At 71.9% G+C, this 56,940-nt stretch carries 52 protein-coding genes and 2 pseudogenes (1 of these 54 only partly in view); 36 read left to right on the plus strand and 18 right to left on the minus strand.

The window, feature by feature from the left end; translation table 11 throughout:
* Window positions 1-63: 63 nt before the first annotated feature.
* Both FXO23_RS27400 and FXO23_RS27405 read right to left on the minus strand, forming a co-directional pair.
* On the minus strand, window positions 64-351 hold the full coding sequence (locus tag FXO23_RS27400) for an Lrp/AsnC family transcriptional regulator (protein WP_158888339.1): 288 nt from the start codon (window positions 349-351) through the stop codon (window positions 64-66).
* Between the two features lie 48 nt (window positions 352-399).
* Window positions 400-2,118 carry a DEDD exonuclease domain-containing protein gene (locus tag FXO23_RS27405; RefSeq protein ID WP_158888340.1) on the minus strand — a complete coding sequence of 573 codons (1,719 nt, stop codon included), beginning with the start codon at window positions 2,116-2,118 and terminating at the stop codon, window positions 400-402.
* 101 nt (window positions 2,119-2,219) lie between these two features.
* On the opposite strand from FXO23_RS27405, the gene FXO23_RS27410 reads away from it, so the two are divergent.
* From FXO23_RS27410 to FXO23_RS27460, 11 genes and pseudogenes are all read left to right on the plus strand, one after another.
* Window positions 2,220-3,596: an NYN domain-containing protein gene (locus tag FXO23_RS27410; protein WP_158888341.1), complete on the plus strand. Its 1,377-nt coding sequence runs from the start codon at window positions 2,220-2,222 to the stop codon at window positions 3,594-3,596.
* A gap of 83 nt (window positions 3,597-3,679) precedes the next feature.
* Window positions 3,680-4,204, plus strand: a complete 525-nt coding sequence (locus tag FXO23_RS27415; protein WP_158888342.1) for a PadR family transcriptional regulator — start codon at window positions 3,680-3,682, stop codon at window positions 4,202-4,204.
* On the plus strand, window positions 4,201-4,881 hold the full coding sequence (locus FXO23_RS27420; RefSeq protein ID WP_158888343.1) for an ABC transporter ATP-binding protein: 681 nt from the start codon (window positions 4,201-4,203) through the stop codon (window positions 4,879-4,881). The genes FXO23_RS27415 and FXO23_RS27420 overlap by 4 nt, the downstream gene beginning before the upstream one ends.
* Window positions 4,878-7,220: an FtsX-like permease family protein gene (locus FXO23_RS27425; protein ID WP_158888344.1), complete on the plus strand. Its 2,343-nt coding sequence runs from the start codon at window positions 4,878-4,880 to the stop codon at window positions 7,218-7,220. Before FXO23_RS27420 ends, FXO23_RS27425 begins: the two co-directional genes overlap by 4 nt.
* A gap of 149 nt (window positions 7,221-7,369) precedes the next feature.
* Complete coding sequence (locus FXO23_RS27430) at window positions 7,370-9,163, plus strand: D-alanyl-D-alanine carboxypeptidase family protein (RefSeq protein WP_179956886.1); 1,794 nt, start codon at window positions 7,370-7,372, stop codon at window positions 9,161-9,163.
* Between the two features lie 79 nt (window positions 9,164-9,242).
* Window positions 9,243-9,434: a hypothetical protein gene (locus FXO23_RS27435; protein WP_158888346.1), complete on the plus strand. Its 192-nt coding sequence runs from the start codon at window positions 9,243-9,245 to the stop codon at window positions 9,432-9,434.
* Between the two features lie 365 nt (window positions 9,435-9,799).
* A complete protein-coding gene (locus FXO23_RS27440) occupies window positions 9,800-10,852 on the plus strand; it encodes a C40 family peptidase (RefSeq protein ID WP_158888347.1) in 1,053 nt (350 codons plus the stop codon).
* 226 nt (window positions 10,853-11,078) lie between these two features.
* Window positions 11,079-12,131 carry a C40 family peptidase gene (locus FXO23_RS27445; RefSeq protein WP_218952175.1) on the plus strand — a complete coding sequence of 351 codons (1,053 nt, stop codon included), beginning with the start codon at window positions 11,079-11,081 and terminating at the stop codon, window positions 12,129-12,131.
* Between the two features lie 57 nt (window positions 12,132-12,188).
* The gene (locus FXO23_RS27450; RefSeq protein WP_158888349.1) at window positions 12,189-13,010 is read left to right on the plus strand and encodes a helix-turn-helix domain-containing protein; all 822 of its coding nucleotides are present in this window, start codon (window positions 12,189-12,191) and stop codon (window positions 13,008-13,010) included.
* A 10-nt stretch (window positions 13,011-13,020) separates the two neighbouring features.
* On the plus strand, window positions 13,021-14,166 hold the full coding sequence (locus FXO23_RS27455; RefSeq protein WP_179956887.1) for a glycosyltransferase family 4 protein: 1,146 nt from the start codon (window positions 13,021-13,023) through the stop codon (window positions 14,164-14,166).
* 118 nt (window positions 14,167-14,284) lie between these two features.
* Window positions 14,285-14,419 (plus strand): annotated as a pseudogene (locus FXO23_RS27460) (SRPBCC family protein); the annotation flags it as partial.
* A 25-nt stretch (window positions 14,420-14,444) separates the two neighbouring features.
* On the opposite strand, the gene FXO23_RS27465 reads toward FXO23_RS27460, so the two are convergent.
* Together FXO23_RS27465 and FXO23_RS27470 are read right to left on the minus strand one after the other, a co-directional pair.
* Window positions 14,445-15,086, minus strand: a complete 642-nt coding sequence (locus tag FXO23_RS27465; protein WP_158888350.1) for a nucleoside/nucleotide kinase family protein — start codon at window positions 15,084-15,086, stop codon at window positions 14,445-14,447.
* Window positions 15,083-15,661 carry a TetR/AcrR family transcriptional regulator gene (locus FXO23_RS27470; protein ID WP_158888351.1) on the minus strand — a complete coding sequence of 193 codons (579 nt, stop codon included), beginning with the start codon at window positions 15,659-15,661 and terminating at the stop codon, window positions 15,083-15,085. The genes FXO23_RS27465 and FXO23_RS27470 overlap by 4 nt, the downstream gene beginning before the upstream one ends.
* 58 nt (window positions 15,662-15,719) lie before the next feature.
* Between FXO23_RS27470 and FXO23_RS27475 the strand changes: the two genes are divergently transcribed.
* The 9 genes from FXO23_RS27475 (at window position 15,720) to FXO23_RS27510 (ending at window position 24,349) form a co-directional block, all read left to right on the plus strand.
* On the plus strand, window positions 15,720-16,259 hold the full coding sequence (locus FXO23_RS27475; RefSeq protein ID WP_246257876.1) for an HXXEE domain-containing protein: 540 nt from the start codon (window positions 15,720-15,722) through the stop codon (window positions 16,257-16,259).
* Window positions 16,256-16,669: an SRPBCC family protein gene (locus FXO23_RS27480; RefSeq protein ID WP_246257878.1), complete on the plus strand. Its 414-nt coding sequence runs from the start codon at window positions 16,256-16,258 to the stop codon at window positions 16,667-16,669. Before FXO23_RS27475 ends, FXO23_RS27480 begins: the two co-directional genes overlap by 4 nt.
* A 25-nt stretch (window positions 16,670-16,694) precedes the next feature.
* Window positions 16,695-17,975 (plus strand): adenosylmethionine--8-amino-7-oxononanoate transaminase, encoded by a 1,281-nt coding sequence (locus FXO23_RS27485; protein ID WP_158888352.1) that lies wholly within the window; start codon window positions 16,695-16,697, stop codon window positions 17,973-17,975.
* A gap of 311 nt (window positions 17,976-18,286) precedes the next feature.
* A complete protein-coding gene (locus FXO23_RS27490; protein WP_158888353.1) occupies window positions 18,287-20,614 on the plus strand; it encodes a SulP family inorganic anion transporter in 2,328 nt (775 codons plus the stop codon).
* A 50-nt stretch (window positions 20,615-20,664) separates the two neighbouring features.
* Complete coding sequence (gene bioD / locus FXO23_RS27495) at window positions 20,665-21,387, plus strand: dethiobiotin synthase (RefSeq protein WP_158888354.1); 723 nt, start codon at window positions 20,665-20,667, stop codon at window positions 21,385-21,387.
* A 76-nt stretch (window positions 21,388-21,463) separates the two neighbouring features.
* Window positions 21,464-22,480 (plus strand): biotin synthase BioB, encoded by a 1,017-nt coding sequence (gene bioB, locus FXO23_RS27500; RefSeq protein WP_158888355.1) that lies wholly within the window; start codon window positions 21,464-21,466, stop codon window positions 22,478-22,480.
* Window positions 22,477-22,674: a biotin synthase auxiliary protein BsaP gene (gene bsaP, locus FXO23_RS51765; protein ID WP_246257880.1), complete on the plus strand. Its 198-nt coding sequence runs from the start codon at window positions 22,477-22,479 to the stop codon at window positions 22,672-22,674. Before bioB ends, bsaP begins: the two co-directional genes overlap by 4 nt.
* A gap of 10 nt (window positions 22,675-22,684) precedes the next feature.
* Entirely contained in the window at window positions 22,685-23,230 is a 546-nt protein-coding gene (locus FXO23_RS27505) for a DUF2567 domain-containing protein (protein ID WP_246257881.1), read from the plus strand.
* A gap of 66 nt (window positions 23,231-23,296) precedes the next feature.
* On the plus strand, window positions 23,297-24,349 hold the full coding sequence (locus FXO23_RS27510; protein ID WP_158888356.1) for a M48 family metallopeptidase: 1,053 nt from the start codon (window positions 23,297-23,299) through the stop codon (window positions 24,347-24,349).
* On the opposite strand, the gene FXO23_RS27515 is transcribed toward FXO23_RS27510, so the two are convergent.
* The 3 genes from FXO23_RS27515 to FXO23_RS27525 are packed head-to-tail and all read right to left on the minus strand — an operon-like array spanning window position 24,346 to window position 26,267.
* Complete coding sequence (locus tag FXO23_RS27515; protein WP_158888357.1) at window positions 24,346-25,059, minus strand: LON peptidase substrate-binding domain-containing protein; 714 nt, start codon at window positions 25,057-25,059, stop codon at window positions 24,346-24,348. The genes FXO23_RS27510 and FXO23_RS27515 overlap by 4 nt on opposite strands.
* Before the next feature lie 44 nt (window positions 25,060-25,103).
* Window positions 25,104-25,547 carry a GbsR/MarR family transcriptional regulator gene (locus FXO23_RS27520; protein WP_158888358.1) on the minus strand — a complete coding sequence of 148 codons (444 nt, stop codon included), beginning with the start codon at window positions 25,545-25,547 and terminating at the stop codon, window positions 25,104-25,106.
* A gap of 39 nt (window positions 25,548-25,586) precedes the next feature.
* The gene (locus FXO23_RS27525; protein WP_179956892.1) at window positions 25,587-26,267 is read right to left on the minus strand and encodes an NUDIX hydrolase; all 681 of its coding nucleotides are present in this window, start codon (window positions 26,265-26,267) and stop codon (window positions 25,587-25,589) included.
* A 93-nt stretch (window positions 26,268-26,360) separates the two neighbouring features.
* Between FXO23_RS27525 and nadA the strand changes: the two genes are divergently transcribed.
* From nadA to FXO23_RS27550, 5 genes are all read left to right on the plus strand, one after another.
* On the plus strand, window positions 26,361-27,380 hold the full coding sequence (nadA, locus tag FXO23_RS27530; RefSeq protein WP_158888359.1) for a quinolinate synthase NadA: 1,020 nt from the start codon (window positions 26,361-26,363) through the stop codon (window positions 27,378-27,380).
* Window positions 27,380-29,056: an L-aspartate oxidase gene (locus tag FXO23_RS27535; RefSeq protein WP_158888360.1), complete on the plus strand. Its 1,677-nt coding sequence runs from the start codon at window positions 27,380-27,382 to the stop codon at window positions 29,054-29,056. The genes nadA and FXO23_RS27535 overlap by 1 nt, the downstream gene beginning before the upstream one ends.
* Complete coding sequence (nadC, locus tag FXO23_RS27540; RefSeq protein ID WP_158888361.1) at window positions 29,053-29,946, plus strand: carboxylating nicotinate-nucleotide diphosphorylase; 894 nt, start codon at window positions 29,053-29,055, stop codon at window positions 29,944-29,946. Before FXO23_RS27535 ends, nadC begins: the two co-directional genes overlap by 4 nt.
* A 110-nt stretch (window positions 29,947-30,056) precedes the next feature.
* Window positions 30,057-31,397, plus strand: a complete 1,341-nt coding sequence (locus FXO23_RS27545; RefSeq protein WP_246257893.1) for a sensor histidine kinase — start codon at window positions 30,057-30,059, stop codon at window positions 31,395-31,397.
* The gene (locus FXO23_RS27550; RefSeq protein ID WP_158888362.1) at window positions 31,394-32,566 is read left to right on the plus strand and encodes a S8 family serine peptidase; all 1,173 of its coding nucleotides are present in this window, start codon (window positions 31,394-31,396) and stop codon (window positions 32,564-32,566) included. The genes FXO23_RS27545 and FXO23_RS27550 overlap by 4 nt, the downstream gene beginning before the upstream one ends.
* Before the next feature lie 242 nt (window positions 32,567-32,808).
* Here the strand turns inward: FXO23_RS27550 and FXO23_RS52710 are convergent.
* The 6 genes and pseudogenes from FXO23_RS52710 to FXO23_RS27585 all read right to left on the minus strand — a co-directional run bounded on the left by FXO23_RS52710 (window position 32,809) and on the right by FXO23_RS27585 (window position 37,244).
* Window positions 32,809-33,974: pseudogene (locus FXO23_RS52710) on the minus strand (dihydrofolate reductase family protein).
* A 463-nt stretch (window positions 33,975-34,437) separates the two neighbouring features.
* The gene (locus FXO23_RS27565) at window positions 34,438-34,812 is read right to left on the minus strand and encodes a hypothetical protein (RefSeq protein WP_158888365.1); all 375 of its coding nucleotides are present in this window, start codon (window positions 34,810-34,812) and stop codon (window positions 34,438-34,440) included.
* Window positions 34,813-34,835: 23 nt separating this feature from the next.
* A complete protein-coding gene (locus FXO23_RS27570; protein ID WP_158888366.1) occupies window positions 34,836-36,122 on the minus strand; it encodes a WXG100 family type VII secretion target in 1,287 nt (428 codons plus the stop codon).
* Window positions 36,119-36,418, minus strand: a complete 300-nt coding sequence (locus FXO23_RS27575) for a hypothetical protein (RefSeq protein ID WP_425484912.1) — start codon at window positions 36,416-36,418, stop codon at window positions 36,119-36,121. Before FXO23_RS27575 ends, FXO23_RS27570 begins: the two co-directional genes overlap by 4 nt.
* Window positions 36,419-36,560: 142 nt before the next feature.
* Window positions 36,561-36,863 carry a hypothetical protein gene (locus FXO23_RS27580; protein WP_158888368.1) on the minus strand — a complete coding sequence of 101 codons (303 nt, stop codon included), beginning with the start codon at window positions 36,861-36,863 and terminating at the stop codon, window positions 36,561-36,563.
* Between the two features lie 24 nt (window positions 36,864-36,887).
* Window positions 36,888-37,244 (minus strand): WXG100 family type VII secretion target, encoded by a 357-nt coding sequence (locus FXO23_RS27585; RefSeq protein WP_246257895.1) that lies wholly within the window; start codon window positions 37,242-37,244, stop codon window positions 36,888-36,890.
* Between the two features lie 220 nt (window positions 37,245-37,464).
* Here FXO23_RS27585 and FXO23_RS27590 point away from each other — a divergent pair, with 220 nt between their 5' ends.
* Complete coding sequence (locus FXO23_RS27590; protein WP_158888369.1) at window positions 37,465-38,466, plus strand: hypothetical protein; 1,002 nt, start codon at window positions 37,465-37,467, stop codon at window positions 38,464-38,466.
* Here FXO23_RS27590 and FXO23_RS27595 read toward each other — a convergent pair.
* Both FXO23_RS27595 and FXO23_RS27600 read right to left on the minus strand, forming a co-directional pair.
* Window positions 38,391-39,233 carry an alpha/beta fold hydrolase gene (locus FXO23_RS27595; protein ID WP_158888370.1) on the minus strand — a complete coding sequence of 281 codons (843 nt, stop codon included), beginning with the start codon at window positions 39,231-39,233 and terminating at the stop codon, window positions 38,391-38,393. The two genes, FXO23_RS27590 and FXO23_RS27595, sit on opposite strands and share 76 nt — an antisense overlap.
* Window positions 39,233-40,456: an amidohydrolase family protein gene (locus tag FXO23_RS27600; protein ID WP_246257897.1), complete on the minus strand. Its 1,224-nt coding sequence runs from the start codon at window positions 40,454-40,456 to the stop codon at window positions 39,233-39,235. The genes FXO23_RS27595 and FXO23_RS27600 overlap by 1 nt, the downstream gene beginning before the upstream one ends.
* Before the next feature lie 153 nt (window positions 40,457-40,609).
* Between FXO23_RS27600 and FXO23_RS27605 the strand changes: the two genes are divergently transcribed.
* The gene (locus FXO23_RS27605; RefSeq protein ID WP_246257904.1) at window positions 40,610-41,782 is read left to right on the plus strand and encodes an ROK family transcriptional regulator; all 1,173 of its coding nucleotides are present in this window, start codon (window positions 40,610-40,612) and stop codon (window positions 41,780-41,782) included.
* Here the strand turns inward: FXO23_RS27605 and eccCa are convergent.
* Complete coding sequence (gene eccCa / locus FXO23_RS27610; RefSeq protein WP_158888372.1) at window positions 41,779-45,714, minus strand: type VII secretion protein EccCa; 3,936 nt, start codon at window positions 45,712-45,714, stop codon at window positions 41,779-41,781. The genes FXO23_RS27605 and eccCa overlap by 4 nt on opposite strands.
* 172 nt (window positions 45,715-45,886) lie before the next feature.
* On the opposite strand from eccCa, the gene FXO23_RS27615 reads away from it, so the two are divergent.
* Genes FXO23_RS27615 through eccD form a run of 4 tightly spaced genes read left to right on the plus strand, consistent with a single transcriptional unit; the run spans window position 45,887 to window position 49,261 of the window.
* On the plus strand, window positions 45,887-46,657 hold the full coding sequence (locus tag FXO23_RS27615; RefSeq protein WP_158888373.1) for a WXG100 family type VII secretion target: 771 nt from the start codon (window positions 45,887-45,889) through the stop codon (window positions 46,655-46,657).
* Between the two features lie 58 nt (window positions 46,658-46,715).
* Window positions 46,716-47,570, plus strand: coding sequence for a WXG100 family type VII secretion target (locus FXO23_RS27620; RefSeq protein WP_158888449.1), 855 nt, complete (start codon window positions 46,716-46,718; stop codon window positions 47,568-47,570).
* A 3-nt stretch (window positions 47,571-47,573) separates the two neighbouring features.
* Window positions 47,574-47,900, plus strand: a complete 327-nt coding sequence (locus FXO23_RS27625) for a YbaB/EbfC family nucleoid-associated protein (RefSeq protein ID WP_158888374.1) — start codon at window positions 47,574-47,576, stop codon at window positions 47,898-47,900.
* A complete protein-coding gene (gene eccD, locus FXO23_RS27630; protein WP_158888375.1) occupies window positions 47,897-49,261 on the plus strand; it encodes a type VII secretion integral membrane protein EccD in 1,365 nt (454 codons plus the stop codon). Before FXO23_RS27625 ends, eccD begins: the two co-directional genes overlap by 4 nt.
* A gap of 58 nt (window positions 49,262-49,319) precedes the next feature.
* Here the strand turns inward: eccD and FXO23_RS27635 are convergent, their stop codons facing one another.
* Window positions 49,320-50,381, minus strand: coding sequence for a type VII secretion protein EccE (locus FXO23_RS27635; protein ID WP_158888376.1), 1,062 nt, complete (start codon window positions 50,379-50,381; stop codon window positions 49,320-49,322).
* A gap of 143 nt (window positions 50,382-50,524) precedes the next feature.
* Between FXO23_RS27635 and eccB the strand changes: the two genes are divergently transcribed.
* Genes eccB through FXO23_RS27650 form a run of 3 tightly spaced genes read left to right on the plus strand, consistent with a single transcriptional unit; the run spans window position 50,525 to window position 53,941 of the window.
* On the plus strand, window positions 50,525-51,973 hold the full coding sequence (gene eccB / locus FXO23_RS27640; RefSeq protein WP_158888377.1) for a type VII secretion protein EccB: 1,449 nt from the start codon (window positions 50,525-50,527) through the stop codon (window positions 51,971-51,973).
* A 5-nt stretch (window positions 51,974-51,978) separates the two neighbouring features.
* Window positions 51,979-52,650: a LuxR C-terminal-related transcriptional regulator gene (locus FXO23_RS27645; protein WP_179956888.1), complete on the plus strand. Its 672-nt coding sequence runs from the start codon at window positions 51,979-51,981 to the stop codon at window positions 52,648-52,650.
* A 10-nt stretch (window positions 52,651-52,660) separates the two neighbouring features.
* Window positions 52,661-53,941, plus strand: coding sequence for a cytochrome P450 (locus FXO23_RS27650; protein ID WP_246257906.1), 1,281 nt, complete (start codon window positions 52,661-52,663; stop codon window positions 53,939-53,941).
* Window positions 53,942-53,990: 49 nt separating this feature from the next.
* On the opposite strand, the gene FXO23_RS27655 is transcribed toward FXO23_RS27650, so the two are convergent.
* Window positions 53,991-54,788, minus strand: coding sequence for a carbon-nitrogen hydrolase family protein (locus tag FXO23_RS27655; RefSeq protein ID WP_158888378.1), 798 nt, complete (start codon window positions 54,786-54,788; stop codon window positions 53,991-53,993).
* Window positions 54,789-54,871: 83 nt separating this feature from the next.
* Between FXO23_RS27655 and hisD the strand changes: the two genes are divergently transcribed.
* Complete coding sequence (gene hisD, locus FXO23_RS27660) at window positions 54,872-56,197, plus strand: histidinol dehydrogenase (protein WP_158888379.1); 1,326 nt, start codon at window positions 54,872-54,874, stop codon at window positions 56,195-56,197.
* Window positions 56,194-56,940 carry the 5' portion of a histidinol-phosphate transaminase gene (locus tag FXO23_RS27665; RefSeq protein ID WP_158888380.1) on the plus strand. It continues 354 nt past the right edge of the window, so 747 of the gene's 1,101 nt are visible here — the first part of the coding sequence; the start codon lies at window positions 56,194-56,196; the stop codon falls past the right edge of the window. Before hisD ends, FXO23_RS27665 begins: the two co-directional genes overlap by 4 nt.

Here is a 56,940-nt window from a genome sequence, read left to right on the forward strand (position 1 = left end):
CCCTGCTCACCAAACCCTCACAACGTTAAAACACCAGACCGGTCCAAACACTCACGACCGGGTTCAGTCGGCGTCTTCGATGCCGATGGCGAAGGCGGATTCGGTGTCGGCGCGGGCGTAGGACCGGAACGCGATGTGCGTGTCGGTGTTCGTCACCCCGGGCACCTTGCCGATCTTCGCCGGGATGAGGTCCGCGAGATCCTCGTGCGCCGCGACCCGGACCAGGGCGATCAGATCGACGTCCCCGGCGCAGGAGTAAACCTCGGACACGCCGTCGATATCCGCGATGGCCTGCGCGGTCTCCGGAATGGTGTCCGCCTGGGCGTGGATCAGCACGATCGCGGTGATCACTCGGGTCCTCCTGAGGATGAAGTTCGACCCGCCGATCGTATCCGCGCGCTAACCGACCCGCTCCAGCGCGCTCGCGGTCGCGGCGAGGTCCAGCCAGGACCGCCAGCCCGAAGCGCCGCGCGCGGGTTCGGCCCACGGCCGCGTGGTGCGCACCAGCCGCACGCCCGGTTTCGTCAGCCAGCGCAGCAGCACGCCGACCTCCTCCGCGGGGGCGCCGTGCAGCGGCCCGGGGCCCGGCAGGACGGTTTCGGCCGAGGCGACCAGTGCGTCCACCACCGGCATCGGCGGCACGCCTCGCCGGGCGACCCCCGCGGACGCCAGGCGCCCGTACCGGAGCACCGCGAACTCCCAGCCGCCCGAACCGTCCGGCGCCGCGGCCACCAGTTCGGCGATCGAGGCGAGCGCGGCGAGCCGGTGCGCCCGGTCGACCGAGCGCACCAGGGCGGCCAGTTCGTCCCGGCGGCGGGCGGCCTGTTCGAAGTGCTGGGCCTCGGCGAGTTCGTCGAGCTGGCGCAGCGCGGACCGCAGCGGCCGGTTGTCCCGGCCGCCGATCAGCTCGGTCACCGCGGCCACGCCGGGGGCGTATTCGCCGACGCTCTGACGCCCCGCGCAGGGCGCGCCGCACCGCCCCAGTTCCGCGAGCGCGCACGGCTTCCCGGACGGCGCGTGCGCGGAGATCCGCTGGGTGCAGGTGCGCAGCCCGGCCGCGCCGGACAGCGTGTCCGCGGCGAGCCTGGCCGCCTGCTGGGTGCGGAACGGCCCGAGCGCGCCGTCGCGCGGCAGCCGGACCACGGACAGCCGGGGGAACGCCTCGTCGGTGAGGGTGAGCCACCAGGCGTGCCGCGGGTTCTTCGACCGCCGGTTGTAGGCGGGCCGGTGCGCGGCGAGCAACCGCAGTTCCCGGATCTCGGCTTCCAGGGAGTGCGCGCATTCGATCGCGTCGACCCGGCCGGCGAGCGCGACCATCTCCCGGATCCGGCCCCGGCTCTCCGAACCGGTGAAGTACTGGCGGACGCGGCGGCGCAGGTTCGAGGCGGTGCCGACGTAGAGCACCTCGTCGTTGGGGCCGCGGAACAGGTACACCCCGGGTGTCGCGGGCAGATGGGCGGCGAGCCCGCGTTTGCGGCGCTGGGCCGGGGTGACCTCGGGCAGGTAGTCGAGGAGTTCCTCCAGCGAGTGCACGCCCAGCGAGCCGACCCGTTCCAGCAGCCCGTGCAGCACGTCCACGGTGGCCCGGGCGTCGTCCAGCGCCCGGTGGTTCGGCGTGGTCGAGGCGTTGAACAGGGTGGCGAGCGCGCCGAGCCGGTTGCTGGGGGAGTCCTGGCGGGTGAGCACCCGGCGCGCGAGCCGCACGGTGCACACCACGGCCGCCTTCGGCCACGGGTACCCGTGCGCCTGGCAGGCGGCGCGCAGGAAACCGGTGTCGAACGCGGCGTTGTGGGCGACGAGCACCGCGCCCGCCGCGAACTCCAGGAACGCGGGCAGCACGCGTTCGATCCGCGGCGCGTCGTACACCATGGCGTTGGTGATCCCGGTCAGCTGGACGATCTGCGGCGGGATCGGCGTGCCGGGATCGACCAGTGTGGCGAACTCGCCCAGCACCTCGCCGCCGCGGACCTTGACCGCGCCGATCTCGGTGATCCCGTCGGGGCCCGGTCGGGTGCCGGTGGTTTCCAGGTCGAACACCACGAAGGTGGTGTCCCGCAGCGGGGTGCCCAGTTCGTCGAAGGTGAGCTGGAGATTCCCGGGCGGCCCGCCTGTCGTCATGGTCCGCACCATAAGCAGGAGCACCGACAATCTCAGGAGCATCAGGCGTCTCAGGATGCGGCCCGCGCGACGCGGCGGGCCCGGGGGCCTACGCTTGATGGATGCAGCCGTCCGCGCACGCGCAGCCGCCCGAGGACATCGGTCCCGGGCCGGTGAGTGCTGCCGCGTCCGCGGAACCGGAGGCCGCCAAACCGGTCAACTGGCGTGAGCTGCCCGAACCATTGCGGGCCCGGCTCGCCGAGCTCGCCGCGGCCGCGCTGGGGAAGATGCCGACCGCCGACGTTCCCCAGCAGCTGCGGCCGGTGGCGCGGTTCGCCCCGGCCAAACGCGCCAAGCTGGGCGGGCCCGCGCTGCTCGCGATGCTGCAGGAGTCGCCGCGGTTCCGGACCGCGGTGCTGGAGTGGCTGCGGGAGCACCGGCCGGACGTGCTGGACCCGAACGCCGAGGACTCGGTCGCCGCCGCGGCCGCCGCCATGCTGCTCGGCGAGGCCGACGCCAGCACGCGGGTGCGCCTGGTGGCGAAGAACGCCGAGGAGACCACCCTGCGCGCCGAGCGGGACGCCGCGCTCGCCCGCAACCAGCGGCTCGAGGCCGAGATCGAGCGGCTGCGCGAACAGCTCGCCGACGCCCAGGGCGCGGCCGACCGCGCGCGCGGCGAGCGCGAGGCCGAGCTGGAGAAGCTGCGCGGGCGGCTGCGCGAACAGGGCGTGCTGCTGCGCCAGGCCAAGGACGCCGCCGAGCAGGCCCGCCAGGAGGCCGAGAGCGGCGGGAACCGGCGGGACGCCGAGGTGGCGGCGCTGACCGCCCAGCTGGAACGGGAGCGGCAGCGCACGGCCACCGAACGGGCCCGGGCGGAACGGGCGGTGGCCGACGCCGAGATCGCCCGCCAGTCGGCCAAGGAGGCCCGGGAGGCCGACGAGGTGCGACTGGCGTTGCTCGTGGACACCATCGAGGGGGCGACGCGCGGGCTGCGCCGCGAGCTCTCGCTGGGCGACAGCGGGCGCAGCAGGCCCGCGGACAGCGTGCGCGGGGCGAGTGCGGTCGCCGGAGCGGGCGGCCGGGTCCAGGACCCGGTGGCCCTGGACCGCCTGCTCGCGCTCCCGGCCGTGCATCTGATCGTCGACGGCTACAACGTCACCAAGACCGGCTACCCCGAACTGGCCCTCGCCGACCAGCGGGACCGGTTGATCCAGCAGCTCGGCGCGCTGGCGTCCCGGACCGGGGCCGAGGTCACCGTGGTCTTCGACGGCGCCGGGGTGCTGTCCGTACCGGTCGCCGCGCCCCGCGGGGTTCGGGTGCTGTTCTCCGATCCCGGCGTCCTCGCCGACGACGTGATCCGCTCGCTCGTCGCCGCGGAGCCCGACGGGCGGCCGCTGGTGGTCGCGACCACCGATCGCGCGGTCGCCGAGTCGACCCGCCGCCACGGCGCCCATCCGGTGCCCTCGGCGGTCCTCCTCCGCCGCCTCGGCCGCGTCTAGCCTTTTCCCGCGTTTCCGCACCTCAGAGCCGTATTCTGACCATGTATACACATGGGGTATACATGGTGTGTATAGTGGCCGCCATGTCCATTTCGCATACGTTGCTGGCGCTGCTTGAGCCGGGACCCAGGCACGGGTACGACCTCAAGCGCGCCTATGACGAACAGTTCGGCCACGGCAAGCCGCTGGCCTACGGGCAGGTCTACTCGACGCTGTCCCGCCTGCTGCGCAACGGCATGGTCGAGGTCGCCGGTGTGGAGCACGGCGACGGGCCGGACCGCAAGCGCTACACGATCACCGACGCCGGGATCACCGATGTCGAGAGCTGGCTGTCCACTCCGGAAAGCCCGGAGCCGTACCTGCAGAACACGCTCTACACCAAGGTCGTGCTCGCGCTGCTGTCCCGGCGCAGCGCCGAAGACGTGCTGGACGCGCAGCGCGCCGAGCACCTCAAGGTGATGCGCACGCTGACCCGGCGCAAGAACGAAGGCGACCTGGCCGATCAGCTCATCTGCGACCACGCGCTGTTCCACCTCGAGGCGGATCTGCGCTGGCTGGAGCTCACCGCGGCCCGGCTCGGCGAACTGGCGAAGGCGGTGCGGTCATGAACGAACCGCTGCTGCTGGCCCGGGACCTGCACAAGTCGTTCGGCAAGACCACGGCGCTCGACGGCGCGGCGGTCGGGGTCGACGCCGGTGAGGTGCTGGCGATCATGGGGCCGTCCGGTTCCGGCAAGTCCACCCTGCTGCACTGCCTGGCCGGGATCGTGCGCCCGGACGCCGGTGAGATCCGGTATCGCGGCCGGGACCTGATCGCGATGGACGACAAGGAGCGCAGCGCGTTGCGGCGCACCGAGTTCGGGTTCGTGTTCCAGTTCGGGCAGTTGGTGCCGGAGCTGACCTGCGTGGAGAACGTCGCGTTGCCGCTGCGGCTGTCCGGGGTGAAGCGCAAGGCCGCCGAGGTGAAGGCGATCGAATGGCTGAACCGCCTGGAAGTGGACGACGTGGCCGGGAACCGGCCGGGTGACGTGTCCGGCGGCCAGGGGCAGCGGGTCGCGGTGGCGCGCGCCCTGGTGACCGGGCCGCGGGTGATCTTCGCCGACGAGCCGACCGGCGCGCTCGACTCGCTCAACGGCGAGAAGGTCATGCGGATGCTGACCAGCGCGGCGAAGCAGAGCGACGCGGCGGTCGTGCTGGTCACCCATGAACCCCGGGTGGCGGCGTATTCCGATCGCGAGATCGTGGTCCGCGACGGCAAGGCGACCGATCGGGAGCTGGTCGCATGATCGCCGACCTGAAACTGGGGCTCCGGCTGGCCGTCGGGGGCGGCCGGATCTCCGGTTCGGTGTTGCTGCGGCTGGCGATGACCACGATCGGCATCGCGCTCGCGGTGGCCGTCCTGCTGCCCGCCGCGTCGATCGGGCACCTGGTGGACCTGCGCGAGGCGCGGTCGGTGGCCACGGAGTCCATTTCCGAACCGCGGGCCGGGGTCGACCCGCTGTACCGGTACCAGTGGTACCTGCAGGTCCGCGACGACGCGATCAAGACCAACTTCGTCGCGGCCAGCGGTCCCTCCTCCCCGGTGCCGCCTGGCCTTTCGCGGCTTCCGGCACCCGGTGAGCTGGTCGTCTCGCCCGAGGTGGCGCGCCTGCTCGATTCGCCCGAAGGCGACGCGCTGCGGGCCCGGTTGCCGGGCAAGGTGGTCGGCGAGATCGGCAAACCGGGGCTGGTCGACGCCAACGATCTGAAGGTCTACGCCGGTACGACACCCGAGCAACTCGCCGGGGAGGAACGGCTGGAGAAGATCTACGGGTTCGGCGGGCGGAGTTCGGGCGGGTTCATGCTCAACGCGTCGCTCGCGCTGCTGGTGACCCCGGTCGCGGTGGCCCTGCTGCTGCCGTTGCTCATCTTCGTCACCACGGCGTCGAGGATGGGGGCGGCGCAACGGGATCGGCGGCTCGCCGCGTTGCGCCTGATCGGGGTGGACGCGCGCCGGATCCGGCGCATCGCGGCCGCGGAGTCGCTGCTCGGCGCGGTCGCGGGCCTGATCGTCGGCACCGGGTTGTTCTTCGTGCTGCGCTCGTTCATCGGCGATCTGGATCTGTTCGGCACGCGGGTGTTCGGGGAGGACTTCGTGCCGTCCTGGCCCTGGGTGCTGGGGATCGTCCTGCTCGTGCCCGGGCTGGCGGTGGGCGCCGCGATCTTCAGCCTGCGCCGGACGATCGTGGAGCCGCTCGGCGTGGTGCGCCAGGGCAAACCGGTCCGGCGGCGGATGTGGTGGCGCTGGACGATCACCGCGCTCGGCGCGCTCCTGATGCTGAGCACGCTGTTCGCGGAGAAGCAGTCGGACAACGCGATGGTGATGATCGCGCTGGCGGCCGGGAGCGCGTTGCTGCTGCTCGGGGTGGCCGTGGTGCTGCCGTGGGCGGTGGAACGGCTGGTGCGCGCCCTGCGCGGCGGGCCGCCGTCCTGGCAGTTCGCGGTCCGGCGGCTGCAACTCGACAGCGGTACGGCCAGCCGGGTCGTCTCCGGTCTGGTCGTGGTGCTGGCCGGGACGATCCTGATCCAGGTGATGCTCAGTTCGCTGGTGGCGCGGCAGGACAGGGCGCCCCACGCCGAGCCGCGGAACGCGCTGCCGGTCCGGGTGTCCACCGATGCCGAGCACGTGGACGAGGTGAAACGGCTGGTCCAGGGCGTCCCCGGGATCGACCGGGCCCAGGAACTGCGCAGCGCCACCGTCAAACCGGCGAACGATCCCTCGATGCGGTCGGCGACGACCGCGCACCTCGGGGACTGCGCGGCGCTCGCGATGATGGCGAACCTGCCCTCGTGCGCCGACGGTGACGTGTTCTTCATCGACCCGGATTCGAGCCAGTCCTCCGCGGGGCTGGTCGAGGTGCCGACCGGATCGATGCGGTTCTTCACCTACGCCTACCGCGAGGACGGCGAAGCCGAACCCCAGCCCGGTCCGGAGTGGACGGTGCCCGCGGCCGTCAAGCACGTCCCGGCCGCGGAGTCGGCTCGCTACTCCCAGGGCGAACTGCTCGTCACCCCGGCCGCGCTCGGCCGGATCGCACCCGAGCCGCAGTCGGTGTCGGTGTACGTGGGTGGCCCCGGCACCGCCGACGCGCTGTCCGATCGGGTGGCCGCGGCGGTCAACGGGCTCGCCTGGCATGCCGACGTGGAGCCCAGCGACCGGTACAGCGCCTACCGGAGCCAGGACGACCAGCGGACCGAACGGTTCCGCAGCGTGCTGCTCGCGGCTTCGCTGTTCGTCCTGGCGGTGGCGGCGCTGAGCCTGCTCATGCTGTCGGTCGAGCAGATCACCGAACGGCGTCGGCCGCTGGCCGCGCTTTCGGCGGCGGGCGTGCCGCTGGCGGTGCTGGCGCGGGGATCGTTGTGGCAGACCGCGATTCCGGTCGTGGTGGGCATGGTGCTCGCGGTGGCGACCGGGCTCGGGCTGACCGCGCCGATCCTGCGGCTCGCCGATCTGCCGATGGTGATCGATCTGCCGGTCGTCGGCGGGCTGGCCGGGGCGGCGGTGGTGGCCGTGCTGCTGGTCACCGCGCTGACCCTGCCCCTGCTCAGGCAGGTCACCCGGCTGGACTCCCTGCGCGCCGAGTGAGTCGTGAGTGTTCGGGCCGGTTCTAACCGGCCTGTCCACTCACGACCCCCGGCTTCGACCTGGCATCCCTCAGATGGGGGCGTGACTGAACCCGCAAGTGAGCCGTTGTAACCGGTAGCGGGAGTCAGGGAGTCGCTGTGGAGGTGCGGATGCGGGCAGGGGCCGCGGTGTTGATGCCGTTGCTGTTGGCGGGCGGGTTGCTGGTGGCTCCGGTGGCCGGTGCCCAGCAACCGCCCCCGCCCGACCCCGGCGACCTGCGCGTGGAGGCCGGGGTCGCGCCGGGCGCCGGGGTGCCGGATCCCCGCCCCGGGGAGGCGTTCGCCGATCCGAAGGTGGCCGACCTGCAGCGCACCGCCTCCGACGTGCAGCGCGAACTCGGCGATCTCGCGGGGCAGATCCGGGTGGCGCAGGACAGCGTGAACGCGGCCACCGCGGACCTGCAGCACGCCCGCGCGGAGCGGGAGGCGGCCGAGGCCGCGGTGGCCGCGCAGCAGAAGGAGGTCGACGCCTTCTCCAAGTCGGTCTTCACCGCGATGGGGCGGCCGGACAACTTCCGCGTGCTGCTGTCCGCGTCGAACATGAAAGACCTCTACCTCGGCACCTCGATGGTCAACCAGCTCCGCGAGGCGCAGGACGCCAAGCTGACGGGCGCCCTGGACCGCCAGCGCCGGGCCGCCGAGGCCGAGCGGTCGGCGGCCGGGGTCGAGCAGGCCGCCGCGGGCCGCAAGGCGGATCTCGACCGCCGCAACGGCGACGCGACCAACCGGGCGGACGCGATCTCCTCGGAGCTGCGGGGCCCGATCGACGCGGCGAACGCGGCGGTCGTCGCGCAGCAGAAGGCGCAGAAGGAACGCAACGACAAGACCGCGGCCAACTGGAAGGCGTACACCGACCGGCTGGCGGCCGCCGGTGTGACCCCGCCGCCCGCGAGCGCGTTGCGCGATCCGGCCCGGCTCCCCGCCGGGCTGAACCCGCTGCCGGGCGCCGACGGCAAACCGCAGGCCGGGGTCGCGCAGATCAGTTCCGGCGGCCAGCGGTTGCTGGTGCTGCCGCGGGAGACGATCGACGCGGTCACCGCGGGCGTCGGTGTGCTCGGCAAACCGTACGTGCCGCACGACGGCGGGGAGGGGCCGCTCGCGTACTCGTGCGACGGGCTGGTGCGTTCGGTGTTCACCGGCGCCGGCCTGCCGTTGCCCGCCGCGGCGGGGGAGCAGCTGGCGGTGGGGCAACCGGTGCCGATCGCCGACGCGCAGCCCGGTGACGTGGTGTTCCTCGGGCCCGCCAAGTACGGCGTGCAGTCCGTCGGGATCGTGCTCGACCAGCGCACGATGCTCGCCGCCGACGCCCGGCTCGCCGGGGTGGTGGTGGCCGACCTGCCCGCCGGGGACAGCGTGCTCGGCGTTTCCCGGCCCGCACTGGGCTCGCGCGAGGCCCAGCCGGTGCCGCAACGCGGCGAGCGCGAGCTGACCTGGCGCTGCGGCGGCGTCGAACTGCCCCCGCGGCCCGCCGCGCAGGGCGGTGCGGACCAGGCCGCCGGCGCCTGGGGCGGCTATCCCAACGGGCTCATCCCGGCGGCAGCGCTGTGCTCGATCGGTTCGGGCGCGCACGTGCTGCGTTGCGACGCGGCGCAGACCTTCGCGGCGATGTCGCAGGCCTACGCCCAGGCGTTCGGGTCTCCGCTGTGCGTCACCGACTCGTACCGCACCTTCGCCGCCCAGGTCGACCTCTACCGGCGCAAACCCTCGCTCGCCGCGGTGCCCGGCACCAGCAACCACGGATGGGGCCTCGCGGTCGACCTGTGCGGCGGAGCCCAATCCTTCGGCACCCCGCAGTACGGCTGGCTGGCGGCGAATTCGCGGGCCTTCGGCTGGGTGCATCCGGGCTGGGCCCGGGCGGGTGGCGGGCGCGAAGAACCCTGGCATTGGGAATTCGTCGGGCGGTAGCGGGCGAATAGTGCCCGGAATTGTCGGTGGTCGTGTTTAGCGTGCTTTTCGAGTAGTCAACCGAGCTCGAGGAGCGACCGTGGACGAGAACACGCTTATCGTCGATTGCGACCGGTGCGAGGTCCGGGGCGACGCCTGTTCGGACTGCGTCATCAGCGTCCTGCTGGGTGCGCCGCCGGAGGTGGAATGGGACGACACCGAGCGGCGGGCGGTCGATGTGCTCGCCGAGGCGGGCATGGTGCCGCGGCTGCGGTTGCGGCGCGCGAGCTAGCGAACACGCTCGGGGTCAGGTGCGCCGAACGGTCGTTCCAGTCGGTGAACGGGCGGTAATCGGCAGGCGGCGTGTTGTTGCCCTGCTCACACTCCTGGCGTCAGTGCTGGTCCGATCGAGGTTTAGGACTGTCACGCAGAGTTTTTGCGTGGGCGTGGTGGACGCGGCGGCGACTCTTTCGTAACCTGTCCGAGATCTCGCGGCTGGCAGCCGCCTCACCAGGGCGGCGACGCGGGATTGCCGCCGAAACAGCTTTGTCGGGGAAGCTGTGCCGGACCGCCGTATGTCTCCTTGTGAAGAGGGCCCCCGACCTCTTCCGGGCAGGTTCCGGCAGGCGGCCGAGGAGCAAAGGAGACACGCGCGACGTGCAGTCGCATCCTGTGAAGCGCGTGGTATCAGGAGCACTCGCCGCTTCCGCCGTTTTCACGGCAGTGAGCTTTTCCGAGGCCCCCGCCACCGCCATCCCAACCCCCGCCCCCCAAAATCCCCCGAGCAACACCTCGGAGGCGCTCGCCAAGTACCGCGAACTCGCGGCGCAGGCCGAGAAGCTGAACGAGGACTACCTCAAGGCTCAGGACGACCTCAACGCCAGGCAGGGCGACCTCACCAAGGCCACCCAGGACGTCGAGGCGGCCAAGCAGGCCGGTGAGAAGGCCGCCGCGGACGAGAAGGTCTTCCGGGTGGACGTCGACCGCTTCGCGGACGTCTCGTTCACCAGCGGCGCGCAGCTCAACAAGCTCTCCGCCCTGCTGACCGGCACCTCCGCGCAGGACTTCCTGGACCGTTCCGCGGCCCTGGACGTGCTGGCCTCGGACAAGAACGAGGCGCTGCAGAAGCTCACCGGCGCCGTGCAGGCGGCGGCCGCCGCCCAGGCCGCGGCCACCGACGCGCAGGCCCGGGCGCAGGGCGCCAAGGACGCGGCGGCCAAGCTGGTCACCGACATCGAGGCGCGCAAGAAGGCGCTCGACGACCAGAAGAAGGAACTCGAGGCCGCCAACGGCAACCTCAGCTCGGCCGACCGGGCCGCGCAGCGGGACACCGGCGGCGCGATCCCGAACGTCAAGGCTCCCGGCCCGGCCGCCCAGAAGGCGATCAACGCGGCGCTGTCCAAGATGGGCAGCCCGTACGTGTGGGGCGCGACCGGTCCGAGCCAGTTCGACTGCTCCGGCCTGACCTCGTGGGCCTACCAGCAGGCGGGCGTCAGCCTCCCGCGGTCCAGCCGGGCCCAGTCCACCACCGGCACCCCGGTCTCCCGGGACCAGTTGCAGCCGGGCGACCTGGTGTTCTTCTACTCGCCGGTCTCGCACGTGGGCATCTACATCGGCAACGGCCAGATGGTGCACGCCCCGACCTCGGGTGACGTCGTGAAGATCTCGCCGCTGCAGAGCCAGTACAGCGGCGCGCGCCGAGTCGCCTGACGGTTTCCCGCGCTGCGCCGAACGGGTTAACGATCAACCGTTCGGCGCGGCGCAGGGGATGTTGGGCGCACCCTGTGTGGACTTGATGGTGTGACCTCCATAACCTGTCCGAGGTTTCGCGGCAGGCAGTCGTCACATCAGGTGCGGCTACGCGGAATCGCCGCGGGCCTGCTTGATGTCGGGGAGCACGGCCGCGCGGCCGAGGAGCAAAGGAGACACGCGCGACGTGCGGTCGCATCCCGTGAAGCGCGTGGTATCCGGAGCACTGGCAGCTTGTGCCGTCATCACGGTCGTGAGCGCCGGAGCACCGGCCACCGCAGCACCGTCCCCCCATCCACAGAATCCCCCGAGCGGCTCTTCGGAAGCCCTCGTCAAGTACCGCGAACTGGCCGGTCAGGCGGAGAAGCTCAACGAGGAGTACCTCACCGCCAAGGAAAACCTCACCGCCAAACAGGGTGAGTACGACAAGGCCACGCAGGATCTCGAAGCCGCGAAGCAGGCGGGCGTCAAGGCGTCCGGCGACGAGCAGGTGTTCCGCGTCGACGTGGACCGCCTGGCCGGCGCCTCGTTCACCAGCGGCGCCCAGCTCGGCAAGCTTTCCGCGTTGCTGAGCGGCACCTCCGCGCAGGACTTCCTGGAGCGGTCCTCGGCACTCGACCTGCTGGCGGCCAAGAAGAACGAGGCCCTGAGCAAGCTCACCGGCGCGGTTCAGCAGTTCACCGCGGCGCAGCAGCAGGCGACGGACGCGCAGGCCCGCGCCCAGGCCGCCAAGGAGGCGGCGGCCAAGCTGGTCACCGACATCGAAGCCCGCAAGAAGGCGCTCGAAGACCAGATCAAGCAGCTCGATGCCGCCGACCGGCAGCTGAGCGCGGCCGACCGGGCCGCACAGCGCGACCCCGGCGGCGAGGTGCCCGGTTCGGTCAAGGCACCCGGCCCCGCGGCGCAGGCGGCGGTCAACGCCGCGCTGAGCCGGATCGGCAAGCCGTACCGGCTCTCCGCCACCGGTCCGAACGAGTTCGACTGCTCCGGGCTGACGTCCTGGTCGTACCGTCAGGCCGGGATCGGCATCCCGCGCACCGCGAGCCAGCAGCAGGGCTTCGGCGCGTCGATCTCGCGGGACCAGCTGCAGCCCGGCGACCTGGTGTTCTACGGCAGCCCCGCGTACCACGTGGGGATGTACATCGGCGCCGGGAAGATGGTGCACGCCCCGCAGCCCGGTGAGGTCGTGAAGGTCTCGCCGCTGCAGAGCCAGTACAGCGGGGCCCGGCGGGTCTCGTAGTTCCTCGGGGGCGGCTTCGCGGCCGCGGCGCCGCCCCCGATGTCCTACCGTGGGACCGTGACCGATCTTCGGCTGGTGCGCGAGCATTCGGCCACCGGATGGACGGAACTGGCGTCGCGGCCCGCGGCGGCGCGCCTCGCCGGGCACGTGCGCGGGTACGTCGGTTACCGCGAGGACTCCTCGGTTCCGGTGCGGCGGTGGGAGGTCCCGACCGGGGACATCGCGTTCATCCTGAGCTTCGGCCCCCGGATCCGGGTGCTCGATCCGGCCGCCCCGGAGGCGGTGTGGGCGACCCTGGGCAGTTTCGTCGCCACGATCGGCACCAGCCCGGCGCTCACCGAGTACACCGGGGCGCAGTTCGGCGTCCAGGTGAATCTGACCCCGATCGGCGCCACCATGCTGCTCGGGATGCCGATGAGCGAGTTCGCCGGCGCGGCCGTCGAACTGACCGACGCGCTCGGCCGGACCGGGAGCCGGCTGCTCGAGCGGCTCGCCGAGGCGCCGGGCTGGGCGGCGCGGTTCGATCTGCTCGACGAAGCGCTCGGAACCCGGTTGGCCCTGGCGAAATCGCCCTCGCCGCTGGCGGAGCTGGCCTGGCGGCGGCTGGTGGCCGCCGAGGGGCGGCTGCCCATCGCGCGGCTGGTCGAGGACCTGGGCTGCAGCCACCGGCACCTCGCGGTCAAGCTGCGGGAGTGCACCGGCGTGACGCCCAAGGAACTGGCCCGGGTCCTGCGGGCGCGCCGGGCGATCCGGCTGCTCGGGTCCGGGATTGCGTTCGCGGCGGTCGCCCACGACTGCGGCTTCAGCGATCAGGCGCACCTCAACCGCGACCTGCGCCGGATCACCGGCGCCACGCCGTCGGCGTGGGCGGCCGGGTAACCTGCGGTTCGTGCTGCGAACCCTGCTGGTGACCAACGACTTCCCACCCCGGCCCGGAGGGATCCAGAACTACCTGAACTCGCTGGCCGCCCAGTTGCCCGCGGACGATCTGGTGGTCTACGCGCCGTCCTGGGAAGCGCACCGGCGGTTCGACGCCGAAGTCCCGTTCGAGGTGGTCCGCCATCCGACCTCGCTGATGCTGCCCGCCCCGGACGTGTTGCGCCGGGCGAAGGAGATCATGCGGGCACGCGGGTGCGAGGCCGTCTGGTTCGGCGCCGCGGCGCCGCTCGCGCTGCTCGGGCACGCGCTGCGGTCGTCCGGGGCCCGGCGGATCGTCGCGTCCACGCACGGCCACGAGGTCGGCTGGTCCATGCTGCCCGCCGCCCGGCAGGCGCTGCGGCGGATCGGGGACACCACCGACGTGGTGACCTATGTCAGCAAGTACACCCGGAACCGGTTTTCCGCCGCGTTCGGCCCGATGGCCGGGCTCGAGTACCTCCCGTCCGGAGTGGACACCGAGCTGTTCCGCCCGGATCCGGCCGCGCGCGAGGAGATCCGGGCGCGGCACGGGCTCGCGGACCGGCCGACCGTGGTGTGCGTGTCCCGGTTGGTGCCGCGCAAGGGCCAGGACCAGCTGGTGCGCGCGTTTCCCGCGCTGCGCGAGCGAATTCCGGACGCGGCGCTGCTGCTGGTGGGCGGCGGACCCTACCGCAAGCGGCTCACCGAGCTGGTGGGCGAACTCGAGCTGGAACGGGATGTGGTGATCACCGGTTCGGTGCCGTGGTCCGAACTGCCCGCGCACTACGCCGCCGGTGACGTGTTCGCGATGCCCGCCCGGACCCGGGGCAAGGGCCTGGACGTGGAAGGTCTGGGCCTGGTGTACCTGGAGGCCTCGGCCACCGGGCTGCCGGTCGTCGCGGGGCGGTCCGGGGGAGCGCCGGAGACCGTGCTCGACGAGGTGACCGGTCATGTGGTCGACGGCCGGGACCTCGGTCAGCTGACCGAAACACTCGCCGCGTTGCTGGCCGATCCGGTGCGGGCCCGGCGGATGGGGGAGGCGGGCCGGGCCTGGGTCGCCGATCACTGGCGCTGGGATCGTTTCGCGGCAAGGCTTTCCGGGCTGCTCGACGGTGAGCCGGTGGCCGCGGTCCGCTGAGTGGATCCCGGTCGCAGGGGTGGGTCGTGAGCGTTTGGACCGGTTCTAACCGGCCTGTCCACTCACGACCCCCAGCACTCGGCCCCCTCACGCGCACAAGGTGGTCATCACCTCCAGGCAAGTCCCCGGCGGCGTCCTCGTCCGCACCGAAGAAAGCCACACCGGCCCCCAAGCCGACACCAACACCGACGTGGGCCTCGAAGCCTGGCTCCGCGACCTCAAAACCGCGGCCGAAGCCGACCCCCGCGACTGATCGGGCAACGGCGCGCCCGGTGCCGTCAAGGGGCCCGTTCCAGCAGGGCCGGATGGCGCGGATCGTCGACCCGCACCACGACATCGGCCACCGCGGCGGGATCGACCTCGTCGGCATAGCGTTCGTGAGCGGGCAGCGCCCAGTGTTCTTCGGCGGGCAATCTCCGGCGCAGCGCACCGGGGGAGAGCCACAGGTGCACCGAGAGGTCGATCGGCAGCCCCTGGCCGAGCAGGAATTCGCCGTCCAGCAGGACGATCCCGCCCGGCGGCAGCTCGGTGCGTTCGGCCCGGGTGGCGCGGTCGCGCCGGGCGTCCCACAGCGCGGGCAGGACCAGGCCGCTACCGCCCGGGCCCGCCGGATCCAGTACCTCGCGGCGCAGGCCGCCGACGTCGAGCCAGTCGGTGTAGCGGGCGTCCGGATCGCGTTTGCCGTGTTCGAACCGCAGCGAGGCGGGCCGCAGGAAGTCCTGCGCGGAGACCCGCAGCGCCGCGCGGCCGCGGACGCGCAGCGGATCGGCCAGCGCGTCGGCCAGGGCCGCGGTGTCCGTCGCCCCGGCGGCGCCGTCGACCGCGATCCGGAGCCGGTCCGGGCCGAGGGCGGCGATCCGTTCGGTCAGTTCGCCGGTGAGCCGGTCGAAGGAGATCGGCCGGTAGCGCGGACCCGTCACGCGGCGACGCCCCGCAGCACCAGGTCGACGGTCTCGCGGACGAACCCGGCCGGGGCCGCTTCCCCGCGCAGCAGCACCCGGACCCAGAGGGCCCCGGCGAGCAGGTCGATCACCGTCTTCGGATCGAGGCCCGCGCGGATCTCGCCGCGCCGCCGCGCCCGTTCGAACAGCGGCAGTTCGCGGCCGAGCCGGTCGAGGAAGAACGACCGGGTGACCTCGGCGAGTTCGGCGCGGTGGGTGGCGGCGCTCAGCACCGCGGCCACGACCGCCCCGGCCTCCTCGCCGGTGAGCAGTTTCCGCATCTGGTCGAGCAGGGCGTGCAGGTCGTCGCGGAGGGTGCCGGTGTCGGGCACGGTCAGCTCGAACAGGCGGGAATCGATCAGCGCGGCGCCCAGCAGCGCGTCCTTGGACGGCCACCAGCGGTAGATCGTGGTCTTGTTCACCCCGGACCGCGCGGCCACCCCTTCGACGGTCAGCCCGTCGTAGCCCAGCTCGGTCAGCAGCGCGAACGTCGCCGCGAAGATGTCCTGCGCCCGCCGCGGCCCCGGGCCCGTCCTTGCTGCCGGTTGCGCCATGCGGTAAGGATAGCAACGCAACGGTGCGTTGCGTTTCTTGCCTTGACGGAGGTGTGCGGTGGCGGATTCGGTGGTGCCGAAGTCGGTGACCTGGGGCCTGTTCGCGGCGTGGCTCGCCAACGACCTGGAAGAACTGATCACGATGCCCGGCTGGGCGCGGCGAACCCGGCCCCGGCTGGAGAAGCGGTTTCCCGCGGTGCCGGGCCGGGTGTGGGACCGGTTGGACGTGTCCCGCGGGCACGCCGCGGTCGCGATCGGGCTGATGGGCGGGGTGGTGGCGCACGCGGCCCGCGCCGGGGCGCGTTCCGGCGGGCGCGACGGTTTCTACCAGGCCGCGCTCGCCGGGTTCGGCTGGCACGGGGTGGTGCACGTCGCGCAGGCGGCGCTGGTGCGGGGGTACACGCCCGGGGTGGCCACCTCGCCGACCGTGGTGATCCCGTTCTCGCTCTGGGCGTGGCGCCGGTTGCGGAAGGCGGGGGTCGCCGGGGACGGCCGGACGCGGTCGCTCGGCGGGATCGCGCTGTTCCCGGTCGTCCTCGCCGGTGTGCACGGCGTCGCGGCGATACTGTCGGCCCGCCGTGCGACGATTGGCGCGTGACGAAAGAAGTGGGGAAAACGGCCGATGTCGGTTGGCAGATAGGGGTTTCCAAGACCGTGCCGCATCCGATCGACGAGGTGTGGGAGTTCCTCGTCGGCCGGGACGGGGTGCAGATCTGGCTCGGTCCGGGCATGGAACTGCCGCGGAAGCCGAAGGCCACCTACGAGACCGCCAGCGGCACCACGGGGGAGATCCGCAGCTTCCGCCGGCTCGACCGCGTCCGGCTGACCTGGCGGCCGAAGGACTGGGATCACGACTCGACCGTGCAGATCGCCCTGGTCTCCGCCGGGGCGAAGACCACCATCAAGTTCCACCAGGAATGGCTGGCCAGCGCCGAGGAACGGGCCGAGCAGCGGGACTACTGGCAGGACGTGGCCGACCGCGTGGTCACCGCACTCGCCGAGCGCTGATCAGGCAGGACGTAGGCTGCCGGGCATGGACGCCCAGGAACTGCTCGCCCTTGACGCCCGGCATGTCTGGCACCCGTACGCACCCATGCCGGGCAAGGTGGAGCCGCTCCTGGTCACCGAGGCGTCCGGGGTCCGGCTGAAACTGGCCGACGGCCGGGAACTGATCGACGGGATGTCGTCCTGGTGGGCGGCCATCCACGGCTACCGGCACCCGGTGCTGGACGCGGCGCTGACCGAGCAGGCCGGGCGGATGAGTCACGTGATGTTCGGCGGGCTCACCCACGAACCGGCGATCACCCTCGCCCGCACCCTGGTCGACCTCACCCCGGACGGGCTCGAGCACGTCTTCCTGTGCGACTCCGGGTCGGTCTCCATCGAGGTCGCGGTCAAGATGTGCCTGCAGTACTGGCAGTCGGTGGGGCGCAAGGAAAAACGCCGGTTGCTGACCTGGCGCGGCGGGTACCACGGCGACACCTTCCACCCGATGAGCGTCTGCGATCCCGATGGCGGTATGCACGCCCTGTGGCGCGGCACGCTGCCCGAACAGGTCTTCGTCCCCGCGCCGCCGGACGGGTTCGGCGCCGCACCGGATCAGTCCTATGTGGACGTTCTGGCGGCGGAGATCGAGCGGCACGCGCACGAACTCGCCGCGGTGATCGTGGAGCCGGTCGTGCAGGGCGCGGGCGGGATGCGGTTCCACCACCCCGGCTACCTGCGCGCGTTGCGCGAGCTGACCGCGGCGCACGACGTGCTGCTGGTCTTCGACGAGATCGCCACGGGTTTCGGGCGCACCGGCGCGATGTTCGCCGCCGACCACGCGGCGGTGACCCCGGACGTGTTGTGCGTGGGCAAGGCGCTCACCGGCGGCTACCTCACGATGGCCGCCGCCCTCTGCACGCCCGCGGTGGCGGACGGGATCTCGCGCGGGGAGCTGCCGGTGCTCGCGCACGGGCCGACGTTCATGGGCAACCCGCTCGCGGCCGCGGTGGCGAACGCCAGCCTCGGGCTGCTGCGGGAGCGGGACTGGGCCGCCGAGGTCGCGCGCCTCGACGCCGGGCTGCGTGCCGGGCTGGCGCCCGCCGCGAAACTCGACGGCGTCGTGGACGTGCGTTCACTCGGCGCGATCGGGGTCATCCAGTTGGATCGCCCGGTCGATATCCCGGCAGCCACCCGGGTGGTCGCCGAACGCGGAGTGTGGCTCCGGCCCTTCCGCGACCTGATCTACACGATGCCGCCCTACGTGTGCCCGGACGAGGACCTGGCGACCGTCACCGCGGCGATGGTCGCGGTCGCCGAAGAGTGCTGATACCGCCGATCCAGCCAGGAATTCACTCGATCTGGTGTGACCCCGGCCACTGACGAGCTGGCGATCACCGGGTGTTCTCGGATCTGCCTTTAGTCACACGATCGGGTGAGGTCTGAGTCACACTTCTCTGGGGTTTCGGACCTAAAACCCTGGTGACCAGTGACGACTCTGTGTGAACGAAATATGAGAAGTTCTTTACATAACAGACATTTGCGGCGTTTTTCGGTTTGCTGTGATCAACGGGCCGCCATCGCTGCCGGCCTCGACCCGTTATCCACCCCGCGTATCGCTCGAAGATCACGGAGGCGTGAATGATCGACACGGCAGGCAGTAAGAAGTCTTCCGGGCCGCCAGGCCAGGCGAGCCGGACCAAAGGACTGTTGGAAAATCTCCGCTACGACGTACCGGCCTCCCTGGTGGTGTTCCTGGTCGCCGTCCCGCTGTCGCTGGGCATCGCGCTCGCCTCGGGAGCGCCGATCGTCGCCGGGCTGATCGCCGCCGTCGTCGGCGGCGTGGTCGCCGGGGCGCTCGGCGGGTCGCCGCTGCAGGTCAGCGGTCCGGCCGCCGGGCTGACCGTGATCATGGCCGAAACCATCAACCAGTTCGGCTGGGCCGTCACCTGCGCCATCACCGCGGCCGCCGGCGTGCTGCAGATCCTGCTCGGGCTGAGCCGGATCGCGCGGGCCGCACTGGCCATCTCACCCGCCATCGTGCACGGCATGCTGGCCGGTATCGGCGTCACGATCGTGCTCGCCCAGCTGCACGTGGTGCTCGGGGGCGCCGCGCAGAGCTCGCCGATCGAGAACATCAAGCAGCTGCCGCAGCAGATCGTCGAACACCACGACCAGGCCGTGCTGATCGGGCTGCTGACCATCGTCATCCTGGTCTTCTGGGGCAAACTGCCCGGTCCGGTGCGCAAGATCCCGGGCCCGCTGGCCGCGATCGTCGCCGTCACCGTGCTCGCCACCGCCACCGGGATGTCCATGGACCGCGTCCAGGTCCCGGCCAACCTGCTGGAACTCAAGTTCGCGCCGGTGTTCCCCAGCGGGGGCTGGTGGGACTTCGGCGTCGCCGTGGTGACGGTCGCGCTGGTCGCCAGCGTGGAGAGCCTGCTTTCCGCCGTCGCGGTGGACAAGCTGCACAACGGCCCGCGGGCCAACCTCAACCGGGAGCTGGTCGGCCAGGGCGCCGCGAACCTGGCCTCCGGTGTAATCGGTGGCCTTCCGGTCACCGGCGTGATCGTGCGCAGCTCGACCAACGTCGCTTCGGGCGCGCGCACCCGGGTTTCCGCGATCCTGCACGGCGTCTGGATCTTCCTGTTCGTCGTGGTGCTCGCCGGGCTGTTGCAGAACATCCCGCTCGCCGCGCTGGCCGGTCTGCTCGTGCACGTCGGCGCCCGGCTGGTGAACATCGGCCACATCAAGGAAGTCCTGCGCCACGGCGATCTGCCGGTCTACCTGATCACGCTGGTCGGCGTGGTCGGGCTGGACCTGCTCACCGGCGTGCTCATCGGCATCGCCGCCGCGGCACTGCTGATGCTGCGGCGCCTGCTGTGGTCCGGGATCCACGCCGAACGCGACGGCGACCAGTGGCGGGTCGTGGTCGAGGGGGCGCTCGCCTCGGTGTCCATTCCCCGGCTGTCCAAGGTCCTCGCCGGGATCCCGCGGGGCGCCACGGTGACCCTGGAACTGGTCGTGGACTACCTCGACCACGCCGCGTTCGACGCGCTGTCGGCCTGGCAGCACGCGCACGAACGGGCCGGTGGCACGGTGATCGTCGACGAGATCGGCCACCCCTGGTTCGAGCGCGGCAAGGCGGGCGAACCGACCGTGCACAAGGCGGACGCGCAGCGCCTGGTGCCGCGGTGGTTCGCGCCGTGGTCGGACTGGCAGCAGGCGCACGAGGGTGACGAGGGGAACGCGCCCAACCAGGTGCCCAGGCAGCGCACCGGCCCGCCCGCGATCAGCTCGATGCGGCGCGGCATGCTCGAGTTCCAGCGCCGCACCGCGCATCTGGTCAAGCCCACGCTGAGCAAACTCGCCGATTCCCAGGCGCCGCAAACGCTGTTCATCACCTGCGGCGACGCGCGGATCGTGCCGAACATCATCACCACCAGCGGCCCGGGCGACCTGTTCACGGTCCGCAACATCGGCAACCTGGTGCCCGATCACGCCACGGTGACCGAGGACGCGTCCGTCGGCGCGGCCGTGGAGTTCGCGGTCGGGGTGCTCAAGGTCCGCGAGATCGTGGTGTGCGGGCATTCCTCGTGCGGGGCGATGAAGGCGCTGCTGCACGGGGCGCCGGACGACGCCCCGGCGCTGCGGTCCTGGCTGCGGCACGCCGAGCCGAGCCTGATCCGGTCCCGCACCCACCCACCGGTGGACCTCGAGGGGCAGGCCGCCCCGGCGGAGCACGACCGGCTAGCCCTGCACAACGTGCTGCAGCAACTGGACCGCCTGCGGGAGTACCCGACCGTCGCGCGCGCCGAGGCGCTCGGCGAGGTGGATCTGGTCGGCATGTACTTCGACGTCGGCGCCGCGCAGGTGCACCTGTACGACGCGAAGACCGGCTCCTTCCGCCCGGCCGGATCGCTCACGCCGTCGCTGAACGGCTCGGCCGGCGAGATCGTCACCCGCTAGCCAGCCTCCCGAAAGGTAGGCCGCCGGCGCCGGTACTAGGGTTCGTTCACGTGAGTGTGCTGGTCGTGACTGGAACCGGTACCGGCGTCGGCAAGACGGTGGTGACCGCGGCGATCGCCGCGCTCGCCGCCGAGGGCGGCCGCCGGGTCGCTGTGCTCAAACCCGCGCAGACCGGGGTGCTCCCCGGGGAGCCGGGCGACCTCGACGAGGTCCGCCGGCTCGCGGGCGACGTGACCACCCGGGAGCTGCGCAGATACCCGGATCCCCTGTCACCGGAGGCGGCCGGGCGGCGCACCGGGATCGAGCCGGTCACCCCGGCCGAGGTCGCGAAGGCGGCCACCGAACTGGACACCGACCACGACCTCGTGCTGGTCGAGGGCGCGGGCGGGCTCCTGGTGCGCTTCGACCCCAGCGGCAGCACCCTCGCCGATGTGGCCTGGTCGCTCGGCGCGCTGGTCCTCATCGTCGCCGAGGCGGGCCTGGGCACCCTGAACGCCACCGCGCTGACCGCCGAGGTCGCCACCGCGCGCGGGCTGAACGTGGCCGGGGTGGTCATCGGGTCCTGGCCGGCGGATCCCGATCTCGCCGCGCTGTCGAACGTGGCCGATCTGCCGGTCGCCGCGGGCGCGCCCCTGCTCGGCGTGCTGCCCGCCGGGCTCGCCGCGCTGCCGCGGGACGAGGTGCTGGTCCAGGCCCGGCGCGGCCTTTCGCCGTGGTTCGGCGGCGAGTTCGACCCGGACCGGTTCGCGGAGAGCACCTCCGCCCAGACGTGACCTCGGTCGCTGTGCCCCGGGCCGACACTCAGGCACGATGTGCAGCCGACGCACCAACCCAGCAAGAGGAGTAGCCGTGACCGTAGCGCCCGAACAGACCGACGTGCTCGCCGTCGCCCGGGACCAGGTGCTCGAGCGCGGCGTCGGGCTCGACGAGCGGCAGGTGCTCCAGGTCCTCCGCCTCGGCGACGACCGGCTGTCGGACCTGCTGGCGTTGGCGCACGAGGTGCGGATGCGCTGGTGCGGCCCCGAGGTGGAGGTCGAGGGCATCATCAGCCTGAAGACCGGCGGCTGCCCCGAGGACTGCCACTTCTGCTCGCAGTCCGGCCGGTTCCCGACCCCGGTGCGGTCGGCCTGGCTGGACATCCCCGGCCTGGTCAAGGCCGCCCGGCAGACCGCGGAGACCGGGGCGACCGAGTTCTGCATCGTGGCCGCGGTGCGCGGTCCGGACAAGCGCCTGCTCTCCCAGGTCCGCGAGGGCATCAAGGCCATCCGCGAGGACGGCAACGACATCCAGATCGCCTGCTCGCTCGGCATGCTCACCCAGGACCAGGTCGACGAACTGGTCGAGATGGGCGTGCACCGCTACAACCACAACCTGGAGACCGCGCGGTCGCACTTCCCGGAGGTCGTCACCACGCACTCCTGGGAGGAGCGCTGGGAGACGCTGCGCATGGTGCGCGAGGCCGGGATGGAGGTCTGCTGCGGCGGGATCGTCGGGATGGGGGAGACCGAGGAGCAGCGCGCCGAGTTCGCCGTCCAGCTCGCCGAGCTGGATCCGCACGAGGTGCCGATGAACTTCCTGATCCCGCAGCCGGGCACCCCGTACGAGAACTACGAGGTGATCGAGGGCAAGGACGCGCTGCGGATCGTGGCGGCGTTCCGGCTCGCCATGCCGCGGACCATGCTGCGGTTCGCGGGCGGCCGCGAGCTGACCCTGGGCGATCTCGGCGCCGAACAGGGCATGCTCGGCGGGATCAACGCGATCATCGTCGGCAACTACCTGACCAACCTCGGCCGCCCGGCGAGCAAGGACCTGGAGATGCTCGACGAGCTCAAGATGCCGATCAAGGCGCTCAGCGAGACGTTGTGACCGAGGAGTTCTGCGTGCACTGCGGGCAGCCCGCGACGGGTGCGCACACCGCGTGCCGCAATCCGCGGACCGCGCTGGAGCCGCCCCGGTTCTGCGCGAAGTGCGCTCGCCGGATGATCGTTCAGGTGTCGCCCACCGGTTGGGTGGCGAAATGCAGCCGACACGGTGAGTACACGAGCGAGCCGGCAGGTTAGTCTGCAACGCGTGCAGCCGCATCTGTTCGTTCTGCCCCGGGAACGGCCCAAGGTCGTGATCAAGGCCGACTTGCTCCCCGCGGTCAGTGTGCTGTCCATGGTGGGCCTGCTCGGCATACCGCTGGGCTGGCTGTGGTCCCGCCTGGCGCCGCCGCAGCGGGTCCGGGTCTTCCCGAACAACGAGCTGATCCCGCTGCAGATGGAGAGCTGGCACCGGTTCGACGATCTGGCGGTGTTCGTGCTGCTCGGCCTGGCGGGCGGGGTGCTCGTCGGCGCGGTGCTGTGGCTGCTGCGCGAGCGGCGCGGCCCGGTGGTGCTGTTCGCCGCGGTGGGCGGCTCGGTGCTGGGCGGGTGGCTCGCCGTGCAGATGGGCACCGCCTTCGCGAACGGCCGGTACGAGGTCACCGCGGCGCCCAAAGTCGGTGACGTGATCGAACAGGCGCCGCGCCTGGAATCGATGTGGGTCCTGCTCGCGCAGCCGGTGACCCTCGCGCTGGTCTACGCGCTGCTGGCCGCGTGGAACGGACGGGACGACCTCGGGCGCAGATTGGGCTGAAAGCCGCACCCCGGTTGGCGGGTTTTCCGTAGGCTGGCGTCGTCAACTGGAGGGAGACGGCGGACGATGCCGGAAAACAACGAAGTTCAACGATCCAGCACCCGGGTCCGGTTTCCCGGAATCAGCCCGCGGGCTTATGAGCACCCGGTGGATCGGGGCGCGCTGGCGACGCTGCGCATGGTCCCCGGATTCGCCCAGGTTCTCAAGGCGGTGAACGGTTTCTTCAACGAGCGGGGCGAGCGGCTGATGGCGCTGTCCTCGTCGATCCGGGTGGGGGAAAACCAGTATCCGGAGCTGAACCGGCTGCGGCTGGAATGCGCGGAAACCCTGGACGTGGATCCGGTGCCGGATTTGTTCGTGCAGCGCAATCCCCATGTCAGTGCCTCCGCGATCGGGATGGACGAGCCGTTCATCCTGCTCAATTCGGCCACGGTCGAACTGATGTCGACCGACGAACTGCGCGTCGTCATCGGGCACGAGATGGGACACGTGCTTTCCGGGCACGCGGTGTACCGGACCATGCTGGTGCGCCTGGTCAATCTGCAGCTGTCGATGTCCTGGACGCCGGTCAGCGCGCTGGGACTGCGGGCGATCATCGCCGCGCTGCGCGAATGGTTCCGCAAGGCGGAGCTCTCCGCCGATCGGGCCGGATTGCTGTGCTCCCAGGATCCGGCCGCCGCACTGCGCGGCCACATTCTGGCCGCGGGCGGAATCGATCCGTCCACAGTGGATATTCCTTCGTTCCTGAAGCAGGCCGAGGAATACGAGACGGTCGACGATATCCGGGACAGCCTGCTGAAGCTGCGCAACATCGAGCACATGAACCACCCGTTCGCCGTGATGCGCGCGGCGCAGCAGCAGAAATGGGCGGCGTCCGAGGATTATCGCGCGATCCTGGCCGGGCAGTATCCGCGGCGCGAGGACGACCGGCCGACCGCGAGCTGGTCGGACGATCTCAAGTCGGCGGCCAAGTCGTACAAGGATTCCTTCGCCAATTCCACGGATCCGCTGGCCAAGGTGTTCAGCGAGGTGGGCGAGGCGGTTTCCGGCGCGGCCGGGAAGGTGTGGAGCAAGTTCGGCGGAGGTGGCCGGGAAAGCGGCGGCGAGAACGCGAACTAGTTGAGGCTGGGCGGTTTCGCCAGTTCGACGAGTTCGGCGGGCGGCGCCGGAACGGCCCGCAGTGCGGTGAGGAAACCGGCTTCCCGGGTGAGCAGGCGGCAGGCGGTGCGCAACCTGCGCAGCGGGTGGGCTTCCTCCAGCAGCCGTTGCCGATCTTCCAGCGGGAGCAGGCAGTCCGCGGCGAGCAGGTAGGCGAGATCGGCGGGATCGGTGTCGTGCGGCGGCTGTTTCCAGTCCGCGCGGTTCCACGCCGATTCGCAGTACCGGCGGTGCGCCGCCCGTGCGACGCCGCCGAGCTGGGCGGCCGCCTCGCTCGCGCCCGCCGGCAGCGGCTCGTCGGCGAGCCATTCGACCGTGCCGACCAGGTAGGGCGCGCGGGTGGCGTCGATGTCGAGCAGCCGGAACCGCCGGGTGCCGGTGGTGACGATGTCGAACCGCCCGTCCGGCAACCGTTTGGCCTCCCGCAGCAGGGCCGCGCAGCCGGTGGTGTGCACGTGGTCGAGCTCCTCGACCTCCCGCACGAACGGGGACTTGATCGCGACCATGCCGAACAGCCGGTCCGGGACCGCGCCGGTCACCAGGTCCACGGCCAGTTGCCGGTAACGCGGTTCGAACAGGTGCAGCGGCAGGTGCGCCTTCGGCAGCAGCACGGTCTGCAACGGGAACAAGGGCAACGTCGCCCTGGTTCTGCTGCCCGGTGTGTCTGCCACGGCTCCAACGTTAAGGCCTCGGTGGCGTCCTCGCTGGGTGGCGGCTAGCGGGCGCCGAGGTCCTCGGCGAGTTTCGCCAGCCAGGCCGAGGATTCCCGCGCCGTGCGCAGGCGCTGGGTGCGTTCCGGGTCGCCGCCCGCGAGGCGTGCGCCGTCTTCGGCGATGGAACCGAACGCGGCCAGGCCGATCAGCTTGCCCCGCACCACTTTCGTCCACGCGTCGTCTTCGATGCGGTAGTAGGTCGTGCGTTCGCCGGGCCGGGAAACCTTGCGCACCAAGTGAATTGCCAACAGCAATCGCATGTTCGAGGTGAGCGACGCACGGCTGGCGCCGATCGCGGCCGCGATGTCGGCGGCCGACTGTTCGGGCGGGTCGCAGATGAGCAGCCAGCCGAAGATCCGCCCGGTGATCGGGGCCAGGCCCCATTCGTCCGCGCAGAACGACGCGACCCGCTCGACCCATTCGAGCACTTCTTCTTCGACCGGCACGCTTCAGAACGTAATGAAACGGCTAGCCGATTCGCAAGTTCAGGATTTCCCGGCCGGTGGCCGGAACACCGCGAAGGGGTCGGTGACCTGCATGCCTTCGCCGGTGAACGAGAAGAGGGCCGCTGGCCGGCCCCCGCTGCGACCGGGGGGCGCGGTGTCGCCGGTGGGGGAGAGCAGGCCGCGGCGGGACAGCACGCGCTGGAGGTTGGTCGCCGACACCCGGTAGCCCAGCGCCGCGGAGTACAGCTCGCGCAGCGCGGAGATGGTGAACTCCGCCGGCGCGAGGGCGAAGCCGAGGTTGGTGTAGCACAGCTTCGACCGCAGCCGGTCCCGCGCGCGCAGGATGATCGCCCGGTGGTCGAAGGCCGTGCGGGGGAGGTCCTGGACGTCGTGCCATTCGGTGTCCTCGGGCACCTCCGGATCGACGTCCGAGGGCACCAGGCCGAGGAACGCGGTGGCCACCACGCGGGGGCCGGGCACCCGGTCCGGGGCGCTGAACACGGCGAGCTGTTCGACGTGCTTGAGCTGCTGGATGTCCACCTTCTCGGCGAGCTGGCGGCGGATCGAGGTCTCCACGTCCTCATCCGGCCGCAACCGGCCGCCGGGCAGCGACCACCGGCCGATGTGGGGGTCCAGCGCGCGCCGCCAGAGCAGAACCCGCAGTGACGAGTGTTCACGCGGCGTTGATGTGGCGCAACGCACCTGTAGAACGACCCCCAGAACCTCGTGTGCCAGGGGGGCGCTGCTGTTAATATGACTTCGCACGGTTTTCGATTGTAAGGCGAAAACCTACCGTGGTCGAGGAGGGGCCCGATGGCTCACACACAGACTTTGGAGGCGGCCGATCTGGCCCCGTTCGACGGGGTCGAACCGGACGCGGCGTGGGCGGAGGAGGTGCGCCGGCTCGCGCGCGAACGCGACGCCGTGCTGCTGGCGCACAACTACCAGGTCCCAGCCATTCAGGACATCGCCGACCACACCGGTGATTCCCTCGCGCTGAGCCGGATCGCGGCGGCGAGCGACGCGTCGACGATCGTCTTCTGCGGCGTCCACTTCATGGCCGAGACCGCGAAGATCCTGTCCCCGGACAAGACCGTGCTCATCCCGGACGCGCGAGCCGGCTGCTCGCTCGCCGATTCGATCACCGGCGAGCAGTTGCGCGCCTGGAAGGCCGAGCACCCGGGCGCCGTGGTGGTGTCCTATGTGAACACCACCGCCGAGGTGAAGGCGGAGACCGACATCTGCTGCACCTCGTCCAACGCGGTCGACGTGGTGGCCTCGATCCCGGCGGATCGCGAGGTGCTGTTCCTGCCCGACCAGTTCCTCGGCGCGCACGTCAAGCGCAAGACGGGCCGGGAGAACCTGCACGTCTGGGCGGGCGAGTGCCATGTGCACGCCGGGATCAACGGCGCCGAACTGTCCGAGCGCGCGGCCGCCAATCCGGACGCGGACCTGTTCATCCACCCGGAATGCGGCTGCGCGACCTCGGCGCTCTACCTGGCCGGCGAGGGGGCCGTCGCGGCGGACAAGGTGAAGATCCTGTCCACCGGGGACATGGTGCACGAGGCGCGCGACACCAAGGCGCGGTCGGTGCTGGTGGCCACCGAGATCGGCATGCTGCACCAGCTGCGCAAGGCCGCGCCGGAGATCGACTTCCGCGCGGTGAACGACCGGGCGTCCTGCCGGTTCATGAAGATGATCACTCCGGCGGCGCTGCTGCGGTGCCTGCGCGAGGGCGCCGACGAGGTGCACGTCGACCCGGAGACCGCGAAGCGCGCGGAGGCTTCCGTGCGCCGGATGATCGAGATCGGGCAGCCCGGCGGCGGCGAGTGATGTCACCGGTTAACTACTCTCAGTCGAAAACCGGACCGGGAGTGGGAGCTGACACCTCGCCGTGCTGGGAGGCCCGGGCCGATCTTGTGGTGATCGGCAGCGGGGTCGCGGGCCTGACCGCCGCGCTGCGCGCGCAGGCCGCCGGGCTGCGCGTCCTGGTCGTCACCAAGGCGGCGGTGGCGGACGGCAACACTCGGTGGGCGCAGGGCGGCGTGGCGGTCGTGCTGGACGGCGAACACGACGAGGGGGATTCGGTCACCCGGCACGCCGAGGACACCCTGGCCGCGGGGGTCGGGCTGTGCGACGCGGGCGCGGTGCGGTCGATCCTGGCCAGCGGCCCGGCCGCGGTCGCCCGGCTGCGCGCCCGGGGCGCCCGCTTCGATCCGGCGGGTTCCGGCTCGGACCTGCTGGCGCGGACCCGGGAGGGCGGGCACACCGCGTTCCGGGTGATCCACGCCGGCGGCGACGCGACCGGGGCCGAGGTGGAGCGCACGCTGGTCGCCGCGGCGACCGGGCACCGGCTTCCGGTGCTGGAACGGCATATCGCGGTCGACGCGCTGCGCACCCCGCTCGGTGAGGTCGCCGGGGTGAGTGTGCTGGACCCGAACGGCGTGCCCGGGGTGCTGCGCGCCCCGGCGGTGCTGCTCGCCACCGGAGGGCTCGGGCAGCTCTACCAGGCCACGTCCAATCCGGAGATCGCCACCGGGGACGGGCTCGCGCTGGCGCTGCGGGCCGGGGCGCAGGCCGCGGACGTGGAGTTCGTGCAGTTCCACCCGACCGTGCTGTACACGCCCGGCGCCCGTGGCCGGCTTCCGCTGGTCACCGAGGCGGTGCGCGGCGAGGGTGCGACGCTGCTCGACGCGACCGGTGCGCCGGTGATGCGGGACGTGCATCCGCTCGGGGACCTGGCGCCGCGGGACGTCGTGTCGGCGGCCATCACGCGCCGGATGGCGCTGGCGCCGGGCGGGGTCGACGATCACGTCTTCTTGGACGCCACCGGGATTTCCGATTTCGCGCGCCGGTTCCCGACGGTGCACGCGGCCTGCCGGACGATCGGCGTCGACCCGGCGGCCGAGCCGATCCCGGTGACCCCGGCGGCGCATTTCGCGTGCGGGGGCGTGGTCACCGGGGTCGACGGCCGGACCTCGGTGCCGGGGTTGTACGCGGCGGGCGAGGTCGCGCGCACCGGTTTGCACGGCGCGAACCGGCTGGCGTCGAACAGCCTGCTCGAGGGGCTGGTGGTCGGCGAGCGGGTGGCCGACGCGGTCGGCGCCGATCTCGCCGCGGGGCTGCTCGGTGACCCGAAACACGCCTGCTCACCCGAACGCACGACGGCGCGGATCGCCGAACGGGACGCCCTGCAACGGGTGATGAGCCGGTACGCCGCGATCGGCCGGGACGCCGAAGGGCTCTCGGTCGTCGGTTCCGTGCTGGATCTGTCTACTGTGGAATGTCCACTGAGTACTCAGGAGGCGGTGGAGGACGCCGCGCTCACCCTGGTGGCGCAGGCGCTGGTGGCGGCGGCGACGCGGCGGACCGAATCGCGTGGTTGCCATGTGCGCACCGATTATCCCAGCCGCGACGACCGGTCGTGGCGACGTGGCCAGCTGATCCGGCTCAACCCGTCCGGGCAGCCGGTGCTGGCCGATCCGATTCTCGTTGAGGGAGCGGCATGAATTTCGAGTTTTCCAGCCTGGTCCAAGCCGAACTCGTGCACGCCGGCCTGGACACCGGCGACGTCAGACGGGTGATCGAGACCGCCCTGGAAGAGGATCTGCGCTACGGACCCGATGCCACCACGGCGGCCACGGTGTCCCCGGACGCCTCGGCGCTCGCCGAGATCACGCCGCGGGTCACCGGGACGGTCGCCGGGATTCCGGTGGCGCTCGCGGTGTTCGACGCGGTGCTGCGGGACGAGTACGAGGTGCTGGGCCGGCGGGACGACGGCAGCCGGCTGATCGCCGGCGAACCGGCGCTGGTGCTGCAGGGTTCCGTGCGGGGCCTGCTGACCGCGGAGCGCACGGCGTTGAACCTGCTGTGCCACCTGTCCGGGATCGCGAGCGCCACCGCGGCGTGGGTGTCCGCCGTGGACGGCACCGGCTGCGCCATCCGGGATTCCCGCAAGACCCTGCCGGGCCTGCGGTTGCTGCAGAAGTACGCGGTGCGATGCGGTGGCGGGGAGAACCACCGGATGGGCCTCGGGGACGCGGTGCTCATCAAGGACAACCACGTGGTGGCCGCGGGTTCGGTCACCGCGGCGCTCAAGGCGGCCCGCGACCACGCCGAGCACCTGGCTTGCGAGGTGGAAGTGGACGATCTGGAGCAGTTGGAGGAAGCCCTCGCCGCCGAGGCGGACGAGGTGCTGCTGGACAACTTCACCCCCGAGATGTGCACGCGCGCGGTGCTCCGGCGGGACGAGGTGTCCCCGAAGACCAGGCTGGAGGCGTCCGGCGGGCTGAAACTGGTGAACGCGCGGGTCTACGCCCAGTCCGGAGTGGACTATTTGTCGGTAGGCGGGCTGACCCATTCGGCCGATGCCATGGACCTCGGGATGGATCTGCGCTGAACTCTGGCAAAAGGCTCAAGTCGATACCCGGTTAGTGGTTGTCCGATCCCGGTTTCCTTGTTAGATGTACTCCTTTCTGGGGGTTCAAGGGGGAGAAGGGAAAACGGCGGATGCCTTCGGTCGGGGAGCCGATGCCGGTGCGGGAAGCGAATTTTCTGCTCGCCTTGCTGAGACAGGGGGCGCCGGTCATCGCGGCCACTCCGAACGAGCTCCCGGCCGGCCTGGACGATCCGACCCCGGTGTCCGCGGTGCACCGGATCAGCGCGCTGGCCGCCACGGATGCCGCGGCGCCGCGGGATCCGCTGATGGTGCGGGCGACCCGCTACGCGGTGCTCTTGCCGCTGGCGTACCGGATCGTGCTGATTCCGGTGGTGTGGCTGTGGCTGGTCGCGGCGTTCGGTTTCGGGGAGGTGCATTCCGCGACCGCGGTCGCCGCGGTCGCCGTGCTGAGCAATGTCGGCTCGCTGATCTGGGTGTTGCGGGTGCCCGATCGCAGCGGGGCCGTCACGCGCAACCTGCTTTACGCCGATGTCGTGTTCGCGCTGGCGGCGAATGTGCTGGTGAGCGCGACCGTGCCGGGTGATTTGTACGCGCGGGCCACCTGGGTGCCGTGGATCTACCTGAGCGGCACGGTGGCGTTGTGGACGGTTTCCCGCGGCGTGCCGGCCGGTTTGTTCCTCGTGGCGCTGAGCGCGCCGCTGCAGGCGGTGATGCTGTGGACCAGCGATCTGCCCCGGATCACCACGATCGAGGTGGCCGGGGCGGTGAGCGGAACGGGAATGCTGCTGGTCGCGGTGGTCACCGCGGTCGGCGCGCTGATCCTGGTGGGGCTCGGCACGCGCCTGGCGCTCGCGATCGGGTTGCGGCGCGGCCGGACGGCCGAACGGGCCCGCGCCGATCGGTTCCTGCACGACACCGTGTTGCAGTCGCTGGAAGCCATGGCGCTGACCTCGGCCGACGACGCGGCCGATCCCGGCGGGCAGCTGGCCAGGCTTCGGGGCCTGGCCCGGGCGCAGGCCACCGAATTGCGCCGCGGGCTGGACAAACCGGAGGAACCCCAGCCGTCGCACGGGCTGGGCGAGGAACTCGCGGCGCTGGCCACCGAGATGGCCCGGGACGGGCTGCGCGCGCAGCTGGTGTTCGCCGATCTGCACGACGACGCGTTGTCCGAGGTGCGCCGGATCGCGGTGCGGGACGCCGTGCGCGAGGCGCTGCGGAACACGATCAAACACGCGGGCACCCGGAAGGTCGTGGTGCGCCTGGAGGAGCGGGAGGGTGGCATCGCGGTGATCGCGCGGGACCACGGGGTCGGTTACGACGAATCCGAGCGGCCGCCCGGGTTCGGGGTGAGCAAGTCGATGAAGGCGCGGCTGGCCGAGGTCGGTGGCCGGTGCACGGTGGAGTCCCGGCCGGGGCACGGCACCCGGGTGACGTTGTGGGTGCCCCGGTGAGGCGGGCCGCCGCGGCACTGGCCGCCGGGGCGGCGGTGTTCGCCGCGTGCCCGATCCCGGTCGCCGCGGCGGAGCCCGCCTGCGCCCATCCGTCGGGGGTGTACTCCGGTCCGGTGCCGTGGGGACAGCGGCTGGTGGATCCGGCGCGGATCTGGCCGTTGACCAAGGGGACCGGGCAGACGGTGGCGGTCATCGGCACCGGTGTCGACGGCCGCAACGCGCAGTTCGACGCGAGCCGGCTGACCGGCGCCGACGGCGACTGCGACGGCCGGGGCACGATCGCGGCGGGGATCATCGCCGCGCAGCCGAATCCGCGCACGACGTTCACCGGGATCGCTCCGGACGCCCGGGTGCTGGCGATCCCGTACGACCAGGGCTCCGGTTCCGGCGGCGACTCCCCGGACGCCCTGGCCGGCGCGATCGATGCGGCGAGCGCCGCGCATGCCGGGGTGATCCTGGTCGCCGTGCCCGCGGCCTCGAACAGTCCCGCGCTGACCACCGCGGTGGCGTCCGCCCGGTCCCGGGGCGCGGTGATCGTCTCCGCGGCGGCGGGCACCCAGGCGGGGGCGTCGAGCTATCCGACCGCGTCCCCGGGCGTGCTCGCGGTCGGTTCGGTGAACCAGGCGGGCGAACCGGCGCAGCAGGAGGCCGGCGCGTACCTGGGTTTGTCCGCCCCGGGCGCGGACCTGGTCAGCACGTCGGCGGGCGCCTCCGGGACTCCCGCGCACCGCTGGCCGGTCACCGACCCGAGCCTGGCCGCCGCCTACGTCGCGGGCACGGCGGCCCTGGCGCGGGCCTATCACCCGGAGCTGACCCCGGACCAGGTGGTCACCCGGTTGACCCTGACCGCGAACCGCCCGCCTTCGGGCACCCACGATCCGCGCCGCGGCTGGGGCCTGCTGGACGCCTACGCCGCGGTTTCCGCGGTGATCCCGCCCGGCGCCCCGGGCCCGGGAGTGCCCGCGGCGGCCCCGCGGCCGGGTTCGGTGGTTCCGGCCGCGGCCGCCCAGCCACCCGCCACCGACCGTCTCGCCGGGGTGCTCGCGCTGTCCGGTGTCGGCGCCGCCGCGGCCGCCGGGATCGCGGTCGCCGCGATCCGCCGTGGCCGCGCACGCGGCTGGCGACCCGGCTTTCGTGAGCGTTCCGGCCGGTTCTCACCTCCTGTCTGAGTTCAGGACATCGCCGACAGTTGATGTTTCCGGACCTCACGGACACTGACCGGCCTGTCGGCGTGGTGCCCAGTGCTGTTGCGGTGATCATGCGGTGCTGAGCGGAGCAGGGTTGTCGATGGATCCTGAGTTCGTCGCCGAAGTCGCCTGCGGGCCCGTAAGGAACTCGACGACGAAGGCCGCGACCACGGGCCGATCTCCATCCGCCGGCGGCTAGCGGCGGTTCTCACCGCCCTGAGCACTCACGACTCCGCCTCGGGTGCCTGATCCTCGCCGACGCCGGGGAGGTGCGCGTTGGTCTGCCGGACCAGGTGGGCCAGCTCCGGCACCTCGATGACTTCCCGCCCGGCGTCCCGCAGCAGTTCCGCGCCCACGCAGTCGACGAACAGCGCCGGTTCCCGCCACGCGAACACCACTCGCGGGATGGCGGTGTTCAGGATGTGCCGGGTGCAGGTGACCGGACGGGACGCCCTGCTGCTGCACGGTTCGAGCGAGCTGTAGATCGTCGCCCCGGCCAGCCGGGGGTCGTCCGGCCGGAGTTTCGCCAGCGCGGCTTCCTCGGCGTGGTCGTGCGGATCGGTTTCGCCGGAGTACCCCGTCGCCAGCACCCGGTCTTCGCCGTCGGTGACCACGGCGCCGACCCGGAAGGTGGCAGACGGCGGGCATTTCTCGGCGAGGTCGATGGCTTCCCGCAACCGCACCAGGTCTCGCGCACTTGCCTCGGTCATGCCCTCGCCCCCGTCAGGTACCGCAACAGGACCACGTCTCCCATCCGCCGGGTCTCCGCCAGCGTCAGCGGCCGCCCCGGGCCGTTCACGAACCGTCCGGGTTGGACGAACCGCGGCGCCGCCGCATCCCCGACGAAGAACGGCGCGATGACGAGGTGCACCTCGTCCACCAGATCTTCGGTGAGGAAGAGCGTGTGCACCGCCCCGCCCCCTTCGACCAGCAGCCGCCGCACTCCGCGCCCCGCCAGATCCGCGAGCACCCCGGCCAGGTCGAACGGCTCACCGCCGTCAACCACGACCGCCCGGCCCCCGAGCCGCCCGGTCACCGCCGCGACCGCTCCACTCGGGACATACACCAGTTTGTCGCCGTTGCCCTCGGTGAAGAACCGCGCCGCCGGATCCAGCTCGCCGTTCCGGCTGAGGGTGACCTTCACCGGCGACTCGGGAAGCCCCTTGTCCACGCGCCCTTGCCGCCGCTCGGCCGACCGCACCGCCAGCCGGGGGTTGTCCACCCGAACCGTGTTCGCCCCGACCAGGATGGCGTCCACCCCGGCCCGAACTTCGTCGACCCGATCGAAGTCCTCGTCGTTCGACAGCAGCAGCCGATCGTCGCTCGCGTCGTCGAGGTAACCGTCCAACGAGACGGCCGCGGAGAGCAGGACGTACGGGCGATCACTCACGCCTCGAAGTCTGCCAGCTCAGCCGACCCGCCGCCGTTCGCCTGGTGGCGCGTTGAGTCCACGATCCATGGGTGCCTCCCTTCGCTGTGATGGATGTGCCGATGCCGCCAGCAAGACCGACCCTACATCGTTTCGAACACCAGTTCGATACCCGGATGGGTGAATTTGGGCGGGGGAATCGCGGCGCCGAATGCCGCATTGGGTGCGCGGGACGCGCCGAAGGCCGCATTTGACGCCCGCCTACTCCTGGAACGGAACTCGGGCTACCGAAACGGGGAACACACGCGACCGGCCACACACTGAGAGAACCTCAGCGGGAAGGCGAGCATGAATGCGACCTTCGGTGCGCGTGCGGGTACCGCGACGACACCAATGCGGCATTGGGGACGTTGAAGGTACCCAACGCCGCATTGGGTACCTCCGAACACCACCCGAGATTCGATGTGTAATTCGCGGGGGCGGATCAGGGGTCGGTGGGGACGCAGCGGGTGGAGCCGATGATGGCGACGTCGCCGCCGGTTCGGGCGACGTGGACGTTCACCTGGGCGCCGTCCCGGAAGAACTGGACCACGAATTCCCGCTCGTTCCCGCGATCCTTCGACTGCCAGCCCATTTTCCACATCGACGGCAGCACGGTGTAGGCGAGGTTCTCGCGCGCCCCCTCCGGCGCGTCGAGTCGCACCCCGTACTGCCAGCGGATCAGCCGTCCCGAGTCGCCGGGAGGGCAGTCGAGGTCGCCGTCCACGGTCGCGCTGCTCGCCCCGCCGAACATGGACGCGACCTCGTCCACCACATTGTGCAGTTCCGTCGCCAGCATCCCGAGTTCGATGGTCGCCATTGATCCCCCCATAAGAAAACCGGTTAACGCGTTTCCGGCTCCTCACCGATGACCGTCGGCGCCACGACCGACGATTCGCCCCACACGTCCTCGGTTTCCACCAGCCACGGCGGAATGCGCCGGCCCGAACCGAGATCGCCGCCGCCCATGCCCATCGGCATGAACGGCATCATCGGCATCGCCGATTTCGCCGCGGCCGCACCGGCGGCTCCCGCCGCGCCGCCCGCCAGGCCGCTCAACGGGTTCCCGCCACCGGGCGCCCCGGCCAGCCCGGAATGGGCGGCGGGCTCGGCCCCACCGGGCACGCCCGCACCACCCACGGCACCGCCGATCGCCCCGGTGTCGATACCGCCGCCGACCCCGGCGCCACCACCGAGACCACCAAGGTCACCCGTGGCGGGCGCGGGCGAACCGGCCGTGCCCTGCTCCTTGCCCTTGTCCTTGTCCGCGGGCTTCTTCCCACCGGCCCACGACGGAACCTTCGGCATCACCAGCCCGAACCGGCCGAACGCCGCCGCCGACGCCGCCGCGAGCCCGGCGGTGAACATGTCCCCGAACAACGGGCTGCTCTTCGGCGCCGAAGGGGCCGCGCCGCCGGGAACGCCGCCCCCGCCGGGGCCGGGCGCCGGGCGCGGTTCACCGGGCGCCACCGACGGGCTCCCCGGCGCGGGACCCACGAGACCGCTGCCGGGCGCGCCACCGCCACCGGTGCCGCCGCCCGCGTTCGGGACCTCGGCGGCGTTCGGCGAGGCCGGGATCGATTCCTCGGCGCTCGTGTACTCCCCGGCCAGGTTCGTCATCACCACGATCGCCTTGCTGTGCGCGGCACTCGCCGCGTTCGCCGCCTGCTGCTGCGCTTCGACGTTCGCGAGGGCCGCGGCACGCGCCCGCGCGGCGTTCAGCACCGTTTCCTGGGACGCGTCCGGCGGCAGCAGCGGCGGATTCGCGGCCAGCGCGAGATCACCGGGCGCCACCTCCGGGACGTCGACCGGCGGCGGCATCTGCGCCTTCGCCTTGTCCAGCGCGTCGGCCGCGTCCTCGATGAGGTCCCGCATCGCGTTCGCGGTCTGCGCGACCTTGCGGATGCCGCCGATCAGATCGGTCATCATCGTGGCGTACTTGTCCGCGGCGCCCCCGGTCCAGCTGCCGTGGAAGTCGGTCAGCTCGGTGGCCAGGTTCTCGGCCTGCTCGAACAACCCGATCCCGGTCGACTCCCATTTCCCGGCCGCGCTCCGGGCGGACGCCGAATCTCCCGCCTGCAGCATGGCGTACAGCTGCTGGTGGCTGTACGCGGCGAAGTTCGTGGTCATCCCCAGGGGCCTTCCTCGGTAGCGGAGTTCCGCAGCGCGTCGGCGACGGTCCGGTCGGCGTGCTCGTACCCGTCGGCGACGGTCGTGGTGACGTCCTGCGCGAACGTGAGCGCACCCTTGACCTGGTCCAGCAGGCCCTGCATTTCCGTCACGGCCTCGAAGTGGGCCGCGGACAAGGATTTCGCCTCGCCGAACTCACCGAGCGGCATCGACTCGGTGACGAGGGTCCGCAGGAAATCATTGGGTTTCGCCATGCCGTGCAGCTGGGTTTCCAGCTCCCGCACGAAATCGGTCAACGATTGCAGATGAACGTAATAGGACTGGTCGTACATCGAACCCCCCGGTTCCTCGGTGGACGGGCGCGTTCATGGCAAAGGCCGGTTGACCGGTGCGGGCGGGGTGACCCCGCACCGGTCAACCGACGGTGGATCGCGGTGATCAGACCGCGAAGTAGCTGGTGTTCTTGTTCTCCAGGGCGTGCTGCAGGTCGTGCGCCTCGCTGACCTTCCCCCCGAACTGGGCGATGATGCCCACGATTTCGGCGGTCGCGGCCCGCAGCCGGGTCTCGGACGCCTCGGCGGCCTGGCCGGCGGAGCTGCCCGAGGCGTACCAGGTGGCCTTGATCGGCTGCAGGTTGCTCTGCAGCTGTTCCAGTTGCTGGGTCAGCGCCTTGGCCTTGGCGGCCAGCGACGCGGAACTGTGCTGCAGCGCGGCGAAATTGACTTCGACGACGTCAGCCATGGTGGAGTCTCCTCTCTGGATTGGTCAGTGCGCGCCCGAAAGGCGGCCGAGGACCGCACCACCGGCGTCCGAGGCGATGTTCGAAACACCGCGCAGCTGCTGGGAAACGTCGGCGTCGCCGCTGCCGTAGTTGTGGAAGCTCTGGTTGACCAGGGTGGACATGGTGTCCAGTTCCTTGACGGCCAGCGCCATCTTCTCCTGGAGCCTGCGCTGCAGATCCCAGAACGCGATCGCCTGGTCTCCCTTGTAGTTGCGCAGCGTTTCGGTCAGCTCGGTCTCCAAACTGGCCATGGTCGTCTTGGCGTTCGACGCGGTTTCCTCGAACCCCTGGACCGCGCGCGACATCGCAGCGGCATCACTCTGGTAACCGGCACTGCTCACGGGCGGGCCACCTCCTCTCAACTCGCCGGAAATCTCGGTCAGTGCCGGGGTTGTCCCGCCACTCACGGTGAGCCATACGCTAGGAAATACGGTCGGGTGGTCAAACGGCACAACTGCCGGTCGTATTGGCGGCACTATTACCCACGCGGGGGGTGTCCCTACCCCCGATTCGGGGGCTGGCCGCCGTGCCCCCGGTCGCGTTCACCACCAGGCTTTAGCCATGCTGCGCAAGGAAAAGCCGAGAACCCGGCTGAACGGTCCACTGCTGATCCTCGCCGCCGCGATGGCGGGGCTGTGCCTGGTCGCCGCGGGCGGTCTGATCTTCGACGACCGTACGCTGGCGAACCAACCGATCTGGCTGAAGACGTTCAAGTTCACCATTTCCATCGCGATCTACGCGGTGACCCTGGCCTGGCTGCTCTCCCTGCTGCCGAAGGGGCGGCGGGCCGGCTGGTGGATGGGCGCGGTGGTCGCGGCCGGGATGGGGCTGGACATGGTGCTCATGGTCGTCCAGATGATCGGGCGCGGGCGCCGCCTGCATTTCAACCTCGCCGACGAATCCGATCGGATGATTCACAACCTGCTCGCCACCGGGGCGTACGCGACCCTGCTCGCGATGATCGTGGTCGCCGGGATCCTGTGTTTCCAACGGCTTCCGAACGGGCCGCAGGCTTCGGCCGTGCGGGCCGGGCTGGGGCTGACGATCACCGGGCTGCTGGTGGCGATCTTCATGTTCAACCCCACGCCGGAGCAGCAACGGCTCAAGCAGGCGACCGGGCATTCGGACATCCTGGGCGCGCATTCGGTCGGCGCGACGGACGGCGGACCGGGCCTGCCGCTTCTCGGCTGGAGCACCGAGGGCGGTGACCTGCGCGTACCGCACTTCATCGGGCTGCACGCGTTGCAACTGCTGCCCCTGCTGCTGATCGCGCTCACCGCGCTGTCCCGCCGGTTCCCGTCGCTGCGGTCGCCGTTCGTGCGGCGCGGCCTCATCCGGATCGCCGGGGCCGGTTATCTGGGACTGCTCCTGGTGCTGACCTGGCAGGCGTTGCGCGGCGAATCGGTGGTGCATCCGGGCGGTGAGACCCTGCTGGCGCTAGCGGCGGTGGCGGTCCTGACCCTGGCCGGGGGCGCGGCGGTGGTGCGTCACGGTCGGGCGCTGACGAAACAGCGCAGTTCCGACGCGAGTCTTTCCGGCTGGTCGAGCGGCAGCAGGGTGTAGCTGTCCGGAATCTCCACCAGCCGGCCGGCGGGGAGGAGTTCGGCCAGCCGCCGGCCGTGGCCGGGCGGCATCACCTTGTCCTCGGCGGCCCAGACGACCAGGGCTGGACCGCCGAAGGCCGGTAGTTTCCCGGTGGCCTCCCGCAACTCGCGGCGCGGTTCGCCGCCGCGGACGAACCGCCGGAAATCGCGCCGGATCGCGGGATCGCCGCGCATGCCCCGGATCCAGTCGGTCAGGATCTCGTCCGGGATCGGCCGCTTGGCCATCCAGCCGAACGTCACCGGCAGGCGCCGCAGCGGCGCCAGCCGCAGTTGCTGGGCCGCGAACCACAAACCGCCGGGGACCCGCGCCGCCAGCACCGACACGCGGCCGGGCAGTCCGGGCGGGAAGTTGTCGAACGCCTCGCAGGAAGCCAGCACCAGGCGACCGATCCGATCGGGGTTCTCCGCGACGAGAATCTGCGCCAGCGCGCCACCGGTGTCGTTGCCGACCAGGGTGACCGCGCGGAGATCGAGCACCGCGAGCAGTTCCCCGAGCAGCCGCGCCACCGAGGTCAGGGTCAGCTCGGCCCCCGGCCGCGTCGCCAGTCTGTGCCCGCCCAGCGGCAAGGTCGGCACCACGCACCGGTGGTCGGTGCGCAGTTCGCGCACCACGTCCCGCCACAGCGTGCCGTTCATCAGCACCCCGTGGACCAGCACCAGCACCGGCCCGGTCCCGCCAGTGTCCTGGTATTCCACGGTTCCCGTGGACAGTTCGACTTCCGGCATCAGGTGCCCACCCTCCGGTCGATGGGATACCCGTTCTTCCAGATCACCGCGATCTCGCGCACGGCGGTGATGTCCTCGGCCGGGTTTCCCTCGACCAGGAGGAGATCGGCGCGGAGCCCGGGGGCGACGCGGCCCCGGTCGGTGAGCCGGTACCGGCGGGCCGGTGCGGCGGTGGCCGCGGTCAGCGCCTGCGCCGGGGTCAGCCCCGCGCGGACCAGATGAGTGAGTTCGGCCAGCAGGGTGGCGCCGTGCGCGCCCTGCGAACCGGCGCCGACACCGGCGTCGGAACCGGCGAAGATCGGCACACCGGCGGCGTGCAGCCGGGCCACGTTCCGCGATCCCACCCGGAGCCAGCCGGAGTCGCCGGGGGAATCCCGGTATTTCAAGGCATCGAACTGCTCGGCCGACAGGTACGGCAGCACCCGCGGGTCAGCCAGCAGTTCGTCGGCGCCGAGCCCGCGGTCGAAGCTCGACAGGGTCGTGGTGACGAAGGCCCCGCTCTTCCGGATCGCCTCGACGAACGTCTCGTCGGCCGTGGTGAGGAGCATGTGGGCCAGGCCGTCGATCCCGGCTTCCACCGCGGTCCGGGCGTGCTCGAGTTCGGTGACGTGCGCGATGGCCATCCGCCCGTGCCGGTGCGCGGCCGCGACGATCGCGTGGAGCTGGCCGGGGGTGAGCGTGGGCATCGGCTGCCCGAAGACGCTGCCGTCTTCGAAGAAGATCTTGAGGTAGTCGGAGCCTTCGCCGATCCGGTCGGCGACGAACCGGCCGGGGTCCGCACCGGCGTCCAGTTTCGGCGGATTCGGCAGGTTCGGGTACTCGGGCGGCGCCCCGCCGGGGACGGTGATGCCGATCCCGGCCGACCACAGGTCCGCCTGGTCGGTGCGCTCCAGCGACTCGCGTTGCCGCTTGGCCCCGGCGATCAGCTCGGGGTCGCCTTGCATGTCCAGTTCGGTGGTGACGCCCAGGCGCAACGCGTCGCGGCGGTCGGCGTCGGGCTTGCCCCACGGGGAATGCGTGTGCCCGTCGATCAGACCGGGCAGCACGGTCTTGCCGCGGCCGTCGTATTCCGGAGTGCCCGGCGGCGCGGTGACCCGGCCGATTTCGGCGATCCGGCCGTCGACCACCAGTACCGAACCGGTACCGGTCACGCGGGTTCCGTCGAAGATGCGGACGTCCTGGATGACGAACGAGTTGGACGCCTGGTGCGGTGGCGTTGTCATGCCCGCCAGCATCGCGGGGCGCGGGCCGGTCCGGGATGCCGATGTCCGGAATCCTGCGAAGCGTGTCCGATGGCCGGCCCCGTCCCGGATCGCGGACGCCTTTGACACCCGTGCCGGGCCCGGCGGATTCTGCTGGGCGAGCGGGAGGTGGGGGTGAACAACGTCCGGGAGTCGAACGCTGCGGCGGTGCTGGCCGCGGTCCGGCGGGAAGGGCCGTTGTCCCGTGCGGCCATCGCCGAGCTGACCTCCCTGAGCATGCCCACGGTGAGCCGCCAGGTCGCGGTGCTCACCGAGGCCGAGCTGGTGTGCGAACTGCCCGGTCTGGTGCATTCGGGCGCGATCGGCCGCCCGCGGGTGCCGGTCGACATCAACGACGGCGTGGTGGCCGCCTGCGGGATCCACGTGGGCGTCAGCACGACCACCTACGGGCTGACCGATCTGCGCGGCCGGTTGCTGGGCAGCGAGAAGATCCCGACCCCGGACGGGGTGGCGGAGGACGCGCTGGCCTGCGTCGCGGGCAAGGTGCGCGCGTTCCTGCGCCGGTGGCCGAACCGGCGGATCGTCGGCGTCGGCCTGGCCACCGGCGGCCAGGTGGACAGCGCGCGCGGGTTGCTCGACCACGATCGGCTCGGGTGGCGCCGGGTGGCCGCGCGGGCGTTGCTGGAACGCGCGCTGGGCCTGCCGGTGCAACTGGACGGGCACGTGCCCGCGATGGCGACCGCGGAACTGCTGTTCGGGGCGAAGCAGCAAGCGGGCAGCATGCTGTACTTCTACGCCCGGCAGGTCGTGGGGGCCGCGTTCGCGGTCGACGGCCGGTTGCACCGCGGACCCGGCGGCGGCGCGGGCACCATCGCCCACCTGCCCGTGGGCGGGGACGAGCCGTGCCCGTGCGGCCGGACCGGCTGCCTGGAGGTGACCGTCGCGGAGGAGACCGTGCTGCGCCGGGCCGTCGCCGCGGGCGCCATCGCGAGCCCGGACATCCGCCTGCTCGCGGCGGCCGCGGAGACGGGCGTTCCGGCCGCGTCGGCCGTGCTCGCCGAACGGGCGGCGACGATCGGCCGGGCGGTCGCGACCCTGCGGGACGTCCTCAACCCGGACCTGATCGTGCTCGGCGGCCAGGCCATCACCGACGCGCCGGGCCAGCTCGACGAGCTGCTCGGCGGTTTCGCCGCGGCGACCACCCTGCCCGGCACCGACCTCGTGACGGTGACCCGGTTCGGCCCGGACGTGCAGGCCATCGCCGCGTGCACCGGGGTGCTCGGGCAGCTCTACGACCACCCGTTCACCCTGCTCGCCGAGGCGGACCGCAAGGTGGCCGTGACCTAAGTGGACGGTTTGGTCCAGGCGATCTGGACCAGGCCGGTCCCGTGGCGGCGGCTGACCAGGGTGCCGCGTCCCGGCGGTTGCGGCCCGGGTTTGACGTCCCCGAGCAGCGGTCCCTCGTCCTTCGCGCCGGACAGGATGACCCCGGGCGAGCCGAGTTCGCGCAACCGCTGCAGAACCGGTTCGAACAGGGCCCGGCCCGCGCCGCCGCTGCCGCGCGCGACGATCAGGTGCAGGCCGATGTCCCGCGCCTGCGGCAGGAATTCCAGCAGCGGCAGCAGCGGGTTCCGGCCGACGGCCGCGACCAGTTCGTAGTCGTCGACGAGCACGAACAACTCCGGGCCCTGCCACCACGACCGGGTGCGCAGCTGTTCGGGAGTCACGTCCGGCCCCGGCAGCCGCAGCCGCATCGCCTGCTCGCATTCGGCGATCAGTCCGGTGAGGACGTTCTCCGAACCCGCGTAGCCGAGCAGGTGGCGCCCGCCGACCGCGTCGAGCAGGCCGCGCCGGTAGTCGGCCACGATGATCGCGGCCTCGTCGGCGGGGTAGGCGTGCACGATCCCGTGCGCGACGGCCCGCAACAGCGCGCTCTTACCGGATTCGACGTCCCCGAAGGCCAGGAAGTGCGGATCGGCGGCGAAGTCGAGGTGCACGGGCTGGAGATCGGCTTCGGCGATGCCGAGCGTGACCCGGCGGGCCGGGGCCGGGGGCAGCGAGTCCAGCGGCACCTCCGCGGGCAGCAACCGCACCCGCGGTGCCCGATCTCCTTGCCACGCCTGGGAAACCCGTTCCACGAGATCGGCCCCACCGGCGCCGATCGTGGCCGCCCGCTGGTCGCCGTCGATCCGCGGCAGCGCGGCCAGGAAGTGCAGTTTCTCCGCGGTCAGTCCGCGTCCCGGTGCCTCGGCCGGGACGTTCTGCGCGATCTTGCGGTCGATCAGCGAATCCGCCGGATCGCCCAGCCGCAGTTCGAAGCGGGTGCCGATCGCGTCCCGCAACTGCGAGCGCACCCCCATCCACTGGTTCACCGAGACGATCACGTGGATGCCGAACCCGAGCCCGCGCGCGGCGAGCGCGGTGATCTGCTCCTCGAGTTTCTCGTACTCCTGGCGGATGGTCGTCCAGTTGTCCACGATCAGGAACACGTCCCCGAACTCGCGGCCCTCGGTGCTTTCGGTGAACTCGGCCCGCCGCCCGCGGAACACCGCCATCGATTCGATCCCGTGTGCGGCGAAGAACTCCTCGCGCTGCTCCAGCAACGTGGTCAGCTCGGCGACGACCCGGCGGCAGCGTTGCGCGTCCCGGCGGGTGGCGTACCCGGAAGTGTGCGGCAGCCCGGCCAGCGGCGCGAGCGCGCCACCGCCCAGGTCCAGCACGAACAGCTGGACTTCCGCCGGGGTGTGGGTGAGCGCGAACATGCCCGCGATCGTGCGCAGCAGCGTGCTCTTCCCGCTCTGCGGGGCGCCGACGACGAGCGCGTGCCCACCGGCCCCGGAGAAGTCCGCCCACAGCAGGTCGCGCCGCTGCTCGAACGGTTTGTCCACCAGCGCGACCGGAATGGTGAGCTTCCCGTTGCCGCCCCAGCCGAGCGGGCAGAGGCCGCGTTCGGGATCCTCGCCCAGGGGCGGCAGGAGCTGGTCCAGGGTGGGCGGTTCGGCCAGCGGTGGCAGCCAGATCTGGTGCGCGGCCGGGCCGCGGCCGGCCAGCCGGGAGAGCATCGCCCCCATGATCGTCTCCCCGGTGTTGTCCGTTGTGGACGGTTCGGGTTCGGCGCGTTCGATCCGGCGCGGCGCCTCGACCGGGGCCAGCGAGAACGGCAGCACGCCGAAATCCGGCGCGCTCGCCGCCCGGGCGTGGCTGCGCGGCGGCAGTTCGCCGGAGACGTAGGCGGCCTTGAGCCGGATCAGCGTGTCGGTGTCGGATTTCAGGTAGGCCGAACCGGGCACCGACGGCAACTGGTAGGCGTCCGCGACGCCGAGCACCGCGCGGCTTTCCGAGGCCGAGAAGGTCCGCAGCCCGATTCGGTACGACAGGTGGGAATCCAGCCCGCGCAACCGGCCCTCCTCCAGCCGTTGCGAGGCCAGCAGCAGGTGGATGCCCAGGCTCCGGCCGAGCCGCCCGATCGTGACGAACAGGTCGATGAACTCCGGCCGGGACGACAGCAGTTCGCTGAACTCGTCGATGATGACCAGCAGTGACGGCAGCGGCCGCAGGTCGGCGCCGCCCTCGCGGGCCCGCTCGTAATCCCGCACCGACGCGTAGTTCCCGGCCGCCCGCAGCAGTTCCTGGCGCCGGAGCAGTTCGCCGTTGATCGCGTCGGCCATCCGGTCGACCAGCGCGAGGTCGTCGGAGAGGTTCGTGATCACCGCGCAGGTGTGCGGCAGTTCGGTCATCCCGGCGAAGGTCGCGCCGCCCTTGAAGTCGATCAGCGCCAGGTTCAGGGTTTCCGAAGAATGCGTGACCGCGAGCCCGGTGACCAGGGTGCGCAGCAGTTCGCTCTTGCCCGAACCGGTCGCGCCGATGACCAGCCCGTGCGGCCCCATCCCGCCCTCGGCGGACTCCTTGAGGTCCAGTTCGACCGGCCGCCCTTCCGGGTTCACGCCGAGCGGGATGCGCAGCCGGTCCCGCGGCGCGCGCGGCGCCCAGGTGACCTCGGTGTCGATGTCGCGCGGATCGCCGAGGCCGAGCAGCCCGGCCAGCCCGAAGGTCGCCGACATCGGGGTTTCGCCGACCACGGTCGTGCCCTGGTAGAGCGGGGTCAGCAGGCGGCCGATCGCCTCCGCCGCACCCGGGTCGAGGGAGTCCGGGACGCCGACGAACCCGAGCCGCTGCTCGGCTCCGGCGCCGACCAGCATGCCCAGCTGGTCACGCGCCGCGTGCAGGCACAGCGTCCGCTCGTCCGGTACACCGGCCGGTCGGTCCCCGCCGAGTTCGAGCACCGTGACGCCGTGCCGCCCGCCGATCAGCCGCGGCTCGCCGTGGGTCCGGCCGCCGTCCGCCACGACCACCAGGTGCGGGTACTCGGTGGCCGGGGACCGGGTGAACGCGGGCCGCTCGCCGAGATCCGGGCCGAGCAGCCCGGCGAGCGTCGCCGCGTCCGGGGCGGCCAGGCGCCGCGGGCCGACGGCGTCGGTCGCGCTCGCCGCGGTCGCGTGCGGCAGCCATTTCGCCCATTCCCAGTCCGGCAGCCGGTCGGCCGCCACGCACAGCGCGATGCGCAGATCGGCGGGGGAGTGGAACGTGGCGAGCTGGGCGAGCACCGCCCGGACCAGGTCGAGCTGGTCCCGGCGGGCGCCGGTGAGCGAGACCGTGGCGAACGAGCGCAACGAGATGGCCACCGGCAGGTCGTCCACCACCGCGTAGGTGCGGATGAAATGGCGGAGGCTGGTCGAGGACACCGGGTCGAGGTCCTCGAGCGGAACGGTCTGCGGCGCCTTGAGCGGGGTCATCAGCCGCTGCGGCCCGGTGCCCACGCGCACCTGCGCGAACTGCGGATCGGCCCGGCGACGGTCCCAGAACCGGCCTGCCCCCACGTAGGCCCACAGATCGGCGGGCTCGGGCTGCAGGGAGATCATCGCCGACCGCTGGTGGTCGGCGATGTCGCGCACCTGGCCGCGCAGCCCGGTCAGGTAGCGCTGGTAGTCCCGGCGCTCCTCGTTGATCTGGGCCTTCTTCTGCGCGCCGCCCCGGCTCAGCGACATGACCACCATGCCGCCCATGGCGGTGACGAACAGCGCGCCGAAGACCCAGGTCATCACCCCGCCGTCGCGTCCGATGTAGACGAACGACATGGCGCCCATGCCGAGCATCATCGGCAGGAACAGCATGAGTTGCATGAACCCGCCGGAACCGCCCTTGGGCAGCATCGGCGGGGACTGCAGCACGATCTCGCTCGGCTGCTCGAGCGCGGGCAGGCGGTCACGGGACAGTTGCATCGGGATAAACCGTGGCTTTCCGCTGGTACGTGTGGGTAGGCGTGCCGATCATTTTGGCCACTTCTGTCATCGCCGCGGTGGGTACTTTTGCCGTCCGTCCGCCGAACCGCGCGAACTTACGCTGTTTCGGCAGGCAGGGGACCGCACGGCCAGGTGATGGAGGGAGCGCGCCATGGGCGGCACGGGCGAGTACCGGGCACAGCCCGAGGCGATGCGCGCCGGCGTCGGCAACGTCGGCGGAATCATCATGCAGGGCGTCAGCGCGGTCGCCGACCTGGAGCGCATGATCCTCGCCCCGTCGTCCTTCGCGGCCTTCGGCAGCGCGGTCGCCGCGGCGAACGGCGCGCTGCAGAGCCAGCAGGTGACCGCGCTGCGCAACTTGCTGTCCCTGCTGCAACAGGTCAACGACCTGGTGAAGCGCAGCGCGGACGCCTACCAGGCGGCCGACGAATCGGTCGCCGAGGGCTACGGCGGGCGCGGCGAACCGGCCACGCCCGCCTCGGCGATCTGGGGCAGCCCGCACGCCGGCGCGCTCGCCGGTCATGCCGTCAACGACAGCGCGGGCGCCGGCGGGGAACCGGGATCGGTCGGGAATGTCCTGCGGTACATGGCAGACATCGGGCTCGGCGAACTCGCCGAGCATCCGGTTTCCGGCAGCCGGTTCCGCGATGTCGCCGATTTCAACGACTGGCTCGGCGGCGACGCCGACAACCAGGCGCGGGTGGGCGTGGTGGCGGTCTACTCGGGAACGGCACGCGATCTGGGTGACGTGCCCGGCGGCGTGCACGACGGCGACGTGGTGGTGGTCGAGCCGTTCCCGTCCGGTGGCGAGCCGATCATCGGTGTCGCCGCGAACAACGGGCACCTGTACAACCACGGCCTGCTCGACACCGGTGGCCACGGGCTCGCCCGGGTGAGCGTGTACCGGCCCGCCTTCTCGTGACGGTCAGACGAAACGACGTGAAAGAGGTCCGAGCGTGATCTATCCCAACTCCAGCGCGATGGACGCCACGGCGTCGTCCGGCGGCCCGATCACCATCCTGCCGCAGATCGTCACCGGTTCCCCGGAGCAGATCTTCAAGCATGTCACCGAACTGCTGAAGAAGGCGACCGAATTCACGAACCTGATGACCGAATTCGTCAAGGCCGCCGAGCAGCTGGAGAAGGTCTGGTCGGGCGAGGCGTCGGAATCGGCGCTGAAGAAGATCGCCGATTCGATCGCTTCGCTGAACAAGATCATCGAGGTGGTGCGCAAGGGCGCGGAGCTGCTGGGCATCTCGGGCACGCTGGTCAAGGCCGCGCAGGAGGCGTACCGCGCGGTGGTCTCCGCGGTGAACCCGACGGTCGCCTCGCTGATGTCGAATCCGTGGACCTACGGCGCCGCGGTCGCGCTGTCCACCGCGACCAGCGCGTCGCTGCGTGCCTTCATCCAGGCGATCGGCGCGTTGCTCAAGGCGCTCGGCGTGGTCGATCTGGCCAATCAGGTCAACCAGCTCGCCACGATCATCGCCGAGATCGAGAAGCTCTTCGGCGGCGGCGACAAATCCGGGGACAGGTCGGGTGGCGCCGCCGGAAACGCCGCAGTCGGGGGGTCTCCGGTGACCGCGCCACAGTCGCCGCCGCCGGTCGCCGGCGCCGCGGGGCAGCAGGTGGTGTCCCAGGTGCGGCATCCGGACTTCACCGGATACGTCCCGCCCGCGCTGGCCCCGTACCAAGGGTCCGGTGTGGACAGCTGGATTCCGGTCAACCGGGCGCCGGTCGACCGGATGTCGGTCGACATCGACCTGGAGTTCACTGTGGACGGCAAGGAATACGAGCAGCACATCGACATCGAAACGGTGCAACGGAGGAGCTGAGTGGTGACCGACCCGTACGCGGTGCCCGATATGGACGAACTGCTGGCGCAGGTGCGGCGGCAGACCGAAGAGGTGCAACGCATCCAGCGCAGCGTGGAGGCGCTGGAGGTGAAGGGCCATTCGCGCGGCAACGAGGTCACCGCGACGCTGCGCGGGGACGGCCGGTTCACCGCGATCGACATCGATCCCGAGACGATTCGCCGGTACGACGCCCGCAACCTCGGGGAGATCGTGCTGGAGGCGGTCAACAGCGGGCTCACCAAACTGGCGGAGGCGAGCAAGGCCAAGTTCGCGCCGATGCTCGAACAGGCCGAGCCCGGGCAGCGATGACCTCGGCCGCCCGCCGGGTCACCGTGGTCACGCCGCGGGCCCGGGTGGACGTGGCGCTGCCCCCGCAGGGCACGCTCGCCGAACTGGTGCCCCAGCTCGTACGGCTGGCCGGGGCCGAGGGCCAGGCGTCCGCGGAACATCCGGGCTGGGTGCTGTCCCGGCTCGGCGGCGCGCCGCTGTCGCCCGGGCTCACCGTGTCCGCCGCCGCGGTGCGCGACGGCGAGGTCCTGCACCTCACCCCGCGCGAGCGGCCGCGGGCGCCGCTGCTCTTCGACGACGTGGTGGATTCGATCGCCAGCGCGGCCGCGTCGCGCACCGGGGTGTGGGGGCCGGAAACCGCGCGCCGCACCGGACTCGTCGCGGCCGTGGTCCTGCTGAGCGGAGCCGCGGTGCTGATCCAGGCGAGCGCCGCCGGGACCGTGCTGGCGCCGATCGGCACCGGGCTGCTCGCGCTGGCGCTGCTGCTCGCCGGCGGGGCGGCCAGCCGGGCTTACGGCGACGCCGAGGCGGGCACGGCCGTGGCGCTGGCCGGGGTCGGCGCGGCACTGCTGGCCGGGATGTCCGCGCTACCACCGCATCCGCTGTTCTCGCTGCAGGCGGGCCCGCTCGCGGTGGGGCTCGCCGCGGTGACCGGGTACGGCGTGCTCGCCGCCGGATCGGTCGCCGATCGGTTGCCGTGGTTCGTCGCCGTCATCGCGTCCGCGGGACTGGGCGCGGTGGCCACCGGGGCGGTGCTGCTCACCGGCACGCGACCGGCGAATGCCGCCGCCCCACTGGGGGTGGTGGCCACCGCGCTGGCCGCCGCCGCACCGATGCTCGCCCTCCGGCTCGGCCGGTTGCCCCTGCCCAGGGTGCCCGACGACATGGATTCGTTCCGGGCGGACGAGAAGCCCTCGCTCGGCGAGGAAATGGCCGGGCAGACCGGGTTCGCGCAGTCGCTGCTGAACGGGATGCTGGTCGCCCTCGGCGTGCTGGTGCTGGCGAGTGCGGCGGTGCTGGTGGTTTCCGGTGCGGGCTGGGCGGCGTTGCTCGCGGCCCTGTTCGGGCTGTCCTGGTTGTTGCGTTCCCGCTCCTACGCGGGCGCGGCGCAACGCGTGGTGGTGGCCGGATTCGGGCTGGCGGCGCTGCTGTGCGCCGGGATCTGGCTGGCGGGCGGTGATTCGCGGCCCGCGATGTTCGGCGCCGGGCTCGGCGTGGTGCTCGCCGCGGTGCTGTGCCTGGTCTACGCCACCCGGGTGCGGCGCGGGCACCGGTCGCCGTACTGGGCTCGGCTGCTCGACATCGCCGAATTCCTCGCACTGCTCTCGCTCATCCCGGTGACCGCGCTCATCCTCGGTGTCTACGAAGCCGTGCGCGGCTAGGTGGCTCGTGAGTGTTCCGGCCGGTTCCAACCGGTCTGTCCACTCACGACCTTCAGCTTCACGGGAGGGCGAGCGGAAGCGACCGGCGGACGTGATCGGCGTGGCGACCGTGCAGCGGGAACGCGGGAACGTCCGGCCGCGCGGCAGGTAAACCGGTGCGGGTGCCGACGCGGATCGCCACGTCCTCGCGGGTCTTCCCGGCCGCCGTGCGGCGCAATGCGAACGAGGACGCGGTGAAGGCCGCGCCCGGGGCGTGCGCGGTGAGCAGGCGGGAAAGATCGCCGGTGTCGTGGGGGAGGAAGCAGGACTGGGCGAGGCCACCGGCCGTCCAGGACCGCCAGCCGTCGGTGATCTCGGCGGAATCGCGTTCGGCGCCGAGCGCCAGCGCGAGTTCCTCGCCGAGTTCGGCGGCGTCCAGCACGGTGCACTCGTAGCCCGCTTCGGCCAGCGCGCCCAGGACCGTGAGCGCGGCGCAGGCGCAGGCGCGCAACGCGCCGAGGTCCCCGCCGCCCCGGGCCAGGGCCGCGATCGGCGCCTCCTCGGGCCGGTAGCGCACGGCCAGCCAGTGCACCCGGTACGGCGTGCCGCCGTCGGACCGCGGCATGGTCCAGGCCACCAGCTGGGCACCGGCCAGCGGGATGTCCGTGCGTTCGTAGGCGTCGCGCAGGGCCTCGACCAGGATCTCCGGATCGGGGTTCACCGGCGCGGTCATGCGGAGGACCGCGGTCCACCCGCTGCCCGTTTCGGCCACGCCGAACCGGTTTCCCGCGCGGTCGACGTGTTCGCGCAGCCGCACCTCGCCCGCGAGCGCGTGCAGCGGATCACCGGCGTCGTGCCGGTCGTCGTGCTGGCGCAGCCGGTAGGTGAGGCCGATGAACGTCCACGCGGCCAGATGCCGCCCGGCGAACCGGATCGAGGTCGTCACCACCACCAGCGCGGCGAGCGACACGGCGACGATCCGGCCGGTTTCGGTCAGCGTGCCCGGCCCGGCGGCCAGCAGCATCAGGATCGCGGCGATCTCCCAGCCCGCGACCTGGCTTACCCGGATCGGCAGAATCCACGGCGCGGAAGCGGGCGAAAGCGGCCGCGGGACTTTCCAGGCTGGGACTTTCAAGGACATGGCGGGCTCCCCTTTCCCGGGTCCGCGCCCGAGGATATTCGCGGTTTCTTCCCCTGCTGAGGGAAAAAATGCCCACACGGGCCGCCGCTCGCCGTGCCTAACATGAGATCCCTTTTCATCGAATGCGTTACCGGGGGTATTGAGTGTGGACGCAGCGAGATCAGATCCAGGCGTATCAGTTCCTGCGCCGGAGACTGGTCTCGGCGCTCGTCGCGGCCGACGCGAACCACCCCGTGTCCCCGAGCCGCCGGCTGGTGCTGGGGACCGTGCTCGGCCTGGCGGTCGCGCTGCTGGTCACCGCGGTGTTCGGGGTGATCGGGCTGCTCAGCCCGTCCGGGGGTAAGAACTGGTTGTCCGGCGGGCACGTCATCGTGGAGGAGGAGACCGGTGCGCGATTCGTCCTCGGTCAGGACGGCGCCCTGCACCCGGTGCTCAACTACGCCTCGGCGCGGCTGCTCGCCGGGGGATCGGGGGAGTCGACGGTGACCGTCCCGGCCAAGAAACTCGCGACCGCGCCGCGCGGGGCCACCGTGGGCATCCCGGGCGCCCCGGATTCGCTTCCCGCCGCCGGACGGCTGGTGCCCGCCGAATGGACGACCTGTTCGCGCACCAGCCAGGACACCCCGTCGGCCGCCGAACCCGCCTCGACCGTGCTGTTCGGCGTCGCCGCGCGGGACGGCGAGCTGCCCCGCAACCAGGGACTGCTGGTCCGGCTCCCGGCGGGCGAGCGGTACCTGATCACCGCGGGCCACCGGTTCCGGCTCAGCCAGGACGCGGTCGTCGCCCTGGGGTACGAGCAGCGCATGCCGATCGTGGTCTCGCGGCGGTGGCTCAACACCGTCCCGGCGGGCCGCGATCTCGCCTTCGTCGCGGTGGACGGCGCCGGGCGCAAGGGGCCGGACGTCGGCGGGAAGCCCACCAGGGTGGGCCAGGTGCTCGCGGTGACCGGCGCGACCGGCGGCACCGGCTACTACCTGGTGCGCGCGGACGGGCTCGAGGTGATCACCGAGACCGAGGCGGCGCTGATCCCCGGCAACCCCGCCAACGCCGACGCCTACCGGGGGCGGTCCCGCGCGGCGGTGCCCGCGGAGGCCGCCGACGTCGCCCGGGTGCCCCGCGCCGGCGGCCCGGCCGACCGCACCGGCGGCGAGGATCCGGCGGGGTACCCGGACCGCGTCCCGCCCGCCGCGACGGTGACCGGCGGCGCGGTCACGATCTGCGCGTCGGGCGACGAATCGGCGACCAGGCGGATCACCGTCTCCGGGCGGGTTCCACTGCCGGCGGGCGGACGCGCGGTAGTGGTGAACGGCAGACCGGACGACCGGGTCGCCGACGAGGTGTACGTGCCGCCGTCGGGCGGTACGGTGGCAGCTGAGCAGGCCTCGCCTGGGGTGGCCTCGGGCACGGTGTACCTGGTGACCGACACCGGTTTCCGGTTTCCGGTGAGCAGTCCGGCGGCGCTGGCCGCGCTCGGCTACGGTTCGGCGCCCAAACGGGGTATGCCGGCCGCCGTGCTCGCATTGGCACCGACTGGGCCCGCGCTCGATCCGGCGGCCGCCCAGCAGGTGTCGTCGGGGAGTGGATCGGGGTGAGTGACTTGACCAAGGCACTAACTCGAGCGCCGGAGAAGCAGAAGATCCGGGTGGGGGTGATCGAGGACCACCCCTTGTACCGGGCGGCCGTGGCGCGCGTCCTCGAGGAGGCCGAGGACGTCGAACTGGGCGCGGTCGCCGATTCGGTGGCGCGGTTCGCCGTGTGCCGCGAGCCGCGCGACAGCGTCGTCGTGCTCGATCTGAAGCTGCGCGGGGTCGCCGACGCCGCCGCGGTGCTGGAGGTGGTCGGCATGGGCCACAAGGTCCTCGTGGTCTCGGCGCACGCCGGTCAGGCCGAGGTGCTCGGGGCGATCTCGGCCGGTGCGCGCGGGTACCTGTCCAAGGACGCCGACGGTGACGAGATCCTGCGGGCGGTCCGGGAGATCGCGGCCGGGAACTCCTACGTCTCGCCGACCCTGGCCTCGTTCGTGCTGAACTCCACCCGGGAGCGCAACGCGGGACCGAAGCTCGTGCTCTCCGAACGGGAGCGGCAGGTGCTCTCGCTGGTCGCCGCGGGCGAACGCGATCAGGACATCGCGGACGCCATGTCGATCAGCGTGCGGACCGTCCGGTCCTATTTGGACAGAATCCGGGACAAGACCGGGCGCCGGCGACGGCCCGAGCTGACCAGGCTGGCGATCGAGGAGGGCATCGCCTACGAACCGCCGGGGCCCTGAGATGCGTCCCGTGGCCTACGCCCTCAGCATGGCGGAGCTGCTGACCGATCCGTTCACCGCGCTGCCCAACCTCTACCGCCGGTTCGGGCCGGTGAGCGCGGTCGGCGCGGGCCCGTTGCGCTCGGTTTTCCTGCTCGGCCCGGAAGCCAACCGGTTCCTGTTCGCCAACGCGGACCTGTTCCGCTGGCGCGAGGCGTTCGAGCCGCTGGTCCCGGTCGACGGCGAGACCGCGCTGATCGTCAGCGACGGCGCGGATCACCAGCGGCGCCGGAAACTGGTGCAGCCCGCGTTCCACCGCGCGCAGATCGCGGGCTACGTGCGCACGATGGCCGCCGAGGCCGACCGCGTGATCGACGGCTGGCGGCCGGGCGCCGAGGTCGATCTCTACCAGGAGTTCCGGCGGGCGATCCGGCGCACCACGATCCGGGTGCTGTTCGGCGAACGGCTCGCGGCCGACGAACCCGTGGTGGGCCGGCAGTTGCAGGTCGCGCTCGACCTGCTCGACCAGAACCCGATCCTGCAGCCCGTGCGGCGGTTCCTGCCGTCCTACCGGCGCGCGATCGAGGCCCGCGCGCGGGTGGAAAGCGCGGTACGCGCGGAGATCGAGCGGCGGCGAACCGAGGACGGCGACGGTTCGGACGTGCTCACCCTGCTGGTGCACGGGCGCGGCGAGAACGGCAGTGGACTGTCCGATGTGGAAATCGTGGACCAGGTAATCAGCCTGATCGCGGCGGGATACGAGACGACCAGCGCGGCCATGGCGTGGCAGTTCCGCGCCCTGCTGCTGGATTCCGGGCACTGGCGGCGGGTGCGCGACGAACTCCCCGGCGATGTTTCCGCCGAGGACCTACCCCGTCTGTCCTATCTGGACGGAGTGGTCAACGAGACGCTGCGCCTGTTCCCGCCCGCCGCGATCAGCGTGCGCTGGTCCGCGCGCGAGTTCTCCTTCGCCGGGCGCCGGATCCCGGCGGGAACCCAGATCCTGCTGAGTCCGTACGTCACGCACCGGCTGCCCGAGATCTGGCCGGACCCGCTGCGGTTCGACCCGCCGCGCTGGGACCCCGACCGCCCCGGCTACCGCAAACCCGCCCCGCACGAGTTCCTCCCCTTCGGCGGCGGCCCGCACCGCTGCATCGGCTCGACCTTCGCCACCACCGAACTGAAGGTCATGCTCACCCGGCTGGTCCGCCGGACCTCGCTGCGCCTGCTGACCACCGAGGCCACCCCGACCGGCCTCGCCGCGATGCGCCCGAAGGAAGGCGTCCCGGTCCGCGTCCTCGGCGTCGCCTGACCGCTGGGCGCCCGCGAGTCGCCTGACCGAAGCATTCAGGTGGGCGCGTTCACGACAGGCGCCGGTTCGCCAGGGCGCCGGTGGCGGCGCGGGCCTGTTCGGCGACCTCCGGGTCGATGTCGACGACCACGGTCTCCGGGGCGGCCCCGAGCTGGGCGCGCACCCGCCCGAAGCCGTCGGCGACCGTGGAGTAGCCGATGCCGGTCGGCGCCTTCGGGTTCACCTCGGTCCCGGTCGCCGCCGGGTCGGCCTGGCCGCAGCCGAGCACCCAGCAGCCGGAGTCCAGCGCGCGGGCGCGCACCAGGACCTCCCACTGGTCCCGCTTGCCCTCCCCGGCGCCCCAGGAGGTGGGCAGCAGGACCGCGGCGGCCCCGGCGTCGGCGAGTGCGCGGAACAGTTCCGGGAACCGCACGTCGTAGCAGGTCGCGAAGCCCAGCACGGTGCCGTCCACGGTCACCGTGACCGGCTGGTCACCCGGGGCGACCGTGTCCGATTCGCGGAAGCCGAACGCGTCGTAGAGGTGGATCTTGTGGTAGCCGCGGTGCTCGCCGAGGCCGGTGATGAGCAGCGTGTTGCGCACCCGGCCGTCGTCGGCCGGGGTGAACATCCCGGCCACCACCAGCACGCCGTACTCCTCGGCGATCGCGGCCACCGCCTGGGCCCAGGGCCCGTCCAGCGGCTCGGCCAGCGGTTTCAGCGGCACGCCGAAGCGGACCATGGCCGCCTCCGGGAAGACGACCACCCGCGCCCCGTCGGCCGCCGCGGTGGCCACGCCTTCGCGAATCAGCTTCAGGTTGACCTCGGGATCTGCACTGGATGTGAGCTGGCACAACCCGATGCGTGGCACGGTGACCTCCCTGTTCGGTGATCTGGTCGTCACCAGCGAGTATGCCTGTCCGGAGCGATCAGGCGACCTCGTACCCTTGAGTCATGCTCAACCGCACCGACCTGCGTGGACGTGTCCCGTCAGCCGCCGAACTGCGCGCCACCCTGCCGCGCGCGGAGATCGACGTGGACGCCGCGCTGCATCAGGTGCGGCCGGTGGTGGACGCGGTGCGCGAACGCGGGGTCGACGCGGTGCTGGAGTACACCGAGCGCTTCGACCGGGTCCGCCCGGACACCGTGCGGGTGCCCGCCGCGGAACTCGACCGGGCACTGTCCGAACTGGACGGAGGCGTGCGGGCGGCCCTGGAGGAGTCGATCGTCCGCGCGCGCAAGGTGCACGCCGACCAGCGCCGCGCCGACGTGACCACCACCGTGGTGGACGGCGGCACGGTGACCGAGCGCTGGGTGCCGATGGAACGCGTCGGCCTCTACGCTCCCGGCGGGCTCGCCGTCTACCCGTCCAGCGTGGTGATGAACGTCGTCCCGGCGCAGGCCGCCGGGGTCGGTTCGCTGGTGCTGTGCTCGCCGCCGCAGGCCGAGTTCGGCGGGCGGCCGCACCCGACGATCCTCGCCGCCGCCGCGCTGCTCGGCGTGGACGAGGTGTGGGCCGTCGGCGGGGCGCAGGCGGTCGCGCTGCTGGCCTACGGCGGCACCGACACCGACGGCGCGCCGCTGGAGCCGGTCGACCTGGTCACCGGCCCGGGCAACATCTACCTCACCGCGGCCAAGCGCATGCTGCGCGGCGTGATCGGGATCGACTCCGAGGCGGGGCCGACCGAGATCGCCATCCTGGCCGACGAAACCGCCGATCCGGTGCACGTGGCCGCCGACCTGATCAGCCAGGCCGAGCACGACACCCTCGCGGCGAGCGTGCTGGTCACCACGTCCGCGGCGTTCGCGGACCGGGTGGACGCCGAGGTGGAACGCCGCGCCGCGGCCACCAAGCACAGCGAGCGCGTGACCCAAGCCTTGTCCGGCAAGCAGTCCGGCATCGTCCTGGTGTCCACAGTGGACGACGGGCTCAAGGTCGTGGACGCCTACGCGGCCGAGCACCTGGAGATCCAGACCGACCGGGCACGCGAGGTCGCCGCCCGGGTGCGCAACGCGGGCGCGGTGTTCGTCGGCCCGTACGCCCCGGTTTCGCTCGGCGACTACTGCGCGGGCTCGAACCACGTGCTGCCCACCGGCGGCTTCGCCCGGCATTCGTCCGGGCTGTCCGTGCAGAGCTTCCTGCGCGGCATCCACGTCGTCGACTACAGCGAGGCGGCCCTGCGCGAGGTCGCGGACAAGGTGGTCGCGCTGGCCAACGCGGAAGACCTGCCCGCGCACGGCGAAGCGGTGACCGCCCGATTCGGAGGGAAGACCGCATGACCCGCGCCGCCGAAGTAAGCCTCGAGGACTTGCCGCTGCGCGAGGACCTGCGCGGCCGCACGCCTTATGGCGCCCCGCAGCTGGACGTGCCGGTCCGGCTGAACACCAACGAGAACCCGTACCCGCCGCCGGACGCGCTGGTCGCGGACGTGACCGCAGCGGTCCGGGAAGCGGCGGCCGCGCTGCACCGCTACCCGGACCGGGCCGCGGTCGAACTGCGCCGGGACCTGGCCGACTACCTCTCGGTCTCCACCCGGGTGCTGCTGGACGAGCGCAATCTGTGGGCCGCCAACGGATCCAACGAAGTCCTCCAGCAGATCCTGCAGGCGTTCGGCGGGCCGGGCCGCAGCGCGCTCGGCTTCGAACCGTCCTATTCGATGCACCCGATCATCGCGGCCGGGACGCGCACCGACTGGGTGGCCACCCCGCGCCGGGACGATTTCACGCTGGACACCGCCGCGGCGGCGCGGATCGTCGCCGAACGGCAGCCGGACGTGGTGTTCCTGACCAGCCCCAACAACCCGACCGGCGGGTCGATCCCGTTCGCCGAACTGGCCGTGGTGCTGGACAACGCGCCGGGCATCGTCGTGGTGGACGAGGCCTACGCCGAGTTCTCCAGCCAGCCCAGCGCGATCGAACTGCTGGACGAGTACCCGGCGAAACTGATCGTGTCGCGGACGATGAGCAAGGCGTTCGCGTTCGCGGGCGGGCGGCTCGGTTACCTCGCGGCCGCCCCGGCCGTG

Source organism: Amycolatopsis anabasis, from assembly GCF_009765355.1.
GTDB classification, from domain to species: Bacteria; Actinomycetota; Actinomycetes; order Mycobacteriales; family Pseudonocardiaceae; genus Amycolatopsis; species Amycolatopsis anabasis.

Excerpts from the sequence above, each read along its gene's own strand:
- FXO23_RS27405 (WP_158888340.1), bottom strand. The coding sequence starts at position 2,118 with ATGACGACAGGCGGGCCGCCCGGGAATCTCCAGCTCACCTTCGACGAA.
- FXO23_RS27410 (WP_158888341.1), top strand. The coding sequence starts at position 2,220 with ATGCAGCCGTCCGCGCACGCGCAGCCGCCCGAGGACATCGGTCCCGGG.
- FXO23_RS27415 (WP_158888342.1), top strand. The coding sequence starts at position 3,680 with ATGTCCATTTCGCATACGTTGCTGGCGCTGCTTGAGCCGGGACCCAGG.
- FXO23_RS27420 (WP_158888343.1), top strand. The coding sequence starts at position 4,201 with ATGAACGAACCGCTGCTGCTGGCCCGGGACCTGCACAAGTCGTTCGGC.
- FXO23_RS27425 (WP_158888344.1), top strand. The coding sequence starts at position 4,878 with ATGATCGCCGACCTGAAACTGGGGCTCCGGCTGGCCGTCGGGGGCGGC.
- FXO23_RS27430 (WP_179956886.1), top strand. The coding sequence starts at position 7,370 with ATGCGGGCAGGGGCCGCGGTGTTGATGCCGTTGCTGTTGGCGGGCGGG.
- FXO23_RS27470 (WP_158888351.1), bottom strand. The coding sequence starts at position 15,661 with ATGGCGCAACCGGCAGCAAGGACGGGCCCGGGGCCGCGGCGGGCGCAG.
- FXO23_RS27485 (WP_158888352.1), top strand. The coding sequence starts at position 16,695 with ATGGACGCCCAGGAACTGCTCGCCCTTGACGCCCGGCATGTCTGGCAC.
- FXO23_RS27490 (WP_158888353.1), top strand. The coding sequence starts at position 18,287 with ATGATCGACACGGCAGGCAGTAAGAAGTCTTCCGGGCCGCCAGGCCAG.
- FXO23_RS27510 (WP_158888356.1), top strand. The coding sequence starts at position 23,297 with ATGCCGGAAAACAACGAAGTTCAACGATCCAGCACCCGGGTCCGGTTT.
- nadA (WP_158888359.1), top strand. The coding sequence starts at position 26,361 with ATGGCTCACACACAGACTTTGGAGGCGGCCGATCTGGCCCCGTTCGAC.
- FXO23_RS27535 (WP_158888360.1), top strand. The coding sequence starts at position 27,380 with ATGTCACCGGTTAACTACTCTCAGTCGAAAACCGGACCGGGAGTGGGA.
- nadC (WP_158888361.1), top strand. The coding sequence starts at position 29,053 with ATGAATTTCGAGTTTTCCAGCCTGGTCCAAGCCGAACTCGTGCACGCC.
- FXO23_RS27545 (WP_246257893.1), top strand. The coding sequence starts at position 30,057 with ATGCCTTCGGTCGGGGAGCCGATGCCGGTGCGGGAAGCGAATTTTCTG.
- FXO23_RS27565 (WP_158888365.1), bottom strand. The coding sequence starts at position 34,812 with ATGGCGACCATCGAACTCGGGATGCTGGCGACGGAACTGCACAATGTG.
- FXO23_RS27570 (WP_158888366.1), bottom strand. The coding sequence starts at position 36,122 with ATGACCACGAACTTCGCCGCGTACAGCCACCAGCAGCTGTACGCCATG.
- FXO23_RS27580 (WP_158888368.1), bottom strand. The coding sequence starts at position 36,863 with ATGGCTGACGTCGTCGAAGTCAATTTCGCCGCGCTGCAGCACAGTTCC.
- FXO23_RS27590 (WP_158888369.1), top strand. The coding sequence starts at position 37,465 with ATGCTGCGCAAGGAAAAGCCGAGAACCCGGCTGAACGGTCCACTGCTG.
- FXO23_RS27595 (WP_158888370.1), bottom strand. The coding sequence starts at position 39,233 with ATGCCGGAAGTCGAACTGTCCACGGGAACCGTGGAATACCAGGACACT.
- FXO23_RS27600 (WP_246257897.1), bottom strand. The coding sequence starts at position 40,456 with ATGACAACGCCACCGCACCAGGCGTCCAACTCGTTCGTCATCCAGGAC.
- eccCa (WP_158888372.1), bottom strand. The coding sequence starts at position 45,714 with ATGCAACTGTCCCGTGACCGCCTGCCCGCGCTCGAGCAGCCGAGCGAG.
- FXO23_RS27615 (WP_158888373.1), top strand. The coding sequence starts at position 45,887 with ATGGGCGGCACGGGCGAGTACCGGGCACAGCCCGAGGCGATGCGCGCC.
- FXO23_RS27620 (WP_158888449.1), top strand. The coding sequence starts at position 46,716 with ATGGACGCCACGGCGTCGTCCGGCGGCCCGATCACCATCCTGCCGCAG.
- eccD (WP_158888375.1), top strand. The coding sequence starts at position 47,897 with ATGACCTCGGCCGCCCGCCGGGTCACCGTGGTCACGCCGCGGGCCCGG.
- FXO23_RS27635 (WP_158888376.1), bottom strand. The coding sequence starts at position 50,381 with ATGTCCTTGAAAGTCCCAGCCTGGAAAGTCCCGCGGCCGCTTTCGCCC.
- hisD (WP_158888379.1), top strand. The coding sequence starts at position 54,872 with ATGCTCAACCGCACCGACCTGCGTGGACGTGTCCCGTCAGCCGCCGAA.